The following is a 48137-nucleotide window of genomic DNA, read 5'->3' as shown; positions in this document are numbered from 1 at the left end:
GACCACGTCAGCGCGATCCTGACGAAGCTGCGGGTGACGAGCCGGGTGCAGGCCGCGCTGCTGGCGCAGCGGGCCGGACTACTCGACGAACGCCCACGGTCGGAGGCCGGCCGATGAGCCGTGCACGCGAGCTGTGGGAGCGGGTTCCCGCGCCGGTCGTCGACCTCGTCCTGGTGGCGGTGGCGGCCCTGGACGTGTGGCTGAACCTGTGGGACGACACGCGGTTCGGCGTCGCGCTGGCCGCGGTCGGCTGCGCCGCGTTGGCGTTCCGGCGCCGGTTCCCGCTCGGCGTCTTCCTGCTCACCCTGCCGGTCGCCCTGACGCAGGACGTCGCCGTCGCTGTGCTCGTGGCGCTGTTCACCCTGGCCGAACGCTCCCGCGACCGTCGGCTCCTCGCGGTGTGCGTCGCCCTGACCGCCGTCGCGAGCAGCATTCCGTGGCCCTTGGCCAGCCTCACCGAGGTCGGCCGGACCATGACGCTGGTCTTCTTCGTGTACAACCTGGCGACCGCCATCGCCCCGGTCCTCTTCGGGCAACTCATCCAGGCACGACGGGACTTGGCGCGGCGGCTGGCCGAGGTGGAGGAGGCCAGGGAGCACGAGCGGGCCCTGCACGCCCAGGCCGTGCTCGCCCGCGAACGCGCCCAACTGGCCCGCGAGATGCACGACGTGGTCTCCCACCAGGTCAGCCTGATCGCCGTACGGGCCGGTGCATTGCAGGTCGCCGCCAAGGACGCGGACGCCAAGGAGGCCGCCCGCACGATCCGTTCGCTGAGCGTCACCACCCTCGACGAACTGCGCACCATGGTCACGCTGCTGCGCGCCTCCGGCGGCAAATCCACCGAGCTGACGCCGCAGCCCACCCTGGCCGACCTGCGCAAACTGGTGGAAACAAGCGGCACTCACACGGAGCTGACGGGTGAGCTGCCGCCCACCGTGGGCACACCCGCCCAACGCGCCCTCTACCGCACGGTCCAGGAGGCCCTGACCAACGTCCGCAAGCACGCCCCCGGCGCCAACGCTCGCGTCGAGCTGTGGCAGGACGGCGACGAGGTCGGAGTGACCGTCACCAACACCCCTCCCACGCGCCCCTCCCTGGCCCTCCCCGGCTCGCAGCAGGGCTTGATCGGTCTGCGGGAACGGGCCGACATCCTGCACGGCACCCTGGACGCGGGCCCGACCGCGGAAGGCGGCTACCGGGTGCGGCTGAGGATTCCCCTGGGCACGGACTGAAACCGGTCAGGCGCCGGCCGCGGCAGAGTTTCCTGCCGAAAAGCACCGTCCTCAGGTCGAGGCCCCCGCCCGGAGGTGATCTGCCCTGGGACCGGGACCGGGACGGGACCGGATGCGAATTCCGCCGGCTGCGCTTCAGTTCATCAGACCCGCTCAGTCTGCTTGCGCTCCGACCGGGCCGCCATGGAGCAGCTCACCCAGGACCTGGTCGCCCAGGACCTGGTCGCCCAGGTGGACTGCGACGCCGCCGATACCTACCAGGCAAGCAGCGCCATCACCCGCCGGGTAAGTCGCCCGGCGGGGTGCGTGGATCCTCGGCAGTGGGTCAGGCGGTCAGCAGGGAGTTGGTCTGGGTGAGCAGGCCCATCCGCCAGGGCAGGCGGAAGTATCCGGCGTCGGATCTGGGGGCGATGCCCTGGTAGACGTCCTGGGATACCCCGACCTCGTTGCTGCAGCCACTCAGCACAGCGCTGCGTCGCCCATCACGGGCGTTGCCTCCAGGATCCCGCCACCGCGCACCCCCCTCAACCGGCCGCACCACGCGCACGGGCGGCAGGTCTCGGAGAGCGGACGCGTCCTTCGCTCCACCGGTTTGCCGGGTCGTTTCCCGCCGAGGCGTTCCGGGGCCGTGCGCTCACGGTGTGCCCGTCCTGCCTCGCACCGCGCGCCGTGTGGACCGGCGAGGGAGCAGCACCGGTTGCACGAGCCGACGCCGGTCCACACCGCTGCGGGCGTTGATGACAGCGATCAGCAGGTCGACCGCTTCGGCGCCCACTCGGTCGGGGCGGAGGCTGACGGTGGTGACGGGCGGCGTGGTCGTCGCGTAGTCCGGGTCCTCGCTGACGCAGGCCACCAGCAGGTCCCGCGGCACACGAAGGCCCTGGTGGCGAGCGGCGGTGAGGATGTTGTGACCGGAATCGGAGTAGACGCCGATGACGGCATCGGGTCTCGGATCGTGGCGGAGCAGCCGGCTGACCGCGTCCTGTTCGGCCGTGAAGTAGTCGGGCAGCGAGGCGTACTCCTCGACGAGGGCGGGCATGCGGTGTTCGTCGCACCAGGACCGGTAGGCGTCTGCGATGAGGCGCGGGTACGCGTCGTCATGAAGGGGCAGGGAGAGCCCGACCCGCCGGGCGCCGCACTTTTCGAGGTGGTCGAGCAGGAGGCGCACGCCCGCTTCGTGGTCGGCGTCCACCCACGCGTCGCACCGCAGCGGCTGGGGCGGCCGGCCTTCGCTGATCATCGGTATGCCCCGCTCCCGCAGGATGGAACGCACCGGGTCCTCGGCTCGCGGTCCGACGTGGATGACGCCGTCCATCGGCGTGTTGAGCCACATCCACGGGGACATGGAACTCGGCATCACCAAGAGCAGACAGCCGCGCTCGTGGGCAGCCGCCATGGCGCCCAGTGTCAACTGTGCGTAGTACGGGATCTCGATGTACGGGACGGGCAGGTCGCCGTACGTCGTCATGGTCAGGCCGAGCACTCCGGTGCCGCCGCGGGCAAGGGCGCGGGCCATGCTGGCAGGGGCGTAACCGAGTTCGCGTGCCGCGGCCAGCACGCGCTGCCTGGTCGCCTCGGACAGCCGCCCGGTGCCGTTGAGCGCGTTCGACACCGTGGCGGTGGACACGCCTGCCCGTGCGGCCACGGCGTTGAGCGTGGGACGCCGCCAGGCACGAGAACTCGCCATATGCACCCCAACCGCCATGCGACCGCTCGTGGTTAAGAGCTTAATCACTCAGCGTACCGGGCGAACGGCGGCCGGGACCGGTCGACGGGTGAAGGGTTATCAGTGGATGCCCGGCATGACGGTATCGCCGTCGGCGTCGATGACGACCGTGCGGCGGCCCATGTGCGCGTCCCTCCCCCTGGGTCGATACCAGTGTGGGAGGGGGAAGGGCGGGACGGTGTCGGCCGATGGTTCATGGCTGGGCGACGAAAGTATGAGGCAGGCTAGACGGGCGTCGACTCCGAGGGTACGAACGGTGCCCCGTGGCCCGGCACGATCAGTGCCGGGCCGAGGGCCAGGACCTTCTCCCTGGCCGCCCGCAGTTGCTCGCGGTCGGGCGCGAACGGATCGTCGGCCGGTCCCTCGGCGGTCCACCACAGATGGGTCAGGACCACCAGGCCCTCGTTGGCCGTGACCAGGGTGCTGACGTCCTCCGCGGTGTGGCCGGGGGTCGTCATGAGCGTGATCGACGGGGAGAGGCGGTATCCGTCGGCGCTGCGGTCCTCCCAGATGTCGTCGTGGTAAATGGCCATGTGGTCGTGGAAGCGGGCCTCGGGGAACAAGGCCGCGTTCAGCGTGTGGTCCGGGTGGTGGTGGCTGAAGATGACGTCGGTGACGTCTTCGGGGCTGAGTCCGTGGTGCGTGAGCGGATCCAGGATGAGCCGGCGGTCCGCGACCATGCCGGGATCGACGATCGCGACGGTCTCGCCATCGACGAGCAGGGTGACGGTGCCGGCCACTCGTGTGTCGGCGTAGCCGGTGGTCAGGACGTGGAAAGCAGCGGTCATGAAGGGCTCCTCGGGTGATGGGTGTGGTGGGGGGCCGTACGAGCCGGTCACCGGGGAAGGAGCGCCCGGAAGCCGGTGAGGGCACGCGCACCCGGTGATGGGCGCCTTGGGCCCGCTCGGAGCACCCGTCCGCGAGTGCACCTCCGTGGAGGGCCGACGAGTGGCAGGCCTCGACCGATCAGGCTGGTGGCTCGGCATCTCAAGGCATCTCAAGGCATGTCACCGGCCGAGCCGGACGCCGTTACGCCCCCGCAGCCTCGATGAACTCGCGCACCGCGCTGCGTGGGTCGCCCGAGCGGACCAGTGCCTCGCCGACCAATACCACGTCGGCTCCCCAACCTCGGTACTCCGCTACATCCTTCGGGCCCGTCACTCCCGATTCCGCGACCCTGACCGTGCCTTCCGGGATGCCCGTCACGAGGTCGGCGAACACGTTGCGATCCACGTCCAGTGTCGTCAGATCCCGCGCGTTGATGCCAAGGAGCTCGGCTCCTGCAGCGACAGCGCGCCGCACTTCGTCGGCCGTGTGCGCCTCCACGAGCGGCGTGAGACCCAACTCCTTGCACAGCCCCATCAGTTCGGCGAGAGGGCCGTCGTCCAGTGACACGACCATGAGGAGCGCAAGGTCGGCGCCGTGTGCGCGGGCCTCCCACAGCTGATAGGGGTCGACGATGAAATCCTTGCGCAGGACGGGCACGTCGACCCGGGCGCGTACGGCGTCCAGATCGGCGAGAGAGCCACCGAAACGCCTCCGCTCGGTCAGCACGCTGATCGCAGCGGCACCGCCGGCCGCGTACTGGACCGCGAGGGACGCTGGGTCGGGAATGTCCGCGAGCGCACCCTTGCTGGGGCTCTTTCGCTTCACCTCGGCGATGATGGAGACCCCGGGCGCCCGGAACGCGGGCAGGGGGTCGATCGCGGGTGCCGCGTCCGCTGCCCGGGAGCGCAGCTCCGCCAACGGCGTCGCACGCTTACGCTCCTCCAAGTCCTCGCGAACTCCCGCGAGGATCCCATCAAGAACGCTCATCTTCCTCTCCCTTTCCTCTCCCTGCGGAATCATCTGCTGCTGCGGACGTCCCCCGGCTCGAGTGAGGCCGTGCCTCACCCACGTCCAAGTCCTGCTCAAAAAGCGCTATTCGGATCGATCATGGCGTGCGTACCGGCCGGCCACGGGGCACGGAGGTAGAACTTCTGCGGATGATCCGTGCAGTGTCGTGATCCCGGACCGCGCCCCATCCCCGCTTGCCTCGGTCTTGAGCCGGATACCGCCGCACGCGGGGGCTCAGGCCAGGCCGAAGCGCTCGGCGTGCACTTGCCGGTGGGGAACCTTCAGCGTGCGCAGGGCGCTGAGCACGGCTGAGGTCATCGCGGGCGGGCCGCAGACGTACGCGTCGCGTTCGGTGATGTCGGGAACCAGGGCGCGGAGACTGTCCGGCTCGAACGGCGGGTTCCCCTCCCCCGTGCGACCGGTGAGCATGTGCAGCTGCCCGCCGCGGGCCTCGACCAGGGCTCGTACCTCGTCGACCAGCACGGCGTCGTTCTCGCTGCGCACCCGGTAGAGCACCACGACGTCGCCGGCCGGTCCCTCCTCCAGCAGGGCTCGAACCGGCGTGATCCCCACCCCTCCGGCGATCAGCAGTGCGCCGGGCCGCGTGCGATGCAGCGAGGTGAATGCCCCGTACGGCCCCTCGACGAACGCGCGACTCCCGACCGGGACGTTGCGCAGGCCGGCACTGGTGCTGCCGACCGCCTTGGCGGTCAGGCGCAACGTGCGGCCGTCGGGTGCCGCCGACAGCGAGAACGGATTCGCCAGCCACCAGTGGTTGTGCCCGGGGAACCGCCAGATGCAGAACTGGCCGGCCCGGGCCGGCAGCTTGTCGAGGTGGCGGCCGGTGACGCGCACCGACACCACGTCGTCCGACTCCGCCACCACCTCCTCGACCCGGAAGCGGTGATAGGCGTTGCGCCACAGAGGCATCACGATCCGCCCCGTGACCAGGGCTCCGAACGCGAACAGCCACAGGGCCCACCAATAGATCATCGCGAACGCGGAAGAGCTGAACGTCGTGGTCTCCTGCAGCTGGTGGACGAACGCCAGCCCCAACGCCAGGTACAGCAGCAGGTGCAGGCCGTGCCAGGTCTCGTACCGCAGCCGCTGCCTCACATACCGGGCGGAGACCGCCGCGACCACGACGACGATCGCCGCAGCCAGCATCCCGAGCAGAGAGGCCGGCACTCCGGCCAGCGCGAAGAACGTCTTCGTCATCGACGCGTCATCGAGCCGCGCGTAGCCCAGCACCACCAGCACGGCGTGGGTGAGGAGGGTCCACAGCAGGGTGAAGCCGACCCACCGGTGCCACACCGTCAGCCGGTCCATGCCGATACGACGGTCGAGCCACGGCAGCCGGGCCACCAGCAGCAGTTGGAACAGCATCAGCACGGCGGCGTGCAGGCCGAAGAACTTGGCGACCGTGAGCACCCCGTTCTTGCCGGTCCCGGCGCTGAGGAACAAGGCCTCGACGATCACCAAGTTGACGATGACAAACGTCCACAGCGCCCACCGCGCCGCGACGACCGGAGGTATGGTGCCCTGCCGCACCCGTGAAATCGTCGCCTCCACCGCTTCCCCTCTTGTTCATGTGGCGCATTCGCGCCCGGCACCCGCGAGGTCGCGAGGACCCGGCGTCCTCACCTGATACGGCCCCGGCCGCGAAGAATACGGAACTTGACGTGATAGGGGCGCTACTTGGCCTCGACCGTTCTTGTGCCGTGGCCGCACGCTGGTCGAGCTGACCGCACCGGCCTCACGGGGGTGCCCGCCCCGGCCCGGCCAAAAACGCCCGCACGCCGGTACAGCGAGCCGCCCGCGGCCCTGCAGAGGTGGCGTCGCAGACATCTGGCAACCGATCAGTCCTCACCCCGGCGGCCCGTTTCGGCTGCCGTCGCCAGGTACGTTGAGTGATTAACGTCTTAACCACAAGCCGTCACAGGGCTGTTTGGGTACAGATGGGGTACAGATGACGAGCTCGCGTGCCTGACGACGTTCCACGCTCGGCACGATGACGACGTACGGCGGCGTGCAGGAACCTCAGGCGGCCGTCCGCCGCGGCCTGGACGGCGAGGCGGCCGTTGACGAGGTGAGCGGACCCGTCGTCGCGTACGGCTGGTTCGGCGTGCGGGTCGGCAGAGGGGCTCTCCAGCGCTCCGGGAGCGGCGGGATCGATGGCCCCGGCCGAGGCCCGGACCCGCACCGCGTGCGGTCCCCAGGGCTCGATGCGGAGGATTGCTTCGGCGGTGTGGCGCTCCGGGCCGCCGCCCGCGCGGACGCGGTAAGTCAAGGTGATTCCTGGGTTCTTCTCAAGGGCCCGGACACCCGGACCCGTGCACCCGTGCGGGCGCCACGGCCAAGGCGACCGGTGCCGTGTGCGGCGCTCACGGCACCGGCCACCCGGGATCCGTCCGGGAGCGGGGTCATCCGGCGGTCAGAGTGGTCCACTTCTGGTTGGAGCCGCCGTTGCAGTCCCACAGCACGAGCTGTGTGCCGTCGGTCGTGGAGGCGCCCGGAACATCGAGGCAGCGGCCGGAGGCGGGGTTGCGGTAGCCGCCGTTGTACGGCTGCCAGACCTGGTTGGCGCCGCCGTGGCAGGACCAGAGCTGCACCTTGGTGCCGTTGGCGGTGGCCCCGCCCGCGGCGTCGAGGCACTTGCCCATCGAGCGCAGGGTGCCGTCGGTGTAGGCGGACCAGTACTGGTTGGCACTGTCGCCGCAGCTCCACGTCTGGACGGCGGTCCCGTCGGCGGTGTTGGCGCCGTTGACGTCCATGCACTTGCCGGCGATGCCGGACTGCACGCGTGCCGGGGCGGGGGCGGGGTTCCTCAGCCACCCGGCGCTGTCCGCGGCCTGGACGCCGCGGTGGAAGGCGTCGGCCATCTTCTGGTAGCCCGCGTCGTTGGGATGCAGGGGGTCGGCCAGGTCGGCCGTGGTCAAGCTGCTCATGTCGACGAATGCGACGCGCTTGCCCGCGGCCTGTGCGTCGCTGACGATTTGGCGGGTGGCCTGGTTGTACGTGCCGCGCCACCGCTCCTCCGAGCTGCTGGTGGACACGACCAGGGAGGCGACGAGGACGGTTGCGTCGGGGACGTCGGCGGTGACCTGGTTGACCAGCGACCTCAGCCGGGCTATGGCGCTGTCGACCTCGGAGGCCCCTTGGAGGTCGTTGGTGCCGATGTGCAGCGTCACGACGTTGGGCCGGTAGCGGGTCAGCGAGGCGTCGGCGAGGGCGGCGATCTGGTCGATGCGGTATCCGGAGTGGCCTTCGTTGTCGGGGTCGGACATCGAACCGCCCCGCACTGTGCCGACGAAGTCCAGCGGATGGCCGTCCGCCGCGAGCTTGTTCCACAGCGGACCCCGGTAGCCGTTGCCCGTACTGCTTCCCACACCCCAGGTGATCGAGTCGCCCAACGGCATGACCCGCAAGGGCGTGGTGGGCGCGGCGGAGGCAGGGGCGGCGCCTGCCGCCGTCACCCCGAGCGCGACAGCGACAAGCGTGATCAGGGACAGAACCCAAGGCTTTCTCATGCAGCGTCCTCTTCTGCGAGTGATTGCTGACTGCCCCCGCCCTCCTGTACCGAGCGGGCCGGCCCGAACCGGTGTCATCAGCGCACCCGAATAGATACCACGATCTCGACTGGAACATCCCATGAATAGCCGACATCTGGAATCGTGGCGCGGGGCTGATTCTGTGCTGCATGGGGCCAAGTTCGCTGCCACGGCGGTCCGTTCGCCACTTCCCCTGCTGGGGCGTCGGTCAGCGAACATCCCATGTCTGGCGGCTGTGCGCGGACGTCAGGGGATGCCGACGTTCTCCCTGGAGGCGCCGACATCCATGCCAGTGCCGGGTCAGCTCGTGACGCGGAAGGCGGCGTCGCTGCGGGCCGTCGCGGCGGCGATGGGGTCGAGGCGGAGTTGATAGGCGTAGTGGCGGATGCAGCGGTCGGGGTGGTTGTACGACTGGAAGGACGACCAGGTCGGGTCAGCGAGGCCGACGACCTGACGGAAGGTCGAAGTTGGCATGCCGCACGTACCGGTCCTGGAAGTTGAACGACTGGAGCCGCTTGGCGGGGGTGCTGGCCCAGCGGGCGAGGACGCGGGTCTCCTCGGCGGCCGTGAGGGGCAGGATCGAGCCGTGGCGCATGCGCACCTCCTGTCGTTCTGCAGTGCCGCCAGGGCGAAGGGGGAAAGCGGGGTGGTGGGGGAAGCCACGTCTCGGCGGGGGCGGGACAGGGCCGGCTACCGCACGACGCGGAAGGGGTGGTCGGCCGGGGCACCTCCGCAGCCAACTCACTGTCCGAACAACTGAGTTGTGCGACATGTCGAACGACGTTCGTATAGCCGGGCAGACAATAAGTGGGCGAAACAGGGTGCGTCAATACATGCGACATGCGCATGCCGGACCTCAGGCTCATCACCTTTGGGGACCGCCCCGAGCGCCACCGATGCGAGGTATGCGTTTGTGACAGAAGCGTTGACCTGGGCAGGTGCAGGACCTATCTTCTGGCCGAGTTTACGAACGGTGTTCGAAATACCGAAAGGTGTGAACAGACGGTATCTCCGCACCACCAGCACCAGAGGGAGTACTCCGTGAGACCTGCGCTCACCCGTCGGACGGTCCTCGGCATGATCGCCGGCTCGGCCGCCGCCACCGTCACCGGTATCTCGGCCGGCACCGCCCACGCCGCCGTGCCCGCGTCACCCGGTGTGACGTACACGAACACCATCGCCGAGCAGCGGGCCGACCCGCACATCTTCAAGCACACGGACGGTTTCTACTACTTCACCGCCACGGTTCCGGCGTACGACCGGATCGTGCTGCGCCGGGCCACCACGATCCAGGGGCTCACGTCGGCCGCCGAAGCGACCATCTGGACGAAGCACGCCACCGGTGAGATGGGCGCCCACATCTGGGCTCCGGAGATCCACTTCATCGATGGCAAGTGGTACATCTACTTCGCCGCCGGCGCCGCGAACGACATCTGGAGGATCCGGCCCTACGTCCTGGAGTGCACGGCCGCGAACCCGATCACGGGGACCTGGACGGAGAAGGGGCGTATCGCGCTGCCGCTGGACACCTTCTCCCTGGACGCGACGACCTTCGCCGTCAACGGCACCCGCTACCTGTCCTGGGCGCAGCACGACCCGGCCGCCGGACGCGGCACCAACATCTACCTGGCGCGAATGTCCAGCCCGTGGAGCATCACCGGCACACCGGTCATGATCAGCCGGCCGACCGCCTCGTGGGAGACCGCCGGAGGCGAGACGGTCAACGAGGGCCCGGCCGTGATCCAGCGGGGCGGCAAGGTCTTCATGACCTTCTCGGCCAGCGCCACCGACGCCAACTACTGCATGGGCCTGCTGACCGCGTCCGCCTCGGCCGACCTGCTGAGCGCGTCGTCGTGGGCCAAGAGCGCCGGCCCGGTCTTCGCCAGCAACGCCGCCACCAGCCAGTACGGCCCCGGGCACAACCAGTTCACGGTCTCCGAGGACGGCAAGTCGGACATCCTCGTGTACCACGACCGCAGCTACAGGGACATCAGCGGTGCCCCGCTCAACGACCCCAACCGCCGCACCCGCGTCCAGAAGATCTACTGGAAGGCCGACGGCACACCCGACTTCGGCATCCCGGTCGCCGACGGCCTCACCCCGATCCGGCTCTCCTCGTACAACTTCCCCGACCGGTTCATCCGGCACTGGGAGTACCGCGCCAGGATCGAGCCGAACGTCTCCCCGCTGGCCGACTCGCAGTTCCGTGTGGTCACCGGTCTCGCCGGCAGCGGCACCGTCTCGCTGGAGTCGGCGAACTTCCCCGGCTACTTCCTGCGCCACAAGAACTCAGCTGTGTGGGTGGAGAAGAACGACGGGACGTCGCTGTTCGCCGGTGACGCCTCCTTCACCGCCCGGGCCGGCCTCGCGGACTCCGCCGGCGTCTCGTACGAGTCGTACAACCTCCCGGGCCGCTATATCCGCCACTACAACTACCTGCTGCAGGTCCAGGCTCTCAGCACGGCGACCGACCGGGCCGACGCCACCTTCTACACCCAGTGAGCCACAGCTGCGGCCTGCCACCCCGCGGGCAGCTTTGACGGACTCTCTCGTCACGAAAGGGTGCAAGATGTCTTCCTCCGTCAGCAGACGGCGCCTCCTGCAAGTAGCCGGGGCCACCGCCGCCGCCTCTGCCACCGGATCCTTCATCGGCGCATCTCCCGCCCATGCGGCCATACCCCCCGCAAGGGCCGACATCGGGGTCTCCGCGCACCCCTTCGAACTCGGCCAGGTCCGGCTCACCGCGAGCCGGTGGCTGGACAACCAGGACCGTACGCGCAACTACCTGCGGTTCGTCGATGTCGACCGGCTGCTCTACAACTTCCGCGCCAACCACCGGCTGTCCACCAACGGCGCGGCCGCCACCGGCGGCTGGGACGCGCCGGACTTCCCCTTCCGCACCCACGTCCAAGGGCACTTCCTCACGGCATGGGCGCAGCTGTACGCCGTGACCGGGGACACCACCTGCCGGGACAAGGCAACTTACATGGTTGCGGAGTTGGCCAAATGCCAGGCCAACAACAGCGCCGCCGGCTTCAACGCCGGGTACCTCTCCGGCTACCCCGAGTCCGACTTCACCGCTCTCGAGCAGCGGACCCTGAGCAACGGCAACGTGCCGTACTACACCATCCACAAGACCCTCGTCGGCCTGCTGGACGTATGGCGCCACATCGGCAGCACACAAGCCCGTGACGTGCTGCTTGCCCTGGCGGGATGGGTCGACTGGCGCACCGGCCGGCTGAGCGGCCAGCAGATGCAGGCCATGCTGCAGACCGAGTTCGGCGGCATGAACACCGTGCTGACCGATCTCTACCAGCAGACAGGCGACGCGCGGTGGCTCACCGTCGCCCGGCGGTTCGACCACGCCGCGGTGTTCGACCCCCTGGCGTCCAACCAGGACCAGCTCAACGGACTGCACGCCAACACCCAGGTACCCAAGTGGATCGGGGCCGCCCGCGAGTACAAGGCCACCGGTACGACCCGCTACCGGGACATCGCCACCAACGCGTGGAACATCACCGTCAACTCGCACACCTATGCCATCGGCGGCAACAGCCAGGCGGAGCATTTCCGCGCCCCGAACGCCATCGCCGGCTTCCTGAACAAGGACACGTGCGAAAGCTGCAACACCTTCAACATGCTCACCCTCACCCGGGAACTGTTCGCGCTGGACCCGAACCGGGCCGCGCTGTTCGACTACTACGAGCGGGCGTGGCTGAACCAGATGATCGGCCAGCAGAACCCGGCCGACAGCCACGGCCACGTCACCTACTTCACCCCGCTCAACCCAGGAGGCCGACGCGGGGTGGGCCCGGCGTGGGGCGGCGGCACCTGGAGCACCGACTACGGCACCTTCTGGTGCTGCCAGGGCACGGGCCTGGAGATGCACACCAGGCTGATGGACTCCATCTACTTCCGCAGCGACAACACGCTGATCGTGAACCTGTTCGTGCCCTCGGTGCTCAACTGGTCGGAGCGCGGAATCACGGTCACCCAGACCACGTCGTACCCGAACAGCGACACCACGACCCTGCAAGTCACCGGCAACGTCAGCGGAACCTGGGCGATGCGCATCCGCATCCCGAGCTGGACCACCGGGGCCACTGTCAGCGTCAACGGCGTCGCGCAATCCATCACCACCACCCCCGGCAGCTACGCCACCCTGAGCCGCTCGTGGGCCTCCGGCGACACGGTCACCGTCCGCCTGCCCATGCGGATCATCATGCGAGCGGCCAACGACAACCCGAACGTCACCGCGATCACCTACGGCCCGGTGGTCCTGTCCGGCAACTACGGTGACTCCTCGCTCAGTTCCCTCCCGTCGTTGAACACCTCCTCGATCAGACGGACCAGCAGCAGTTCGCTCGCCTTCACCGCCACCGCCAACGGCTCCACGGTCAACCTGGGCCCGTTCCACAACGCGCACGGCCACAACTACACCGTCTACTGGAACACCAGTGGCACCGTCCGTCTCGCCAACGTGGGCAGCGGTCTCGTGCTGGGCATCCAGGACATGTCCACGGCCGACGGTGGCCGCGCTCTGCAGTGGAACGACTCGGGCACCGCCGACCACAACTGGCAAATGATCACCGACGGAAACGCGGTCCGCTTCCGCAACGCCCACAGCGGCAAGGTACTCGGCGTCTTGAACATGTCCACGGCAGACGACGCGACCGTCCTGCAGTGGTCGGACAACGGCACCGCCGACCACCGATGGACGCTGCTCGACCAGGGAGACGGCACCTACAAGATCCGCAACGAGAACAGCGGCAAGCTGCTCGCCATCGCGAACAACTCCACCGCTGTCGGCGCGTTCGCAGTCCAGGACTCGGACGATGGCACTGCCGACAACCGGTGGCGCATCTTGAGGGACTAGGGCGGGACTAGGGCCTGGGTGACGCTGTCGTCCCGAACGGGAGGGGCTCGCCCGAGCGCAGGTGTTCCCTCAGCCACTGTTCCGTGTTGCTCACGTGCAGCAGTGCGGCGGCCTGGCTGAGGGCCGCATCCCGGGTGGACAGCGCGTTATAGATCGCCTCGTGCTCGGCGAGGGTGCGGCCCCCGGCCTTGTCGTCGACCAGACCGCGCCAGATGCGGGCGCGCAGGGTGCGGCCGGAGATCCCTTCCAGGAGGGTGAGGAGGGTCTCGTTGCCCGTGGCCGAGACGACGGCGCCGTGGAAGGCGGCGTCGTGGATGTTGAGCTGTTCCACGTCGTCGCGGGCCTCGCGCATAGCATCCAAGTGCCGCTTCACTTCGGCCAGTTGGGCGTCGGAGATCCGGGTGGCGGCAAGGGCCGTGGCCATCGGTTCGAGGAGCCGCCGTACCTCCATGAGGTCCTGCAGGGCGACCGAGTCGCCCTGCAGGAGCTCCACGGCGCCGCCGAGCCCCTCCAGGAGCAGGCTCGGCTGCAGGCTGGTCACATAGGTGCCGTCGCCGCGCCGGACCTCCAGGACCCGCGCGACGGCCAGTGCCTTGACTGCTTCCCGGGCGAGGTTGCGGGACAGTCCCAGCTGGGCGGCCAGGTCCGGCTCCGGCGGTAGCTTCGACCCCGGAGGCAGTGCACCGGTCCGGATCAGCTCACGGATCTGATCAATGGCCTTGTCCGTCAGAGACATCCCGCATCCCTCCCCCCACCGTGCCCATGAGCACGTCCGACCTGATCAGCCCCTGAGTGCGGAGATCGTCCCAGAGGCTGTCGGGGACGCGCTGATCATGGAGTTCCACGTTTCGTCCGACCTGTTCCGGAGTTCGCATGCCGAGAGTGACGTTGATGATACTGGGATGCGTGTACGGGAAGGCGATCGCGGCGGCGGGCAGGGTGGTCCTGTGCACCGCACAGACCTCGGCGATCGCCCGGGCGCGGGCGACCAGGGCCGGCGGAACGTCCTGGTAGTCGTACTTCATGCCCTCGGTGGGCCGGTCGCGGGAGAGCAGTCCCGAGTTGAAGACACCCACCCGCCACCACGCTCTTGCCGAGGTCCCGCGCGGCGGGCAGGACGTCGTCCAGCGCCGACTGGTCCGGGATGGTGTTAGCGACCGGCCGGCATCACCACGTCGGTGGCCGTCTCGTGCAGGAAGCGGTCGAGCATCGCCGACTGGTTCATGCCGCCGCCGATCGCGCCGATCACGCCCTGGTCGCGCAACTCCGCGAGCGTGGGCATGGCCTCCTCGGCCGCCTGCCGCCAGTGGTCGTCCGGATCGTCAGCGCGAACTGCGCGTTGAGGTTGACCTGGAGCACCAACTCCCAGTCGAGGTCTGCGTGTTCGGCGGCCGGGGCACGGCGGATCGTGCCGGCGTTGTTGACCAGGATGTCCACCGGTCGCCCGCGCCCGGCGAGGTCCGCGCCCAGGGACGCCCCTCTTATGCACTGTCCAGTCCCCTCACTCAACAATCCTGGCCGCTGGATGGACACAATCGGCCACGAGACCCTGACAGACATGCCATGTTTGGCCAGTCGCAAATCGCATGAAACATGACGCAATGCAAGTCAACTACCTTCCCCTGCGGTGCTTTTCATCCCTGCACACCCGTTGACACCCCAGGGAGACATGACGGACCTTCATGCGTAACAAGCGCCGCCCTGCGTTCCCCTGTCCCCTTCCGTACCAGGGATGTCTCCATGTCGAGTTCGATCAACAGACGCCACTTCCTGGCCGGTGCCACCTGCGTGGCCGCGGCGGCCGTTGCCGGAGGTGTGTTCAGTGCCGGCATCGCCCAGGCGGCGCCCAGCACGTACACACCGGACTGGAATTCCGTCGACCAGCACCCGCCGGCCCCGGAGTGGTTCCAGGACGCGAAGTTCGGGATCTACTTCCACTGGGGCGTCTTCAGCGTCCCCGCCTTCGGCAACGAGTGGTACCCGCGCACCATGTACCAGGCCGGCGACGGCGTTAACCAGCACCACATCGCGACCTACGGCCAGCCGTCGGCATGGCCGTACCACAACTTCATCAACGGGGCTCAGGACCTGGCGGGCAACTTCGTGAAGTTCGCGCCGAAACTGAAGTCGGCCGGCGGGAAGTTCGATCCGGACGAGTGGGTGCAGTTGTTCGTGGACGCCGGCGCCAGGTTCGCCGGGCCGGTCGCCGAGCACCATGACGGCTTCTCCATGTGGGACAGCCAGGTCAACGAGTGGAACTCGGTGAAGAAGGGCCCTGGGCTGGACCTGCTGGGGATCTTCTCCAGGGCCATCCGCGCCAAGGGCCTGAAGCTGCTGGTAGCCATGCACCACGCATACAACTTCACCGGCTTCTACGAGTTCGCCCCCACCCAGACGGACCCCAGCCTCAAGAAGCTCTACGGGCAGCTGGGGCCGGCCGCCGAGAACCAGCTCTGGTTCGACAAACTCAAGGAGGTCATCGACCGCGCCCAACCCGACATCCTCTGGCAGGACTTCAACCTGGACGCCGTCGACGAGCAACAGCGCCTCAACTTCCTGGCGTACTACTACAACCAGGCCAACAGCTGGGGCCGCGAGGTCGTCACCACGTACAAGGACGGCATGCACGGCAAGGGCGAGGTCTTCGACTACGAGCGCGGCGGCCCGGCCGACCTCACGACCCCGTACTGGCTGACCGACGACAGCATCTCCAGCAGCAGCTGGTGCTACACGCAGGGAATCGGCTACTACACGTTCCAGCAGATGCTGCACTCGTTCATCGACCGGGTCAGCAAGAACGGCAACGTGCTGCTGAACATCGCGCCGATGGCCGACGGCACCATCCCCCAGGCGCAGAAGGACATCCTGCTCGGTATCGGGGACCACCTGAAGCGCTTCGGCGAGTCGGTGTACGCGACCCGCGCCTGGACAGCGTACGGCGAGGGCCCGACGAAGATGGGCGGCGGCTCGTTCACCACTCCGCACGCCGGCACGCCGCAGGACATCCGCTTCACCCGTAACAAGGCCAACACCGTCCTGTACGCCACCGTCCTGGGCTGGCCGGGCAGCTCGCTGACGATCAAGACCCTCAGCTCGGACCGGATCAACCTCTCGTCGCTGTCCTCGGTGAAGCTCCTCGGCACCACCGCCGGCACCTACATCGACCTGCCCACGCCGACCCAGAACTCCTCCGGCCTCATGGTCACTCTGCCGTCCTCGGCGCCGTACAGTGCCGGCGCCTACGTGCTGAAGCTCACCTTCTCCGGCACGATCCCGGGCCTGCGGCCGACGGCCGGCGCCATCGCCTTCACGGACGTCAACTACACCGGCCAGGCAGGTGTGTTCACCGTCGGCGACTACACCGCGGCCGACCTGACCGCGGCCGGACCGGGCCCGGGCACGCTCTCCTCCCTGCGGCCGGCCCCCGGCTACCGGGTGATCGGCTACTCCGGGGACAACTTCACCGGCACCTCCTGGACCTTCACCGCCGAGAACCCCGACCTCAGAGTCACCGGCAACAACGACCGGATCACCTCGCTGAGGGTCCAGTTCAACCCGACCACGTACTTCCGGATCACCAACGCCACCAACGGACTCGCCCTGGACAGCGGCGGCAACGTGGCCTCCGGGTCCAACCTCAAGCAGTGGACCTGGGACGGCAGCAACAACCTGCAGTGGCAGGCGGAGGAGGTCGGAGGCGGGTACTACAGGCTGGTCAACCGCACGAACGGCATGGTCGCCGACGGCTGGGGCGCCACCGACAACGGCTCTCCGGCGAGACAGGCCCCCTGGAACGGCGGCACCAACCAGCAGTGGAAGATCACCCACCGGGGCGGCGACCGCTACTCGATCGCCAACCGCACCACCGGCCTGGTCCTCGACGGCGGCGGCAACGTCGGCTCGGGCTCCGTCACCAAGCAGTGGACGCACGGCGGCAGCACCAACCTGCTGTGGACCTTCACGGCCCTCTGATCCCCGGGTTGTGACGGCGCTGAGATCCGTCGGACCCCGGCGGGGTCCGACGGTCAGTCCTTGCGGCCGGCCGGGCTACTGCTGACCGTCGGCGACTACGTCCCAGTGCTCGATGATCTTTCCGTCGACCACTCGGAAGAGGTCCACGACCACGTAGTCGGAGCTGTAAACCCACACCAGGTCCCCGTCGGCGAGGGTGTTGCCGAACCGGGTCCCGCCGCCCCCGGTGGACGGAGCGCTTCCGTCAGGCGCGCTACTGGGCGAGGCGTCGCCCTGCGTACCCTGCTGCATGAACTGCTTCAGCGGACCCGTTCCGTTCGCGACCGCCGGGTTGTGCTGGTAGTACCGCGGATCCCAGCTCTTGTCGATCACGGTCGCGTCACCGTCGGAGAGCCTGCGGTACGCGTCGACCGCGAACTTCCGGTTCTTCTCCTCCTGTTCCTCGGACAGGGCCGGCGCCCCCTTCGGATACCGGTACACGTCGCTGAACAAGGAGTTCCCGCTGGCCGTCTTCGCCGGCACGGTCTGCGTGATGCCCCAGTGCTCGACCAGCTTGCCGTTGCTGACCCGGTACAGGTCCGCCTTGGCCTCGCCGGTCGCCTCGTTCGCCGGGGTGGCCGACGCGTGCCAGTGCACGGCCACCAGGTCACCGTCAGCGGCCACGTGCTTGACGGTCGCCACCGCACCGGGAATCTTCGCCTTGAGGTCCTTGAACTGCTTGACCTGCCCGTCGGCTCCGTCGGGCACCGACTTGTCGTGCTGCACGTAGTCGGTGCCGACGAGCTCCTTCACGACGTCGGTCTTGTCCTTGTTGAACACCTCCGAGTACAGGCGCAGAACGAGCGCCTTGTTCCGCTCCTCGGAGGCCGACGACGCGCGGGCCGCGGAGGACGTCGTCGACGCGGCGGCCGGGTCGGTACTGGACGTGCTGCTGCAGGCGGTAGCGAAGCAGGCCACGGCGGCAAGCAGGGGCAGAGTCTTCTGGTATCTCACCAGGGTCTCCCATGTACGGTCGGATCGGGTCAGGTCAGATCAGGTCAGGTCAGGTCAGGTCAGATCAGGTCGGGCCTACTTGGCGGAGTTCCACCAGGCCGTACCGGCGGCGCGGATCGTGTTGGTGCCGCAGTGCACCTCGCCGGCGGAGACGTGGTGGGTACGCCAGTCGTCCAGGTAGCGCACATGCATGCCGACCTTGGCGTACGCCTTGGTCACCGCCTCGGCGAGGATGTCCTTGCCGCCCACGACCGGGCCCCACTGCCTGGGAGCGAGGTACGTGGTGGGGCTCAGCACGACGCCGTTGACGGCACCGGGGTGGTAGGCGACGACCGGACGGTCCTGCGCCGACGCGGGAGGCTGACCGGGGAAGCCGCCGAAGAAGCCACCGTCGTACATCGCCGGGATCTTCACGATCTCGGCGTCCGTGGCGCCGGTCTCGCGCTTCAGCAGCGCCAGGTTGTCCTTGATCTTCCGGGCCGCGAAGGCGTTGTCCCTGAGGAACTGCCGGTCGGACAGGGCCTGGTCGATCGTGGGGATGCGGCCCTCGGCGTAGGAGCGCGGAATGGAGAACACCTTCGTGTGGCCGTGCCCGTCGCGTTGCGCCTTGCGCAGCAGGGCGAGCGCGCCCTCCGGGTCGGCGATGCCGATCTTCCAGCCGCGCGGGGTGTCGGCGGGCAGGAACTGCACGAACTCGTCCACGTGTCCGACGCGGAGCCATCCGGTGTCCAGCACCAGCGGGTCCTGCGCCTGCTGGGCCTTCAGGAAGGCCGTGTGCGCGGGCAGCCGGGAGCCGTGCCGGCCGGTGATGATCCGGCCTGCCGGGTAGGACTTGCCCTTGTGGGTGTACGGCGGGATGGTCTCCAGGTTGCCCGTGGAGTTGATCTGGCCGTCGTACAGCCCCTTGTTGATCTGTACGGCGCCGACACCGGGGCCGCGCATCTCGAAGACCTGCTTGCCGGCGTCGCGGTCCATCTGCGCGGAGCGGATCATCATGCGCAGGACGCGTGGCTTGCCGCCTGGGCCGGGCATGCTGACATAGCCGGGCTCGATGAAGTCCTGCGCCCAGACGTCCGAGCCGTCCTTGAACATGTACGTCGGCTTGGTGATACCGGCCTTGCGCACTTCCTTGGCGAACTCTCGCACGAACTTCCGCTGGTTGGGGTCATCGCGGTTTCCGTCCACGACCAGCGCCTGCTCGGCGCGCTGCAGGTTGTGGTGCGTCAGGACCGGGGCGGCGCGCAGCATCACCTCGTCCGTGGCGGTGCGGTCGCCGTCGGTGACGGTGAACCGGACGGTGATCCGGCCGTCCCAGCCCTCCCGTATGACGTCCCGCCCATCCAGGCCTAGGCGGAACCCGGCGCGCAGTTCGGCGGCGGTGACGTGGGTGCCGGCGGTGACGTAGGTCCAGGCGTCGCCGCGCTTGAGGAACAGCCGGACCTTGTACTTGCCGGCGCCGACCAGTTGGAAACTGCCGGTGGCGGCGTCCGAGACGTCGTCGACCGGGACCGTGCGCAGCGGTGCCAGGTACTCGGGCGCCCGCACGACGTTGCCCTGGGCGTCGTTGCACGCCTGGAGCCGGGCGTTGGACAGCCAGCGGCCATCCGGTGTCCGTGTCTTGCAACGCCGCTGCTTGTCACCGATGTTGGGCAGGAAGATGGCACCGCGCGCGCTGCTCCACGCCGTCTTGCCCATGACATCGGAGCCCCCGGTGACATCGACGGCACCGTCACGGTTCACATCGGCACGAAGGTCCGCCCTGATGCCTCCGGTCTCGGCAGCGGTTGCGGCCGTCACCGTGCCGGACACGGCCGCCAGGGCGATCGCCAACGCTATGGCCGCCTTGGGGCTCGCTCTGTTCATTCACGTCCTCCTCGTGGTCTTGACCCTGCACCTGCACCCCATCGCGGCTCACTTGGGCGTTCACTCCGCCGACCGGCGGGAGCGCCCCCGCCGACAGGCCGGACTCCGACCCCTCCGAAAGTGGGACCCGCGCCACCAGCCGGATCCGCCTCCCGCGGAACTCGGCCACGCCCCAGTGAGAAATCGGCGGCAACCTTTTCGCTTCGTGCGGTCACTGAGCAGTGCACATCAGCTCGATCTTCCGAACGGACAGGTATGAAGACAGCGAGGCAGGCCGCGCGGCAGCGCAGGCACAGACGCAGGCTCATGCTGGGCACCACGCTGGCGGTGACCGCCGCGGGCGTTCTCGCCTACCTGGTCATGGGTTCGCTCCCCGACCGCAAGCCGGACGCAGGGCCTGCCGCGGCAGCACCCGTCGCCACCAACCAGGTGAGAGCCACTACTGCGACCGAAACGGCCACCCCGACCGCGTCGGCGACGCCGACCGCGACCGGCAGCCCGACGCGGACGGCCGCTGCGACCACCGCGGCAGCACGACCGTCGGCCACCGGCACCCCCCGCTCCCCGCGAACGGCGTCCACCACGCCACCGTCAGCAGGGCGGATTCGGCCCAACACCACCTACACCGGGGTCGCCACCGCCTACGAGGCCGAGGACGGAGACGGCGCCTGCCTGTTCGGCCCGAGTCCCGACCTCATGATCGCGGCCATGAACACCACGGACTACGAGACGTCCAGGGCGTGCGGCGCGTACGTACTCGTCCGCGCGGCCAACGGCAAGTCGATCACGGTACGGATCACCAACGAATGCCCCCTGCCCTGCGCACCCGGGCAACTGGACCTCAGCCAGGAGGCCTTCGCCAAGCTCGCCGACCTCAAGGTCGGCCGGATCCCGGTCACCTGGCAGCTGCTGAGCCCCAGCACGTCCGAAACGATCTCCATCAGATACAAGACCGGGTCCAGCCCCTATTGGTGCGCCATCCAGGCGATCGGCCACCGGAACCCGGTCGCGCACCTGGAGGTCAAGACCGGCGACGGCTGGCGGCAGTTGCCCCGCACCGAATACAACTACTTCCTTTCCGCCAACGGCAGCGGGTGCGGCAACTCGATCAGGATCACGGACATCTACGGAGAACGACTGACCATCTCCGGGATCGCGCTGCGACCGAACGTCGTGCAACCGACCCGGGTTCAGTTCGCCCGGCGCTGATCCCGCCGTCGTGCCGGAGAGGGCGAGAGCGGAGAGCCCTCCGACAGTGGCGACCCACCCCTTCGGGCGCCTCACTCCCGATTTCGCGACCGCCGCCGCTGGCGGACGCGGATGACGGGTGGGCGCCAGTTGTCGAAGCGCATCGACACCGGCACCATCCCTGATTGACGGTCAATGGGCCCTACTCAAGAGCCTTTCCTTGTGCTCATGCTCTTGTTTCCCACGAAACGAGTCCGTTAACTTCCCCGATAGGTGAAGCGCTTCGACACGCTCCCAGGGGAAGGGCCGCCATGGCGCACGAGGTGAACCGCAGACGTTTCGTCAGCGCGGCGGTCGCGGTCGCGACCCGCCCTGCCCGCCGATGTCGAAGCCGTCACCCGGCGCGCCGCCGACGGCCGCCGCTGGAACGTCCTCATCAACCACATCACGGACACCGTGCCCCTGCCGGAGCCCGCCCACGAACTGCCGCCCGGCGGCTGCGCGGTCCTGCGCGGCCACTGACCCTGGGAGAGGACACATGGAAAACGAACAGCTGAGCTTGCGCTGGGGTCACGAGGCCCTGCAACTCGACTTCGTCCTCGGCGACGACGGCAGCGTCCGCCTGACGCATCTCGGACTGCCCGGGGAGGCGGGCAGCGACCCCGGTGCGTCCCTGCCTCTGGTGGAGGTGACGGCCGCGGGTCACGGCCGCGGCTGGTCGGGCAGCCGCCTGATCGGAACCGCTCTCGGCGAGCGGCTGCGCCACCGGGCCCACAGCGCGGCCCGCGACGGCGACTGGCACACCCTCACCATCCAACTCCACGACCCGGACACCGGACTGGTCGCGGAAGTGACCTACCGGTCGCCGGACGGCATCCCCGTGCTCCGCAGCGAAGTGACCCTGCGCAACGAAGGGCAGACCACGCTGCACCTGGAGTCGGTCAGTTCGCTCGCAGTGGGCTGCCTCACCCCGCAGGACCCGGCGGCCCTCGACGCCGCCGACCTGCTGTGGGCGGACAACGACTGGCTCTCCGAATGCCGCTGGCAGCGACAGCCGATGCGCCGAACCACACCCGACCCCAGCGGACGCGTGAAGTACGGGCACGGCAAGGCCGGCTTCGCACTGACCGGGCAGGGCACCTGGTCCAGCAACGGGCACTTGCCCATGGGCGGCCTGACGGACCGGCACACCGGCCGCACCTGGATGTGGCAGATCGAGCACAACGGCGGCGGCTGGCGCTGGGAGTGCCAAGAGCAGGACAACGCTGCCTACGCGGCACTCTTCGGTCCCACCGACACGCACCATGGCTGGCGGCACCCCCTGGAACCCGGCGCCGCCTTCCGCACCGTACCCGTGGCCCTGTCCTTCAGCGCCGACGGCGGCCCCGACGCCGCGTTCGCCGCGCTGACCCGCTACCGCCGCGCCCACCGCCGCCCGCACCGCGACCACCAGGCTCTGCCCGTCATCTTCAACGACTACATGAACTGCCTGATGGGAGACCCCACCACCGACAAGCTGCTGCCGCTGATCGACGCGGCGGCCGAGGCCGGCGCCGAGTACTTCGTCATCGACGCGGGCTGGTACGACGACAGTGACGGCTGGTGGACCAGCGTCGGCGCCTGGGAACCATCCGCCTCCCGCTTCCCCGGCGAGAAGGGGATCCACGAGGTGCTGGACCGCATCCGCGAACGCGGCATGGTGCCCGGCCTGTGGCTGGAGCCGGAAGTCATCGGCGTCCACAGCCCCATGGCCAAGTCCCTGCCCGACGAGGCGTTCTTCCGCCGCGACGGCGTCCGCGTCACGGAGGTCGGCCGGCATCATCTGGACCTGCGCCACCCCGCCGCCCGGGCCCACCTGGACCAGGTGGTGGACCGCCTGGTCGGCGAGTGGGGCGTCGGCTACCTCAAGCTCGACCACAACATCGACCCCGGTTCCGGCACCAGCGCCCACCCCGGCGAGACCCCGGGCGCCGGTCTTCTCGGCCACAACCGGGCGCAGTTGGACTGGCTCGACGGCGTCCTCGACCGGTACCCGCACCTGGTGGTGGAGAACTGCGCCTCCGGCGGCATGCGCTGGGACCACGCCCTGCTGTCCCGGCTGCAGTTGCAGTCCACCAGCGACCAGCAGAACCTCCACCTGTACGCGCCCATCGCGGCCTCCGCACCCACCGCCGTCACCCCCGAGCAGGGCGCCGTGTGGGCCTACCCACAGCCGGAGGACTCCCTCGACGAGGTCGCCTTCACCATGGCGAGCGCCCTCCTCGGCCGCATCCACCTCTCCGGCCTCCTGCCGGAACTGGGGCCCGAGGCCCGCGCCCTGGTCCATGAAGCGGTCGCCGTGTACAAGGCCGTCCGCGCCGACCTGCCCCGGGCCGTGCCCTCTTGGCCACTTGGCCTTCCCGCCTGGGACGACCCCTGGATCGCTCTCGCCCTGCACACCCCCGCCACCACCTACCTCACCGTCTGGCGCCGCCCGGGCGGCGAGGCCACCACCACCCTCCGGCTGCCCGAACGGGCGGGCGGCGCGGCCCGTGCCGAGGCGCTGTACCCCGCCGCACGTCAGGCCGTTGCCGTCTGGAATCCGGACACCGCCGACCTCACCGTGACCCTGCCCACCGCGCCCTCCGCGGCGCTGCTCCGCATCAGCCGCACGGAGCCGGACGCTCCCTGAGCGCCGTCCCTGCCGCCCACCCGACGAAAGGACGACCAAGGGTGCCCGCTCAGAACCAGCCCGCCCGCGCCGCCCACCCCGTGCTCCCCGGGTTCCATCCCGACCCGAGCATCTGCCGGGTCGGCGACGACTACTACCTCGCCTGCTCCAGCTTCGAGTACTTCCCCGGCATACCCCTCTTCCACAGCCGTGACCTGGTGCACTGGCGGCAGATCGGCAACGTACTGGACCGGCCGGATCAGTTGCGTCTGCCGGCCTCCATGCCGTCCTCGGGCGGCATCTACGCCCCCACCCTGCGCCATCACGACGGCCGCTTCTGGTTGATCGTCACCAACTGCAGCGAGGGCGGCGGCAACCTGATCGTCACGGCGACCGACCCGGCCGGACCCTGGTCGGATCCCATCTGGGCACCGGGTGTGCCCGGCATCGATCCCGACCTGGCCTGGGACGAGGAAGGCACATGCTGGTGCACGGTCGCGGGGGTGGGGCAGGTACGGCTCGACCCGTCCACCGGCGAGACGTACGGTCCCCCGCGCAAGCTCTGGTCCGGCGGCCCCGGCGCGAAGGCTCCGGAGGCGCCGCACCTGTACCGGATCGGCGACTACTGGTACCTGCTCATCGCCGAGGGCGGCACCGAACGCGGCCACGGCGTGTCGATCGCGCGCGGCCGTACGCCGACCGGCCCGTTCGAGCCGTGCCCGGCCAACCCGATCCTCACCCATCGCGGCACCGACCACCCGGTGCAGAACACCGGCCACGCGGACCTGGTCCAGGGCCCCGACGGGTCGTGGTGGATGGTCTTCCTCGGCGTACGGCCGCGCGGCGGCACGCCCGGCTGGCACGTGCTCGGACGGGAGACCTTCCTGGCTCCCGTGACCTGGGAGGACGGCTGGCCGGTCGTCGGCGAGGTCGCCCTGGACCTGTCCACGCTCCCCTGGCCGCTCTCCCCCGCCCCCGCTCCCGCTCCCTCCGAGGAGCGGCGTGACGACTTCGAGTTCAGCGAACTCGCGCCGGCCTGGATCTCCGTGCGGGACCGCCCCGCCGAGCTCTGCACCACCAAGGAGCGCCCCGGATGGCTGACGCTCCGCGCGCGGGGCGGCTCCCTGGACGAGCCCGACGTGGTGTTCACCGGCCGCCGCCAGCAGCACCTCACCTGCCGGGCACGCACCTTGGTCGACGCCGGGCAGGGTCGCGGCGGCCTCGCCGTCCGGCTGGACGAGCGGCACCACTACGCGATCGAGGCGTCCGGGACGGACGTACAGGTGATCGCGCGCGTCGGCTCCCTGCGCACGGTCGTAGCCGAACGCTCCGTACCCGCCGGGCCACTGGTCCTCGCCGTCACCGTCACGGACCCACCGCCTCCGCACGGGCCGTGCACCGGACCCGACGTCGTCTCCCTAGGGGTCGAGGCCGCGGACGGCACGTTCACCGAACTCGCGGCCCTCGACGGCCGCTACCTGTCGACCGAGGTCGCCGGCGGCTTCACCGGCCGCGTCATCGGCGTGTACGCAGCCGGAGGCACCGTCCACTTCGACTGGTTCGACTACGAGCCCCTGGACCGCTGAGCCGGCCCACTCCAAGAAGTCCGGAGACTCCGTCACCGGCACTCGCGTCACACCCGCCTCCTGACCGACCGACCGGCCGCGTGCCCTGGTTGCCCCCCGGCGACCAGGGCACGCGTGTCCCCTCGCGATCTCCAGCGGATCGTTAACCGTGCTGGTGGATCAGTTCCTCGACGCGGGCCCGGCTCTCGTCCGATACCTCCGACCGGCCGTTGAGCACCTTCGACACCGTGGGCACGGAGACGCCTGCGGACTCGGTTCGAAACTTCGTGACTCATTCGGAAACTCAAGCTTCACGGATACTAGAGAAGCCATCGAGCATGTCAACACCTACCACCGAACAACCCTTCACAATGGGCCGATGCTGACTGCGAAAGGTGACATATCTCTGTTTTCCGGGCAACTAACCTGCGGCGACATGGGATCACCTAGCTTCGAATGTTTCGAAGTATTCATCGATTCCTGCGAGAGGTATTGACGGGGTTCACTGGCCTCCTATCATCCAGGGTGCTCGACAAGTCGATCCATGTTCGACATCGCGTATACAGAGCCGCTCCGCACGAGCCGAGCAAGGCACCTCCGGGCAACTCCAACCATCACGGCTGGGCCACAGAAGGAGACGCCGCACGTGCAAATGTCATGGACTCATCACATCCTGTCCCGCCGCCGCGCGGTGACGGCCGCCGGCGGTCTGGCCGCCGGTGCCCTGCTTCCGACAGCGGCGCCCAGCATCGCCTCCTCCACCGCCGCCCAAGTGCCGGCCGCGACCGCGGCGACCTACACGAACCCGGTGATCTGGCAGGACTTCGCGGACATCGACGTCATCCGCGTCGGTGACGTCTTCTACGCCTCGGCCTCGACGATGCACTATTCGCCGGGCGCGCCCGTCCTGCGGTCGTACGACCTTGTCAACTGGGAGATCGCCGGTCACTCGGTGCCCGTCCTCGACTTCGGCGCCAAGTACGACCTGAACGGTGCCCGCGGCTACGTCAGAGGGGTCTGGGCGTCGTCACTGGCCTACCGGCCGAGCAACAGAACCTTCTACTGGCTCGGCCAGATCGACTTCGCCAGGACGTACGTCTACACGGCCACCGCCGTCGAGGGGCCGTGGAGCAGGCTTACGACGATCAGCACGCCGTACTACGACGCGGGGCTGCTCGTCGACAGCGACGACACCCTCTACGTGGCGTACGGGAACACCACCATCAGCGTGGCCCAGCTCTCCCCCGACGGACGCCACCAGGTCCGCACCCAGCAGGTGTTCACCACACCGTCGAGTGTCGGCACCCTTGAAGGCGCCCGCTTCTACAAGATCAACGGGCAGTACTACATCTTTCTGACCCGCCCCGCGAACGGCCAGTACATCCTCAAGTCGTCGAGCGGCCCCTTCGGTCCGTACACGATGCGGCAGGTCCTCCTCGACCTGCGCGGACCGATTCCCGGCGGTGGTGTCCCACACCAGGGCGGGCTGGTCCAGACGCAGAACGGCGCCTGGTACTACATGGCCTTCGTGGACGCCTACCCCGGCGGCCGAGTGCCGGCCCTGGCGCCGATCACCTGGAGCTCGGACGGCTGGCCCGTCGTGCAACTCGTGAACGGCGCATGGGGCACCTCGTATCCCAGCCCGGCCGTGCCCCCTCCGCCCCGCCCGGTGACCCCCATGACCGGCGTCGACACCTTCGACGGCCCGGCCCTGCAGCCGCGATGGGAGTGGAACCACAACCCGGACAACACCAAGTGGTCGGTCGGCGACGGGCTGACCCTGCGGACAGCGACCGTCACCCACGACCTGTATGGGGCCCGCAACACCCTGACGCACCGCATCCAGGGCCCCACCTCCACCGCCACGGTCCAGCTCGACCACTCCGCGATGCGGGACGGCGACCGATCCGGACTCGCGCTGCTGCGGGACTCCTCCGCCTGGATCGGCGTCAAGCGTGACGGCGGCGTGCCACGGGTGGTGATGGTCAACGGGCTGACCATGGACGGCAGTTGGAACACCACCGGGACCGGCACGGAGGTCGCGAGCGCGGCCCTGTCGGGCAGCCGCGTCTGGTTGCGCGCGAGCGCGGACATCCGCCCCGGCACGGCACGCTCCGGCACCTTCTCCTACAGCACCGACGGCACCACCTTCACCCGCCTCGGCCCCGCCTTCTCCCTGGGCAACGACTGGCGGTTCTTCATGGGCTACCGATTCGCCCTCTTCAACCACGCCACGCAGGCACTCGGCGGCGCGGTCCGCGTCACGCGCTTCGAGCTGTCCACGCCCTGAGGAGGTCCACCGACCGCACCACGCAACCCCCCACCACTCCACGAGGAGAACCATGAACCCGCTGAAACGGCTCGGCCGTCGCCGAGCCTCGGTCCTCGCCCTGCTGGCCGCGACCGTCCTGGTGACACCCGGGACCGCGACCGGCGCGTCCGACGCCGTGAAGGCCTCCACCCTGGGCGCCCAGGCGGCCCAGTCCGGCCGGTACTTCGGAACCGCCGTGGCCGCGGGCCGGCTCGGCGACGGCACGTACACCGGCATCCTGGACCGTGAGTTCAACTCGGTCACGGCCGAGAACGAGATGAAGTGGGACACGACCGAGCCGTCCCGCGGCTCGTTCAACTTCGGCCCCGCCGACCAGATCGCGAACCGCGCGCAGGCCCGCGGTCAGCGCTTACGCGGTCACACCCTGGTCTGGCACTCCCAACTGCCCGGCTGGGTCAGCTCCATCAGGGACGCGAACACCCTGCGCGGCGTGATGAACAACCACATCACCACCGTGATGAACCGCTACAAGGGCCGGATCCACTCCTGGGACGTGGTCAACGAGGCCTTCGCCGACGGCCCCAGCGGACAGCTCCGCGGTTCGGTCTTCCGGGACGTGCTGGGCAACGGCTTCATCGAGCAGGCCTTCCGCACCGCGCGCTCCGCCGACCCGGCGGCCAAGCTCTGCTACAACGACTACAACATCGAGAACTGGAGCGACGCCAAGACCCAGGGTGTCTACCGCCTGGTCCGCGACTTCAAGGCACGCGGCGTGCCCATCGACTGCGTCGGCCTCCAGGCCCACTTCGGCACCGGCGGCCCGCCCGCCAGTTTCCAGACCACACTGGCGAACTTCGCCGCCCTCGGCGTGGATGTCCAGATCACCGAACTGGACATCGCGCAGGCGTCGCCGACCGCCTACGCGAACACGGTCAGGGCCTGCATGAGCGTCGCGCGCTGCACCGGCATCACGGTCTGGGGCATCCGCGACAGCGACTCCTGGCGGGCCACGGAGAACCCGCTGCTGTTCGACCGGGGCGGCAACAAGAAGCCTGCGTACAACGCGGTGCTGACAACGCTGGGCGGCACGCCCGCCGCCACCCGCAGCACGCCCGCCGCCACCAGCGGAACGTCCGCCGCCCCGCGCAGCGCCACCAACGCCGCTGCTCTGCCCAGCCGTTACTCGTGGAGCTCCAGCGGCCAGCTGATTTCCCCGAAGTCGGACGCCACCCACAACATCGCCGGGATCAAGGACCCGACGGTCGTCCGGTACAACGGCAAGTACCACGTGTTCGCGAGCGTCGCCAGCCGCTCCGGATACAACCTGGTGTACCTGAACTTCAGTGACTGGTCCCAGGCGGGCTCGGCCACGCACCACTACCTGGACCGCAGCGCCATCGGGCAGGGCTACCGAGCCGCGCCGCAGGTCTTCTACTACGCGCCGCAACGCCTGTGGTACCTCGTCTACCAAACGGGCAACGCCTCGTACTCCACCAACCCCGACATCAGCAACCCCAACGGGTGGAGCGCGCCCCGCAACTTCTACTCGTCGATGCCCGACATCATCAAGCAGAACATCGGCAACGGCCACTGGGTCGACATGTGGGTGATCTGCGACAGCGCCAACTGCTACCTGTTCTCCTCCGACGACAACGGACACCTGTACCGCTCGCAGACGACCGTCGGCCAGTTCCCGAACGGCTTCACCAACACGGTCATCGCGGCGCAGGACTCCAAGTACGCCCTGTTCGAGGCGAGCAACGTGTACAAGGTGCAGGGCAGTAACCAGTATCTGCTGCTCGTCGAGGCGATCGGATCGGACGGCCGACGCTACTTCCGCTCCTGGACCTCGGGCAGCCTGGCCGGCTCCTGGACGCCCCTGGCCGCGAACGAGAGCAACCCGTTCGCGCGGGCCAACAACGTCACCTTCCCCTCGGGAGCCTGGACGAGGGACATCAGCCACGGCGAGATGATCCGGGCCGGCTACGACCAGACACTCACCATCCCCGCCTGCCGGCTCCAGTACCTCTACCAGGGCATGAACCCCAACGCGGGCGGCGACTACAACCTCCTCCCGTGGCGGCTCGGCCTCCTGACCCAGACCAACTCGACCTGCTGACCGACTGCGCCGTGGGGAGCGCTTCCGGTGGGAGCGCTCCCCTCGCCCAGTGCCGACCTTCGAACGCACCCTTGTCAGAAAGCCGAGGTACCCGTCATGCGCCGCAGACTCCTCGCCCTGGTGGCAGCGCTCTCCTCACTGCCGCTGGCGCTCGCCACCGCCCCGTCGGCCCACGCGGCCGACCCCACGACCATGACCAACGGGTTCTACGTGGACCCCGATTCCAGCGCGAAGCGATGGGTCGCCGCCAACCCCGGTGACGGCCGGGCGCCCGCGATCAACGCCTCCGTCGCCAACACACCGACGGCCCGCTGGTTCGGCTCCTGGAGCGGCACCATCGGCACCGCCACCGGCGCGTACGTGGGCGCCGCGGACGCCCGGGACAAGCTGCCCATCCTCGTCGCCTACAACATCTACAACCGCGACTACTGCGGCGGGCACTCCGCGGGCGGAGCCTCCTCGCCGTCCGCCTACGCGAACTGGATCGCCCAGTTCGCGGGCGGGATCGCAGGCCGCCCGGCGGTCGTCGTCCTCGAACCGGACTCCCTCGGGGACTACGGCTGCATGACCCAGGCCCAGATCGACGAACGCGAGGGCATGCTCACCGGCGCGCTCGCCGAGTTCAACCGTCAGGCTCCCAACACCTGGGTCTACCTCGACGCCGGCAACCCGGCCTGGGCGAGCGCGGCGACCATGGCCCGGCGCCTTCACGAAGCCGGCCTCCGGCAGGCCCACGGTTTCTCGCTCAACGTCTCCAACTACCTGACCACGGCCGAGAACACCGCGTACGGCAACGCCGTCAACAGGGAACTCGGCGCCCGGTACGGCTACACCAAGCCGTTCGTCGTGGACACCAGCCGCAACGGCAACGGCTCCAACGGCCAGTGGTGCAACCCTTCGGGCCGCCGTATCGGCACCCCCACCCAGTTGGGCGGAGGCGCCGAGATGCTCTTGTGGATCAAGGTCCCGGGCGAGTCCGACGGCAACTGCGGCGTGGGAACCGGCTCCTCGGCCGGACAGTTCCTCCCGGAGGTCGCCTACAAGATGATCTACGGCTACTGATCCGGGGCCGCTCGGGCACGGTTCGGGCACCGGGTCAGGGCGAGAGCCTTCCTCCGGGTTCCGGGCGCCGCCGAGGGCATCAGGCGGGCTCCCCGTACTGCACGCCGCGCCCGTTGGTTGCGATGTAGACCCTGCCGTACACGCGCGGGTCACCGGTGACGGTCGCGCCGATCCAGCCCCACTGGTGCTGGTCGTCGTTGATCCGCACCCAGGTCTTCGCCTCGTCGTCGGAGCGGTACACGGCGGTGATGGCCTCCGTGGAGCCGACCATGTAAAGGGCCGGGTAGGAGCCGCCCTCGGCGGCCTTGCCGAAGCCCAGGGTGTGTGAGGCGTGGCAGCTGCTGACCTTGGCGAAGGTCGCGCCTCCGTCGGTCGAGCGGTACAGCCCGTTCCCCTTGAGGCTGAGCCACAGGTCGCCGGTGCGGCCCGGGGCAGCCCCCAGCTGGAACTCGCTGTCGCCCGAGGCCAGGCCGGTGGCCCGCGCGGTGAAGGTCAGTCCGCTGTCGGTGCTGGCGAACAGCGTGCCGGTCGTGGTGTCGAAGCCGTAGAAGCGCGTCGGGTCGACGGGGTCCGCGATCGGGGCGGCGCCCTTCGGGAAGGAGGCGACCTCGGACCAGGTGGCGCCGTTGTCGGCCGAGCGGTATCCGGGGTTCGCCGTGCCGAAGGACCACAGCAGCACGCTGCCGTCGGCGCTGGTGGCGATCGGCCCCGGCGCGTCCTTGGCGATGGCGGGCTGCGTCTCGAAGGGCGCCCAGGTCTTGCCGCCGTCGTTCGAGTAGGCGCCGTTGCCGTTGTTGCCCCAGCCCGCCCGGACCACGTACGACGGCTTGGCCGCGGCCAGCGACAGGCCGGTGGAGGTGCCGAACACCGGGTTCGACGCCATGCCGCGCGACGGCGACGCCGTGAGCCGCTCGTGGTACATCACACCGATGTCCCCGGACCCGCTGAGCAGGTGTGCCTCACCGGTCGGCGGCGAGACCAGCTGGCGGATGGCCGCCTCCTCCAGGCCGCGGATCTGCGGGGCCCAGTGCCTGAGGTCGCGGGTGCCGTAGAGGGTCGCGCCGGTGCCGTAGACGACGTGCTGCGAGTCGTACGGGTCGAGGGCGAGGGCCTGGATCCACCAGCCGAACTTGGGCTTGTCGCCGCCCCACTTGAGGTAGGGGGTCTCGGAGACGTCGAGGACGGCCCTGTCCTTCAGGGACGCCCAGGTGCGGCCGCCGTTCGTGGAGCGGAAGACGGTGTCGACCTCGGCCCACCGGTTGTTCGTGGAGACGACGAGCGTGCCGGGGCGGCGGGCGTCGACGGCCACACCGCCGTAGCCGAAGGCGTCGGTCGACCCGTCGTCCGTGGTGCCGCCCGGCTTGACGGGCGTGACCTCGGTCCACTTCCCGTTGGTGGTGCGCAGCTTGTGGACACTGCCGTCCGACTGGCCGTTGGGGCCGGGCGCGTTGGCATACGTGACGTACAGCTCACGCGTGTGGCGGTCGTACGCGGCGCGGATCGGTACCTTGGCGGCGGTGCCGGTGGGCCGGCCGGGGACGGGCTGCCAGGTCTTCCCGTCAAGGGTGCGGTACAGGTTCGGCTTGTCGGCCGTGCCGTCGGAGTCGCCCCAGCCCGCGTAGACCGTACGGCCCGCGGCGACGAGGAGGGTGACGCCCTGGCCGGTGGCGCTCGGGGCGGCCGGGAAGTCCGCGGGCTGCCACGTGGCGCCGCGGTCGGTCGACTTGAGCAGCCCGTCGTGCCGGGTGCCGAGCCACAGGATGTCGCTGTCGCGCGGGTCGACCAGGAGCCGTTCGCCGCAGCCGCGCCCGTCCTCGTTGCCGCCGAGCTTCACGGTGAGGTCGGTGCGCTTCCAGGTGGTCCCGCGGTCGTCGGACCGCAGCACGGCCCCGTTGCCGGCCCAGGACTGCGTGTACGCGCCGAGGGCCAGGTACACCCGGTTCGGGTGGGCCGGGTCGATGGCCATGGCCTCGACGCCGAGCAGGTTCCAGTCGTCCCAGCCGAGGTGATCGATCAGCGGGATCCAGCCGTCGGTCCGGTCGTCCCAGCGGTAGGCGCCGCCGATGTCGGTGCGGGCGTAGGCGAGGCCGCGGCAGGAAGGGTGGAAGAGGATGCCGGAGACGAATCCGGTGCCGCCCTGGACGGCGTTGCGCCAGCGGTAGGCGGCGGTTTCGGTGCCGCTGTCGGCGGCCCGCGCACGTCCCTGGAGGACCGGCAGGGTGGCGACCGCGGCGGTGGCAGCGGTCCCGGCGAGCACAGCTCTTCTGCTGAGGTGGAACATGTGCATGACATACCTCTTCTTGTGGAGGAGAAAGGAGAAAGTGACGCCCTCAGGGGCGCGGGGCGGTATCGCTGTGCGGCTCCGCCGCGTGGGCGCGAACAACCACAACGAAGTCGCGGACCTGGGACCGACGGCTCTACGGCGCGGGCCGGGTCAAGGGCGTCAGCCCTTGATCGCCCCCGTGAGCATGCCCTTCTTGAAGTGGCGCTGGACGAAGGGTGAGGCGACCGCGACGGGGATCAGTGCGAGGACCATGACGGCCATCTGCAGTCCCAGCGCGGAGAGTTCGCCGGTGCGGACCGCCTGCTGGAGGCCCGTCGGAGCCTCGGTGTTCTTCTGGACCAGCTGGATGAGCACGTTCTGCAGCGGCATCATCTGCTGGTCGGTGAGGTAGATGGAGGCATTGAACCAGGCGCTCCAGTAGCCGACCGCGTAGAACAGCGAGATGACGGCCAGCACGGCACGCGACAGCGGCAGGATGATGGTCAGCAGGATCCGCAGGTCACCGGCCCCGTCGATGCGGGCGGACTCGGTGAGTTCGGGGGAGATGCCCATGAAGAAGGCCCGCAGCACCAGGATGTTGAAGACGCTGACCGCGCTCGGCAGGATCAAGGACAGGTAGGTGTCGGTGAGGCCCAGCGACTGCACCAGCAGGTACGTCGGAATGAGCCCGGCTCCGAAGAACATGGTCGCCATCATGACCAGCAGGAAGAACCGGTGCCCCAGACTGCCTGGCCGGGACAGCCCGTAGGCCCCGAGCACCGACACCGTCATCGAGAACAGCGTGCCGAAGAGCGTGACGCCGACCGAGACCATGATCGCCCGGCTGACCTGACCGCCGCTCAGCAGTTCCGTGTAGTTGACGAAGGTGATGCCCTGAGGGATCACGACAAGGCCGCCGACCCGGTCTATCACCGGCTTGGGAGAGAGGCTGGTGACGATCACGATCCACAGCGGACCGAGCACCCCCAGGCAGCACAGCACGAGGAAGCCGCTCTTGGCGGTGAGTCCGGCCTTGCTGGGTGGCTCCTCCCACACGGGGCGGGCGGGAGCCTTCAGGCTGCGGATGAGCTGCGTGTTGAGGCTCATTTCTTGTACACCCCCTGCTCGCCGAGCAGGTGCGCGAACTTGTTCGCGCCCAGGACGAGACACACTCCGATGACTCCCTTGACCAGGCCGACCGCGGCCGCATAGCTGAAGTCGCCGTTCTGGATCCCCATGTTCCACACGTAGGTGTCGAGGACCTCGCTGGCCCCCGCGCCGACGGCGTCCCGCTGGAGCAGGAACTGCTCGAATCCCACGCTCAGCGCGTCGCCCACCCGCAGCACCAGCAGCAGCGCGATCACCGGGCGCAGCGCGGGCAGCGTCACATGCCACATCCGGCGCCAGCGCCCCGCGCCGTCCATGGCGGCGGCCTCGTACAGGTCGGTGCTGACGGCGGACAGGGCGGCGAGGAAGACGATGATCCCCCAGCCGGCGTCCTTCCACACGGCCTGCGCGGTGACCAGAAACTTGAACAGATCCGCGTCGGTCATCAGGTCGAAGCCGCTCCACCCGTGCTTCTCCAGGGTCTGCGCGATGATGCCCGCGCCGCCGAGGATCTGCTGGAACACCGTGACCACGAGGACCCATGAGAAGAAGTGCGGCAGATACATGATCGCCTGCGCCACGGCCCGCACCCGGGGCCGGACCACGCTGTTGATGACCAGCGCGAGGGCGATGGGAACCGGGAAGAAGAACACCAGTTGGAGCAGGAACAGGACGATGGTGTTCTTCGTGGCGCTCCAGAACAGCGGGTCGTCGAGCATCCGCGAGAACTGCTCCACGCCCACCCAGGGGCTGTGGAGGATCGCGGTGATGCCGTTGCTGGAGACGTACGGGTCGTAGTCCTGGAAGGCGACGACGTTGCCGAGCAGGGGGACGTAGTTGAAGAGCAGGAGCAGGAAGATGACGGGCAGCGTCATCAGGATGAGTGTGCGGTCGCGGCGCAGCCGGATCCGCCAGGGGACCTTGCCCGCCTTGCCGGCTTTGCTCGTCCTTCGTGGCACCCGGTCCTTCACGGTCGCTGCGGCGACCGCGGCCGTCGGTTCCTCGACGACCGCGGGCGGACGGGTACCGTCCGGCCTGCTCCCGGCCGTGAGGGACATCAGTTACCACTGCCCTTCTTGTCGAGGAGCTCCTTGTACCAGTCGCGCATCTTGTCGCCGCCGGAGGACTTCCAGGTGGAGATGGCGGCCTGTACGTCGGACAGCTTCTTGTGGCCGCGCACGTAGTCGAGCTCCAGCTGCTCGAACTGGCTGACGAGGTTGGCGTAGCGGCTGGGCTCGACGATGTTCATGCCGTAGGTGGACGTCTTCTTCATGAAGGCACCCATCCGCTGCTGCCACTCGACCTGCTTGCGGGCGATGTCGGGGAAGTCTGGGTGGGCGAAGTAGGAAGCCGGTCCGGCCAGCATCCCCCAGGCGTTGATCACCTCGGAGTTGCCCCGGTCGTTCTTGACCGGGACGCCGTCCCTGACCGTGTAGTGGGTGCCCTCGACGCCGTAGTCGACGAGCATCCGCTCCTTGGTGCCGTAGGGCGCGGCCGAGAAGTTGGCGGCGGCCAGCGCGTTCTCCACGGTCTCCTTCGAGGCGCCCTTGCGGATCAGCGACCAGATGCCGGCGGGCTGGGTCGCCCACAGCGTCGGCTTGCCGCCGTCGGCGCCGAAGTAGTCCATGGCTCCGATCTCGAAGTCCGGGTTGGACTGGGCCTGTTCGGCGGTCTTGCCGTACCAGGCGGACAGGTCGCTCCTGAAGACCAGGATCTGTCCGGCGGTGAAGCGCTGGCCCGGGTCGCCGGAGCCCGCCCTGTCGTCGGGATGGACCACGCCGGCGTCGAACAGCTTGCGGACCCACTCCAGAGCCTCGAGGAACGCGGGCTCCTCGATGCGGTAGGTCAGCTTGCCGTCGTCCCCGATGTTCCAGCCGAGCGTCCCGGCGGGGCGGACGCCGAAGATGCCCCAGGCCGTCCAGATCATGTCACCGCAGGCGTACACCTTCGCCTTGGCGCTGGTGACGTCCTTGGCCCAACTGAGGAACTCATCGGGCGACTTGGGGACGGAGTAGCCCTTCTCGTCGAAGATGTCCTTGCGGTAATAGGGCACGATGAAGCTCGTGGGGGCGGAGGGCATCGGGATGCCGCGCAGCGCGCCGCCGAAGATGCCCATGCGCCAGGCGTCGGAGGGGATCGCGGCCAGGTTCGGGTACTTCTTGACCTTGTCGCCCGCCAGGTAGGGGCCGAGGTCCATGAACTTCGCGGTGACCGCGTTCGAGATCTTGCCGCCCAGTTCCCAGCTGGGCACGACCACCATGTCGGGTATGGAGCTGGAGGCGAGAACCGCGCCGAGCTTCTCGCCGTAGGTGTTGCCGTCCTGGTTCTGCCAGGTGACCTTGGTGCCCGCCGCCGCGTCCAGCGCCTTGTAGTAGACGTTCCCGGGCTTCGGCGGGGCACCCCAGAACGGGGACATGATCTTGAAGGGGGCACCGGTGGCGAGCTTGTCCGGGACCGAGGTGGCGAGAGCCGCGAGATCGACCTTGCCGGTGTAACCGGCCGCCGAGCCGTTCTTCGGCGGGAGGTCCGGCTGGGCGACCGTGCTGGCGACGTATGTCGGGAGCAGCTTGTCCGCGGCCTTGCCCGAGGTGGTCCCCTCGCGCGATCCGCCCTCCGAACCGCCGCAGGCGGCGAGCAGCGGCATCCCCCCGGCCACCGCTGCGGTGGCGACGGCCGTGGAGGCGAGGAAGCTTCTCCGACTGGGTCCGGAGGAGGTGGAGGCGGCGTTCGGCGTCATTGCGTCAACCCTTCATGGCGCACCTGGACACCCGGCGGTGGGCCGTCGGCTGCGGTGTCGTGACTGGAATTGGCTGAGCTGAAGCGGACATCCCATTACTGCGTCGCGATTCGCAGTCGAAGCGCTTCGATGTTGCTGTGAGGTTAAGTGAACGCCTAGGGGCGCACAAGGGTCGCTTCCAAGATTCCTCCGAGGCACTGAGGGGGACTCCACGTATGTCGCGCTTGATGCGAGGATGCTTTCTCGTGACCGTCTCCCTGGTGTCTGACGTGCGTCGAAGCGCTTCGAAGGACTTGGCTCTTCGATCTCAAGGGATCCCACGTGTCCGCACACACGCTGCGCCCACCACCACCTTTCCGCGATCCGCAGCTGCCGTTCGCGAAGCGCATCGACGACCTGCTGTCGTGGCTCACGCTCGACGCAAAGATGGGATTACTGGCACCAGTTCACGCCCGCGGGCGACCGCCTGGGCATCGCGGCCTTCCGCACCGGCCAGGAAGCGCTGCACGGCGTGGCCCGGATGGGTCCGGCCACCGTCTTCCCGCAGGCGGTCGACCTCGGCGCGACGTGGAACACCGAGTTCGTACGGCGGGTCGGCGAGGCCGTCTCCAGGGAGACCCGGGCGATGCGCGCCCGCGACGAGCGCGTGGGCCTGTGGCGGCCGACGGCGGCGGTCTCGCCACTGGCCGCGGCGCCGCCGTGGAGGCCGGGGCGGCTTTTGTCGCGTTGGATGGGCGACGGCGACGGCAGTGCGGTCGGCCGCACTGCCGTCCTGGCCGGCCGCCGGGCGGGCTGGGCCTTGTCGAGCGGCGCGCCCCCCGCTCGCGGACGAGCCGGCCCGTCCTTCGAGACGCGCCGACCCCGACCAGTGCGCCGTGAGGCACGGCACGGAGCCGGGCCCACTTCGGCGGACGCGCTGCGGCTGTCGAGGGGGCGCGGAGGCCCGAGTCCCCGTCGCCGCGGCACCTCTGGCACCCCGAACGCACCGGCCGGAGCGCCGTGCAGCAGGGGTCGATCTAGGCTGGAAGCAGCCGCTGGAAACCAGCCCTGACGGGCACGGCTGTCCGGACGGAGGCATGGCGCGTGGAGATGGCCGGCAAGCAGGACGCGCCCACTGCCGTTGCCGTGGTGGACCCGGAGGGCATGGTGAGCGGCTGGAGCGAGGGGGGCCGGCTGCTGCTGGGCTGGACGGCGGAGGACACCGTCGGGCGCCCCGTGACGGATCTGCTGGTCGATCCCGCGCCACCCGGCTTCCCCGAGGGCTACGGCGCCGGCCCCGACCCCACGGGGTTCATCCTCCTGCGCCACCGGGACGGCTCCACGGTGGACGCCGTGGTGACGGCTCAACCGCTGTTCGGCCCCGACGCGCGGGCAGTGGGCCACGTGGTGACGTTCCAGCGCTGGGGACGCCGCCCGGTGATCGCCGACCGGGCCTTCGAACAGTCTCCCTTCGCTCTGGGCGTCTACGACCCCGAGCTGCGGTTCCTGTGGATCAACGCCTCCTCGGGCCGGGTGATCGCGCACTCCGAGGAGCAGGTGCTCGGTAAGAAGTATCGCGAGGTGCTTCCCGAATTCGACCGCACGCTGTTTCCCGAAAGAGACGACAAGCCGTACACCGACGCGCTCGCCCAAGTGGCGAGGACGGGCGAGGCCACGCGTCTCATCACCGTCTTCCGCCCTCGCGGCAGCAACTACGCCAATGCCTGGGCCACCAGCATCTGGCCCGTCCGGGATGCCGAGGGCAGGGTCCGCGCGATCGCCAACTGGGGATTCGACATGAGCGCCGAGTACTGGGCCCGGCAGCGCCTGCTCCTCCTCAACGAGGCCAGCCGCGGCATCGGCCGGACTCTCGACGTGATCGGCACCGCCCAGGAACTGGCCGGGACCCCGGTGCCGGGATTCGTCGACCTCGTCACCGTGGATCTCTTCGACGAGGTGCTGCGCGGCGAGGAACCGCCCTCCGCGTCCGCGTTCACGCCCGGCGAGACCATCGTGCTCAGTCGTGCCGCCCAGCACAGCGCGACAGAGGACTCCAACCGGGCTCCCGGGCCCACGACGCCGGTCAGCCACACTCCCGGTTCCGTCGCCGCCCGCTGCATGGCCACCGGCAGGTCCACGGTCGAGCTCGCCGCTGACCCCGGCCAGGGCGGCGAGTGGGCCTTCGGGCCCGGGCTCGCCGCCGACCCGGCCCACTGGCCACCGGGCAACCCGGTGATCGACGAGTCCATCGCCGCGGACGGGCTGACGGGCAGGATCACCGTGCCGCTCCGGGCGCGCGGCGCGCTGCTCGGCGTCGTCGCCTTCTCCCGCCTCGACCGGCCCGAGGCCTTCACCGCCGACGATCTGATCCTCGCCGAAGAGCTGACCGCCAAAGCAGCCGTCGCCATCGACAACGCCCGCCGGTACTCGCGCGAGCGCACGACCGCGCTGACCCTGCAACGGAGCCTGCTGCCACAGGGGCTGCCGGACCAGGAGGCGGTCGAGGTGGCATCCCGCTACCTTCCCGGCGGGACCGGGGCAGAAGTGGGCGGCGACTGGTTCGACGTCATTCCGCTGTCCGGCGCCCGGGTCGCCCTGGTCGTCGGCGATGTCGTCGGCCACGGCCTGCACGCCTCGGCCAGCATGGGCCGGCTGCGCACAGCGGTCCGCACCCTCGCCGACGTCGACCTACCGCCGGACGAACTGCTGACCCACCTGGACGACCTGGTCCTCCACCTCGCCAGCGACCTCCAGTCCACCGGCCACTTCCAGCCGACCGGCGAAACCGGCGCCACCTGCCTGTACACCGTCTACGACCCCGTCTCCCGACGCTTCACGCTGGCCAGCGCCGGCCACCATCTGCCGCTGGTCATCTCCCCGGACGGCACCAGGACCCCCGTACCCGCCCATCCGGGACCGCCGCTCGGCATCGGTGGGCTGCCTTTCGAGGCCACCGAGCTCGAGCTGCCCGAGGGCAGCCTGCTCGCCCTGTACACCGACGGCCTGGTACAAAGCCGCGAGCGCGACGTCGACCAGCGGATCGCCGAACTGCAGGCGGTCCTGAACCACTCGGCCACCTCATTGGAGGCCCTGTGCGACACGGTGGTGGACGCCATGCTCCCCGTTCGCCGCACCGACGACGCCGCCCTGCTGCTGGCTCGCACTCACGCGCTGGCTCGCCGACACGTCGCCGACTGGGACGTCGAGCCCGACCCCGCACAGGTGCCGCGCGCCAGAAAGTTCGCCGTCGACCAGGTGGACGCCTGGGGCCTGGAGGAGGCGGCCTTCGTCACCGAGCTGGTCGTCAGCGAGCTGGTCACCAACGCCATCAGATACGGCGAGCCGCCGATCAGGCTGCGGCTGATTCGCGACACCTCCCTGATCTGCGAGGTCTCCGACGCCAGCAACACCGCTCCGCACCTGCGCCGGGCCCGCGCCTTCGACGAGGGCGGCCGGGGCCTGTTGCTCGTCGCCCAGCTCACCCAGGGGTGGGGCACCCGGCACACCACCAACGGCAAGACGATCTGGTGCGCGCAGACCCTCCACCAGCCTGAGCCGCACTGAGCTCCAAGCCCGCGGACCGTCGCCGGCCGCGCGGCAGGGCACGGCGACGGCACCGCATGTCGCCGCGCGAGCCCGCCGCCTCGCGAGGGCCGGCACCACATCCGGCCGACGAGGCCTGGTCGCTGCCCGGGTACGGCGCCCCGGACCGTTGCCCCTGGCAGCCGTTTTCGCCATCATCCCGCTGCTCTACGGGCACGAGCAGGGGCCCGCCGCCGCGCGGACAGGCCCCATCCGTCCGTCAACCGACGCGATCGAGGCCGCCGCCCCGAGCGCGAAGGCACTCAGGGGTCGGCGACCGGGGTGCGCCGACCCTGATCCGCCGCACGGCCCGATTCGACAGGTGATGCTTTTGGTCGGCCGGTGCCGTCACCAGCCTGTCGGCAGACCGGCGATGAACGAGGTGAGCCGGTCGGCGATGAGTCGGTCGTCGCGGGCCGAGTAGTGCCAGTCGCAGCCGAGGAAGTCCAGGCCCGAGTCGTCGAGGAACCAGTAGCGGACCCGGCTGTCGCCGGCGTCGTTGCGCGCCTTGACCACCTGCTGGACATGGCCGGCGTACTGGCCGGCGCCTACCGCCACGATGGTCGTGTCGGCCCCGTAGCGCGACCGCAGCTTCTGGATGAAGTCGCCGTAGGCGGTGCGGTAGCCGGCCGCGAGGCTGTCGGGCGTCCACGGCTCACCGGGGTTGATGGCGGTCGAGAAGTCGTTGGTGCCGAGGTTGACCACCACGACCTGGGGGCGCCAGGTGCCCGGGTTCTGCCAGACGTCGCCGGACACGTTCAGCAGGGCACGGTCGTAGAAGGTCCGGTACGTGACGTCCGGCCGGCCTCCGTTGTAGTTGCGCACCATGCCAAGGCCCGAGTAGCCGTTGATCTGGTAGTCGGCGTTCAGTTGCCGGGCGGTGAGGGCGCCATAGCTCACGTCGGCGTTGGTGGTCCGCTTGACCTGGTCCCAGGTGCAGGTGCGGGAGGTCGAGAGGTTGCCGTAGCCCACCGTGAGGGAGTCGCCGATGAACTCGATCTGGCGGTTGCGGGCGGCCGGTTTGCTCAATACGGCACCTCCGGGCGCGGCGACGAAACCTCCGAACGTGCTGGTGTCCCCCGGGGTGTCGTTGCGCTTGACGAGCCGGACGGTGTGCGTGCTGTTGGACAGGCCGTTGATCCAGTGCGTGGTGTTGCCGGGCGTGACGAGCGTGGCAACGGTGGATCCGTCGATCTGGACGTCGTAGTCGGCGGCCGAGTCGTTGAGCACGATGCCCACGCCGGTGCCGCTGACGCGGCCCTCGAAGTACACGCCGGGCCAGCTGTACTGCACCGAATTCCCGGCGTCCTTGACCCGTCCCGCGATGTGCACCTGCGCCGACAATCCCGTGGCGCGCACCAGTTGCCACTGCTGGTTGGCCCCGCCCCAGTCGGTGAACTGCACGACCTTGGCACCGTCCGCGGTCGAGGCGTTCTGCACCTCGACGGCCTTGCCGCTGTTGCGGTTGATCAGACGGACGTGACCGTCCGACGAATCGGCCAGCCGGAACTGCTGGTTGGTGCCATTGGCGTCGCCCCACTGCACGATGCCCGCATGGTCAGCAGTGGAGTAGCCGGAGACGTCCAGCACCTTGCCGGAGTGCTGCGCCTTCAACCGGTAGTAGCCGCCACCCGAATCGACGAACTGGAACCGCTGGTTCGCCCCGTCGTGGCGGCTCCACTGCGACAGGCCCGCCCCGTCGGCGGTACTCGCGCCGGACACGTCGAGCGCCTTGCCGCTGCCACGGTTGACCAGCACGTACGACGCACTCGTGTCCACAGTGGCCGCCTGTGCCGTCCCGGCGCCGCCCAACCCGGTCAGCAGCGTCACCATCAGGGCGGTCACCGCGGCGAGCACCCCCGTACGCCTCCCGCATCTCCGCCACGAAAACCTCAATGCCATATACCTGCCCTCCATCGGTGCCTCCTTCACTGAGTACGTCAGCCCGCTCCCCGGGGGCGCCCGGAGAGCGGCAGTTCCAGCGCCGGGTCAAGGACGAGAGCTGTCCTCCACCTTCTCGAAGAAGAACTCGTGTTTGAGAAAGGAGACGTCGTACTCGTGACCGGGCTGAGGCGGCAGCAGTTGGGAAGCCTGGAACAGGCGCCACCCGTCGTGCAGCGCGGCGAGCCCTGTGGGATAGGGCGGCTCGTCGCTGTCACCGGTCGTCGGACGGGTCCGGCCGGTCCCGTCGTATCGGGACCAGCCGACGACATCGGAGTCCAGCGCCGACGTCGCGAGATAAAGCACCAGAACCTGCTGCCTCATGCGTGACTCCTCAAGGTCGGCCGGTTGCTGACGCGCGTGACCCAGTACTCGACATCGAACGAGTCGTCACCGGTCAGGGCCCGCCACAGCAGGACCCGGTTGTAGATCTCCAGTCGGCCCGTAGCCCACTCGTACCAGGGGAAGGACGTGTTGAGTTCCGCGGTCACCGCAGGGTCGTGCAGGTCGGAGAGGTCCCACAGACGCACCTGCGGCACGGTCGGGTTGAGGCGGAGTTTGTACATGTAGCGACGGTGCGCGGTGTCGTTGCGGCGGCCACCGTGCCAGATGCCGTGGTGCACGAGAACGACCGTGCCTGCCGGGCAGGTCAGACGGGTCTGCCCCCTGAGGTTCTGGACGCGGCCGACGTCCGTTTCGTTGATCCGGCGCAGATGGCTTCCGGGCACACTGAGGGTGCCGCCCATCTCGGCGGTCACCTCGTGCGGGTAGTACATGAGCTGGATGTCGAACGCATCCGGCCGTACGTCGATGATCGCGTCTGCGTGGAGCGGCTGCGCCTGTCCCTCGTGCGGCTCGCGCACATGAACCGCGTGGTGGTCGACGGTCGGCTCGGGGCCGACCAGGCTCTCGACGGCGCCTGCGACGACCGGCAGGGCGAGCAGTTCATGGACGAAGGTGTCCTTCGCGAACGCCCCGCCCAGCGGAGTGCCGTAGGACACTTCCGGCAGGCCCTCGGTCAAGGCCGCGATGGCCCGTTCATTGATCTCCTGCGGCACCACCCCGTCCAGGCGCAGAAATCCCTGCGCGACGAAGCGCGCCACCTGAACCGACGTCAGGAGTTGCTTGGTGGTGGACATGCGACGAACGTACGTGCCCGGTCCGGCTCGGTCGTGGGCTGAAATCGTCCACTGCTGGTAATTTTCCGTCCTCGTGAAACACGCAACACTGCGGCTCGACGAGGCGCCCACCGTGGTCGCTGCCGGCATCGGGGTGCACGGCGTCTCCACCGCCCACGACGTCTTCCGGCTGCCCGACCTGTGGCAGCTGCACCTCTACAACTACGAGGGTGCGCTGTCCCTCGGACAGTCGGTCCACCCCATCCGCCCCGGCCACGTCAGCCTGGTGCCACCGAACACGGAGGTGCACTTTCACTACCGGGGCAGGTCGGAGCACTACTACGTCCATCTGCGGCTGCACGAAGGCGGAACCGCGCGGGTGGTGCCGGTGATGCAGGACGCCGCGGCCGAGAGCACACACCTGGCCGACCTGCTCCGGCACGCCGTGACGGCCATGCCGACGTCTCCCCCGCGCGCCACGGCCGAAGTCTGGACCGCTCTGTGGCGCATCGCCGAGTTACCGAGGGGCGAGGGAGCCGGACGCCGCCACCCCTTCGTGGCCGCCGCCCAGGCCTACGTCGAGGAACACCTGGCCGGCCCGCTGTCCGTACCGGACATCGCTCGCGCCGTCGGAATCTCCCACACACACCTCACGCGCGTGTTCCGTGCCGAAACCGGCCTCACGGTGGTGTCGTACATCCGGCACCGACGCCTTCAACGCGCCCGCCACCTCCTGCTGTCCTCCACCCTGTCCATCACCGCCGTCGCCGCGGCCGTGGGCATCGCGGATCTCCAGGCCTTCAACAAGGCCTGCCGCCGCGAACTCGGCGCGAGCCCGCGTGACGTACGCGCGTCCGGCCCCGCGGGGCCGGACGGCCCAGGACCGTGAGCGGTGGCGACGGAACGGACATCCGCCGCCGGCCCCCGGCAGCGCTCGGGAGGAGCCGTTCTCCCCAGTGCTGCTGGGCAACTCGCGCGAGTCCGGCCAGGTCCCACGGACTACTGCTGCCGGATGTATTGACGCATCCCGCTTCCCACACTTAACTTCTGCCCGACCACACGAACACCGTTCGACCAATCGGACAACTCACCTCGGCGGACGAGGAATTGGCCATGGAGGCCTCCCCACTCGGGCGGCAACCGTGCCATCACCTCACATGCTGTCGCCACGGACGCACAGGCATCGTGCGCCCAGCCCCGCCGTCACCACGGCGAAGTGCGCCGCATTACGGGAGACACACCGTTACCCGGATTCCAATCACCCCCTCCCGGGTTGCGCGGTAGCCGGTCCCGTCCCTCCAACACCGAGACCGAACTTCTCCCCGCCATCCCGATTTGGGCGCTTTTCGCCACGACGGTGACCTTTGCCGAATGACAGGAGATGTACATGTCCGCGCTACGCGCCCGGCTGTCGGCGATATTGCTCGCCGTATGCCTCCTCTTCACAGGCCAGGCCCTGATCACACCGCAGCGGGCAGCCGCCGCCGACCCGGGCTACCTGATGCTGCACTTCACCGGGGAGGGGTCGACCGGTCAGCAGATGTACCTCTCGCACAGCGCGGACGGTCTCCACTGGAACGACCTCAACGGAGGGGCGCCGATCCTGCGCTCCACGGTCGGCACGAACGGGGTGCGTGACCCCGCCCTCGTGAGATCCCCCGACGGCAGCAAGTACTGGATCATCGCGACCGACCTGTGCATCAGCTGCGGCCAGTCGTGGTCGGACTCCATCAACAACGGCAGCCGCAACCTCGTGGTGTGGGAGTCGACGGACCTGATCAACTGGTCGGAGCCGTGGCTGCTCAACGTCGCCGGCGCGATCCCCGACGGACGCAACGCCTGGGCGCCGGAGGCCATCTGGAACTCCGAGACCAACGATTACGTCCTGTACTGGTCGACGAACGTGCCCCTCAACGGCAAGACGAAGCACCGCGTCTTCTACGCCCGCACCAGCGACTTCCGCACCATCACCACCCCGCAGATCTACATCGACCGCCCCGGCACCCAGGAACTCATCGACACCCAGATCGTCGAGATGCCGGCCGGCGTCGGCACCCACCGCTATGTGAGGGCCTCCGGTGACGGCCAGATCACCCTCGAAGGCAGCAACTCGATCCTGGGGACGTGGACGACCCTCGGCAACCTCTCCGGCATCGGCCTGACCGGTGCCCAGGTCGAGGGCCCGATGTGGATGAAGTTCCGCGACCGCAACGAGTGGGCGCTCTATCTCGACCAGTACTCCTCCGGACGCGGTTACATGCCGGTCACGACGACCAACCCCTCGGCCCCCGGCACCTACCAGCTTCCGGCGTCCGGCAGCTACAACATGGGCGTCACCAAGAAGCGCCACGGCTCGATCCTGCCCCTCACGGCCGCCGAGGAGAGCCGCGTGCTCGCCCGCTGGACCGACATCCCGGCCAACCGGCTCCAGTCGTTCAACTTCCAGGACCGGTACGTGCGGCACGCCGGCTTCGACGTGCGCATCGACCAGAACATCACCGGCCCCGACGCGCAGTTCCGGCTGCGCCCCGGCCTGGCCGGCTCCGGCACCGTCTCCTTCGAGTCGGTGAACTACCGCGGCTACTTCCTGCGGCACGCCAACAACGACTTCCAACTGGTCCGCAACGACGGCACCGCCCAGTTCGCCGCCGACGCCACCTTCCGCCAGGTCGCCGGCCTCGCCGACTCCACCTGGTCGTCCTTCCAGTCGTACAACCACCCCGACCGCTACATCCGCCACTACGCCTACCAGCTCCGCCTCGACCCGATCACCACCGCGACGGCCCGCGGCGACGCCACCTTCCGCGTGACGAGCTGACCCGACACCGACAGGGATGCCGGCGCCTTCATGGCGACCCCTCACCCGCCAACCGCCCACCGGTGGACAGGCGCCGGCTTCCCTCCACGAGCCATCCCGGCGACCCCGGCGTCCAAGCACACTTCTCCTCGCCGCCGACCGCCACCGAGTTCAGCGGGGCCGCCTCCGGTCGACCAACCCGTGGTGATGACCGCCGAGGCCTCGCGCACCCTGCCACAGCCATGTCTTCTTCAGGGATGTGAACCCATGCACAGCGTGAGACCTCCCGGCCGCCGGAGATCCCGGCCGGGCGCTCTGGCCGCCGTGGCCACCGCCTCGCTCCTGTGGGGCTTCGTCGGCCCCGCCGTACCCGCCCAAGCGGCGGAGATCACCGACGGCCTGGCCCTCTGGTACAAACTCGACGCCACCTCCGGCACCGTGGCGGTGGACTCCTCGGGCAACGGCCGAAACGGAACCGTCAACGGCACCGCGGGCTGGTCGGGTACCGGGGAAGGACTCACGTTCGACGGGTCCGGCACCTACATCAAGGTGCCGGACAACATCATGAGCGGCATGAACTCGATCACCGTCTCGATGGACGTGCAGATCGACGCCGCCCAGACCACGCCGTACTTCCTCTACGGCTTCGGCAACACCAGCAACGGCAGTGGCAGCGGGTACCTCTTCACCACCGGTAACTCGTTCCGGACCGCCATCGCCTCAGGGAACGCGTCCACCGAGCAGAACACCCAGGCCTCCGGCGCGCTGCAGCGCTCGGTCTGGAAGCACGTCACCTACACCCAGACGGGCAACACGGGAGTCCTCTACAGGGACGGCGTGGAGGTGGCCCGCAACACGTCGGTCACCATCACCCCTGGTTCCATCGGGTCCGGCATCACGACGGCCAACCACATCGGCAAGTCGCTCTTCGCCAATGACAAGCTCTTCAAGGGCAAGATGCGCGACTTCCGCGTCTACAACCGCGCGCTGACGCCCGGCGAGGTCCTCGACGTCAGCGGCAACACCACGGGCATTGCGAAGGTCACCCACCCCGCGCTGAAGATCGACGCCATGATCGACGACGCCAACAGCAGGATCACGCTGCCGATGAAGGAGGGCACGGATCTCACCGCGCTCGCCCCGCAGTTCACACTCGCCCAAGGCGCGACCGTCAGCCCGGCCTCCGGCACCCCGCGCGACTTCACCAACCCCGTGACGTACCAGGTGACCGGCTCCGACGGTGCGAAGCGCAGCTGGACGGTCGCCGCACAGATCATGAAGAGCCCGGTCCTGCCCGGGCTCACCGCCGACCCGAATATCGTCCGCTTCGGCGACACCTACTACATCTACCCGACGACCGACGGCTTCCCGGGCTGGAGCGGCACGCGGTTCAAGGCGTACTCCTCCAAGGACCTGTTCCACTGGAACGACCATGGCGTCGTCCTCGACCTGGGACCGGACGTCAGCTGGGCCGACACCAGGGCCTGGGCCCCGGCGATCGAGGCGAAGAACGGCAAGTACTACTTCTACTACTCCGCCGACACGAACATCGGCGTCGCGGTCTCCGACTCGCCCACCGGCCCGTTCAAGGACCCCCTGGGCAAGCCGCTGATCGCCCGCGGCGCGTACACCGGCCAGATGATCGACCCGGCGGTCTTCACGGACGACGACGGGCAGTCGTACCTCTACTGGGGCAACGGACGCGCCT

At 69.2% G+C, this 48137-nt stretch carries 31 protein-coding genes and 6 pseudogenes; 16 read left to right on the top strand and 21 right to left on the bottom strand.

Going from position 1 to position 48137, the window contains the following annotated elements; all coding sequences use genetic code 11:
- Together ACTMVF_RS41620 and ACTMVF_RS41615 are read left to right on the top strand one after the other, a co-directional pair.
- A pseudogene (locus ACTMVF_RS41620) lies at nt 1–117 on the top strand (DNA-binding response regulator); the annotation flags it as partial.
- The gene (locus ACTMVF_RS41615) at nt 114–1232 is read left to right on the top strand and encodes a sensor histidine kinase (protein ID WP_441276298.1); all 1119 of its coding nucleotides are present in this window, start codon (nt 114–116) and stop codon (nt 1230–1232) included. The pseudogene ACTMVF_RS41620 and the gene ACTMVF_RS41615, both read left to right, overlap by 4 nt.
- A gap of 325 nt (nt 1233–1557) precedes the next feature.
- On the opposite strand, the gene ACTMVF_RS41610 is transcribed toward ACTMVF_RS41615, so the two are convergent.
- From ACTMVF_RS41610 to ACTMVF_RS41575, 8 genes and pseudogenes are all read right to left on the bottom strand, one after another.
- A complete protein-coding gene (locus tag ACTMVF_RS41610; protein WP_441276297.1) occupies nt 1558–1698 on the bottom strand; it encodes a hypothetical protein in 141 nt (46 codons plus the stop codon).
- Between the two features lie 168 nt (nt 1699–1866).
- Nucleotides 1867–2877 carry a LacI family DNA-binding transcriptional regulator gene (locus ACTMVF_RS41605; RefSeq protein WP_441276296.1) on the bottom strand — a complete coding sequence of 337 codons (1011 nt, stop codon included), beginning with the start codon at nt 2875–2877 and terminating at the stop codon, nt 1867–1869.
- Nucleotides 2878–3182: 305 nt separating this feature from the next.
- Complete coding sequence (locus ACTMVF_RS41600) at nt 3183–3746, bottom strand: MBL fold metallo-hydrolase (protein WP_441276295.1); 564 nt, start codon at nt 3744–3746, stop codon at nt 3183–3185.
- Between the two features lie 241 nt (nt 3747–3987).
- A complete protein-coding gene (gene trpC / locus ACTMVF_RS41595) occupies nt 3988–4773 on the bottom strand; it encodes an indole-3-glycerol phosphate synthase TrpC (protein WP_441276294.1) in 786 nt (261 codons plus the stop codon).
- Nucleotides 4774–5028: 255 nt separating this feature from the next.
- Nucleotides 5029–6345, bottom strand: a complete 1317-nt coding sequence (locus tag ACTMVF_RS41590; RefSeq protein ID WP_441276293.1) for a ferredoxin reductase family protein — start codon at nt 6343–6345, stop codon at nt 5029–5031.
- Nucleotides 6346–6730: 385 nt separating this feature from the next.
- Complete coding sequence (locus ACTMVF_RS41585) at nt 6731–7084, bottom strand: hypothetical protein (protein ID WP_441276292.1); 354 nt, start codon at nt 7082–7084, stop codon at nt 6731–6733.
- 133 nt (nt 7085–7217) lie between these two features.
- Nucleotides 7218–8324, bottom strand: coding sequence for a ricin-type beta-trefoil lectin domain protein (locus tag ACTMVF_RS41580; RefSeq protein ID WP_441276291.1), 1107 nt, complete (start codon nt 8322–8324; stop codon nt 7218–7220).
- Between the two features lie 321 nt (nt 8325–8645).
- A pseudogene (locus ACTMVF_RS41575) lies at nt 8646–8985 on the bottom strand (AbfB domain-containing protein); the annotation flags it as partial.
- A 437-nt stretch (nt 8986–9422) separates the two neighbouring features.
- Between ACTMVF_RS41575 and ACTMVF_RS41570 the strand changes: the two are divergent.
- Both ACTMVF_RS41570 and ACTMVF_RS41565 read left to right on the top strand, forming a co-directional pair.
- Nucleotides 9423–10847, top strand: coding sequence for a family 43 glycosylhydrolase (locus tag ACTMVF_RS41570; protein WP_441276301.1), 1425 nt, complete (start codon nt 9423–9425; stop codon nt 10845–10847).
- Nucleotides 10848–10914: 67 nt separating this feature from the next.
- The gene (locus ACTMVF_RS41565; protein ID WP_441276290.1) at nt 10915–13221 is read left to right on the top strand and encodes a beta-L-arabinofuranosidase domain-containing protein; all 2307 of its coding nucleotides are present in this window, start codon (nt 10915–10917) and stop codon (nt 13219–13221) included.
- 7 nt (nt 13222–13228) lie between these two features.
- On the opposite strand, the gene ACTMVF_RS41560 is transcribed toward ACTMVF_RS41565, so the two are convergent.
- The 3 genes and pseudogenes from ACTMVF_RS41560 to ACTMVF_RS41550 all read right to left on the bottom strand — a co-directional run.
- Nucleotides 13229–13957 carry a FadR/GntR family transcriptional regulator gene (locus tag ACTMVF_RS41560; protein ID WP_441276289.1) on the bottom strand — a complete coding sequence of 243 codons (729 nt, stop codon included), beginning with the start codon at nt 13955–13957 and terminating at the stop codon, nt 13229–13231.
- Nucleotides 13948–14542: pseudogene (locus ACTMVF_RS41555) on the bottom strand (aldo/keto reductase); the annotation flags it as partial. The gene ACTMVF_RS41560 and the pseudogene ACTMVF_RS41555, both read right to left, overlap by 10 nt.
- Nucleotides 14542–14694, bottom strand: a pseudogene (locus ACTMVF_RS41550) (SDR family NAD(P)-dependent oxidoreductase); the annotation flags it as partial. The pseudogenes ACTMVF_RS41555 and ACTMVF_RS41550, both read right to left, overlap by 1 nt.
- A 267-nt stretch (nt 14695–14961) precedes the next feature.
- Between ACTMVF_RS41550 and ACTMVF_RS41545 the strand changes: the two are divergent.
- A complete protein-coding gene (locus ACTMVF_RS41545; protein ID WP_441276288.1) occupies nt 14962–17193 on the top strand; it encodes an alpha-L-fucosidase in 2232 nt (743 codons plus the stop codon).
- Between the two features lie 75 nt (nt 17194–17268).
- Here the strand turns inward: ACTMVF_RS41545 and ACTMVF_RS41540 are convergent, their stop codons facing one another.
- Nucleotides 17269–18186 carry a nuclear transport factor 2 family protein gene (locus ACTMVF_RS41540; protein ID WP_441276287.1) on the bottom strand — a complete coding sequence of 306 codons (918 nt, stop codon included), beginning with the start codon at nt 18184–18186 and terminating at the stop codon, nt 17269–17271.
- A gap of 75 nt (nt 18187–18261) precedes the next feature.
- Nucleotides 18262–20049 carry a protein-arginine deiminase domain-containing protein gene (locus ACTMVF_RS41535; protein ID WP_441276286.1) on the bottom strand — a complete coding sequence of 596 codons (1788 nt, stop codon included), beginning with the start codon at nt 20047–20049 and terminating at the stop codon, nt 18262–18264.
- Nucleotides 20050–20304: 255 nt separating this feature from the next.
- On the opposite strand from ACTMVF_RS41535, the gene ACTMVF_RS41530 reads away from it, so the two are divergent.
- From ACTMVF_RS41530 to ACTMVF_RS41520, 3 genes are all read left to right on the top strand, one after another.
- The gene (locus ACTMVF_RS41530; protein ID WP_441276285.1) at nt 20305–21258 is read left to right on the top strand and encodes an expansin EXLX1 family cellulose-binding protein; all 954 of its coding nucleotides are present in this window, start codon (nt 20305–20307) and stop codon (nt 21256–21258) included.
- A 517-nt stretch (nt 21259–21775) separates the two neighbouring features.
- Entirely contained in the window at nt 21776–23908 is a 2133-nt protein-coding gene (locus ACTMVF_RS41525; RefSeq protein ID WP_441276284.1) for an alpha-galactosidase, read from the top strand.
- Nucleotides 23909–23949: 41 nt separating this feature from the next.
- Nucleotides 23950–25473 (top strand): glycoside hydrolase family 43 protein, encoded by a 1524-nt coding sequence (locus tag ACTMVF_RS41520; RefSeq protein WP_441276283.1) that lies wholly within the window; start codon nt 23950–23952, stop codon nt 25471–25473.
- A 145-nt stretch (nt 25474–25618) separates the two neighbouring features.
- Here the strand turns inward: ACTMVF_RS41520 and ACTMVF_RS41515 are convergent.
- Nucleotides 25619–25726 (bottom strand): annotated as a pseudogene (locus ACTMVF_RS41515) (LacI family DNA-binding transcriptional regulator); the annotation flags it as partial.
- 378 nt (nt 25727–26104) lie between these two features.
- Between ACTMVF_RS41515 and ACTMVF_RS41510 the strand changes: the two are divergent.
- The 3 genes from ACTMVF_RS41510 to ACTMVF_RS41500 all read left to right on the top strand — a co-directional run bounded on the left by ACTMVF_RS41510 (nt 26105) and on the right by ACTMVF_RS41500 (nt 30905).
- Nucleotides 26105–27742 carry a glycoside hydrolase family 43 protein gene (locus ACTMVF_RS41510; protein WP_441276300.1) on the top strand — a complete coding sequence of 546 codons (1638 nt, stop codon included), beginning with the start codon at nt 26105–26107 and terminating at the stop codon, nt 27740–27742.
- 52 nt (nt 27743–27794) lie between these two features.
- Complete coding sequence (locus ACTMVF_RS41505) at nt 27795–29843, top strand: non-reducing end alpha-L-arabinofuranosidase family hydrolase (RefSeq protein ID WP_441276282.1); 2049 nt, start codon at nt 27795–27797, stop codon at nt 29841–29843.
- A gap of 96 nt (nt 29844–29939) precedes the next feature.
- Nucleotides 29940–30905: a glycoside hydrolase family 6 protein gene (locus ACTMVF_RS41500; RefSeq protein ID WP_441276281.1), complete on the top strand. Its 966-nt coding sequence runs from the start codon at nt 29940–29942 to the stop codon at nt 30903–30905.
- A gap of 79 nt (nt 30906–30984) precedes the next feature.
- On the opposite strand, the gene ACTMVF_RS41495 is transcribed toward ACTMVF_RS41500, so the two are convergent.
- The 4 genes from ACTMVF_RS41495 to ACTMVF_RS41480 form a co-directional block, all read right to left on the bottom strand.
- On the bottom strand, nt 30985–33192 hold the full coding sequence (locus ACTMVF_RS41495; RefSeq protein WP_441276280.1) for a 1,4-beta-glucanase: 2208 nt from the start codon (nt 33190–33192) through the stop codon (nt 30985–30987).
- Between the two features lie 156 nt (nt 33193–33348).
- Nucleotides 33349–34275: a carbohydrate ABC transporter permease gene (locus tag ACTMVF_RS41490; protein WP_441276279.1), complete on the bottom strand. Its 927-nt coding sequence runs from the start codon at nt 34273–34275 to the stop codon at nt 33349–33351.
- Nucleotides 34272–35333, bottom strand: coding sequence for an ABC transporter permease (locus ACTMVF_RS41485; RefSeq protein ID WP_441276278.1), 1062 nt, complete (start codon nt 35331–35333; stop codon nt 34272–34274). The genes ACTMVF_RS41490 and ACTMVF_RS41485 overlap by 4 nt, the downstream gene beginning before the upstream one ends.
- A complete protein-coding gene (locus ACTMVF_RS41480; RefSeq protein WP_441276277.1) occupies nt 35333–37012 on the bottom strand; it encodes an extracellular solute-binding protein in 1680 nt (559 codons plus the stop codon). Before ACTMVF_RS41480 ends, ACTMVF_RS41485 begins: the two co-directional genes overlap by 1 nt.
- A gap of 321 nt (nt 37013–37333) precedes the next feature.
- Between ACTMVF_RS41480 and ACTMVF_RS41475 the strand changes: the two are divergent.
- Nucleotides 37334–37679 (top strand): annotated as a pseudogene (locus tag ACTMVF_RS41475) (sugar hydrolase); the annotation flags it as partial.
- A gap of 422 nt (nt 37680–38101) precedes the next feature.
- Nucleotides 38102–40555, top strand: coding sequence for a SpoIIE family protein phosphatase (locus tag ACTMVF_RS41470; RefSeq protein ID WP_441276276.1), 2454 nt, complete (start codon nt 38102–38104; stop codon nt 40553–40555).
- A 366-nt stretch (nt 40556–40921) separates the two neighbouring features.
- Here ACTMVF_RS41470 and ACTMVF_RS41465 read toward each other — a convergent pair whose 3' ends face one another.
- The 3 genes from ACTMVF_RS41465 to ACTMVF_RS41455 all read right to left on the bottom strand — a co-directional run bounded on the left by ACTMVF_RS41465 (nt 40922) and on the right by ACTMVF_RS41455 (nt 43653).
- The gene (locus ACTMVF_RS41465; RefSeq protein WP_441276299.1) at nt 40922–42406 is read right to left on the bottom strand and encodes an RICIN domain-containing protein; all 1485 of its coding nucleotides are present in this window, start codon (nt 42404–42406) and stop codon (nt 40922–40924) included.
- Between the two features lie 156 nt (nt 42407–42562).
- A complete protein-coding gene (locus ACTMVF_RS41460) occupies nt 42563–42838 on the bottom strand; it encodes a hypothetical protein (RefSeq protein WP_441276275.1) in 276 nt (91 codons plus the stop codon).
- Nucleotides 42835–43653 carry a phytanoyl-CoA dioxygenase family protein gene (locus ACTMVF_RS41455; RefSeq protein WP_441276274.1) on the bottom strand — a complete coding sequence of 273 codons (819 nt, stop codon included), beginning with the start codon at nt 43651–43653 and terminating at the stop codon, nt 42835–42837. The genes ACTMVF_RS41460 and ACTMVF_RS41455 overlap by 4 nt, the downstream gene beginning before the upstream one ends.
- A 73-nt stretch (nt 43654–43726) precedes the next feature.
- Between ACTMVF_RS41455 and ACTMVF_RS41450 the strand changes: the two genes are divergently transcribed.
- The 3 genes from ACTMVF_RS41450 to ACTMVF_RS41440 form a co-directional block, all read left to right on the top strand.
- Nucleotides 43727–44521 (top strand): helix-turn-helix domain-containing protein, encoded by a 795-nt coding sequence (locus ACTMVF_RS41450; protein ID WP_441276273.1) that lies wholly within the window; start codon nt 43727–43729, stop codon nt 44519–44521.
- 498 nt (nt 44522–45019) lie between these two features.
- Nucleotides 45020–46450: a glycoside hydrolase family 43 protein gene (locus tag ACTMVF_RS41445; RefSeq protein WP_441276272.1), complete on the top strand. Its 1431-nt coding sequence runs from the start codon at nt 45020–45022 to the stop codon at nt 46448–46450.
- A gap of 246 nt (nt 46451–46696) precedes the next feature.
- The coding region (locus ACTMVF_RS41440) for a family 43 glycosylhydrolase (RefSeq protein WP_441276271.1) at nt 46697–48137 on the top strand (1441 nt) is incomplete at its 3' end.

The sequence above is a fragment of the Streptomyces sp. SD31 genome (assembly GCF_052068475.1).
Lineage (GTDB): Bacteria > Actinomycetota > Actinomycetes > Streptomycetales > Streptomycetaceae > Streptomyces.
This window is presented reverse-complemented; position numbering and strand designations above follow the sequence as displayed.

What these genes read in the sequence shown, in the direction of transcription:
- ACTMVF_RS41615 (WP_441276298.1), top strand. Translation starts at nt 114, where the DNA reads ATGAGCCGTGCACGCGAGCTGTGGGAGCGGGTTCCCGCGCCGGTCGTC.
- ACTMVF_RS41600 (WP_441276295.1), bottom strand. Translation starts at nt 3,746, where the DNA reads ATGACCGCTGCTTTCCACGTCCTGACCACCGGCTACGCCGACACACGA.
- trpC (WP_441276294.1), bottom strand. Translation starts at nt 4,773, where the DNA reads ATGAGCGTTCTTGATGGGATCCTCGCGGGAGTTCGCGAGGACTTGGAG.
- ACTMVF_RS41580 (WP_441276291.1), bottom strand. Translation starts at nt 8,324, where the DNA reads ATGAGAAAGCCTTGGGTTCTGTCCCTGATCACGCTTGTCGCTGTCGCG.
- ACTMVF_RS41570 (WP_441276301.1), top strand. Translation starts at nt 9,423, where the DNA reads ATGATCGCCGGCTCGGCCGCCGCCACCGTCACCGGTATCTCGGCCGGC.
- ACTMVF_RS41565 (WP_441276290.1), top strand. Translation starts at nt 10,915, where the DNA reads ATGTCTTCCTCCGTCAGCAGACGGCGCCTCCTGCAAGTAGCCGGGGCC.
- ACTMVF_RS41560 (WP_441276289.1), bottom strand. Translation starts at nt 13,957, where the DNA reads ATGTCTCTGACGGACAAGGCCATTGATCAGATCCGTGAGCTGATCCGG.
- ACTMVF_RS41545 (WP_441276288.1), top strand. Translation starts at nt 14,962, where the DNA reads ATGTCGAGTTCGATCAACAGACGCCACTTCCTGGCCGGTGCCACCTGC.
- ACTMVF_RS41535 (WP_441276286.1), bottom strand. Translation starts at nt 20,049, where the DNA reads ATGAACAGAGCGAGCCCCAAGGCGGCCATAGCGTTGGCGATCGCCCTG.
- ACTMVF_RS41530 (WP_441276285.1), top strand. Translation starts at nt 20,305, where the DNA reads ATGAAGACAGCGAGGCAGGCCGCGCGGCAGCGCAGGCACAGACGCAGG.
- ACTMVF_RS41525 (WP_441276284.1), top strand. Translation starts at nt 21,776, where the DNA reads ATGGAAAACGAACAGCTGAGCTTGCGCTGGGGTCACGAGGCCCTGCAA.
- ACTMVF_RS41510 (WP_441276300.1), top strand. Translation starts at nt 26,105, where the DNA reads ATGTCATGGACTCATCACATCCTGTCCCGCCGCCGCGCGGTGACGGCC.
- ACTMVF_RS41505 (WP_441276282.1), top strand. Translation starts at nt 27,795, where the DNA reads ATGAACCCGCTGAAACGGCTCGGCCGTCGCCGAGCCTCGGTCCTCGCC.
- ACTMVF_RS41500 (WP_441276281.1), top strand. Translation starts at nt 29,940, where the DNA reads ATGCGCCGCAGACTCCTCGCCCTGGTGGCAGCGCTCTCCTCACTGCCG.
- ACTMVF_RS41495 (WP_441276280.1), bottom strand. Translation starts at nt 33,192, where the DNA reads ATGCACATGTTCCACCTCAGCAGAAGAGCTGTGCTCGCCGGGACCGCT.
- ACTMVF_RS41490 (WP_441276279.1), bottom strand. Translation starts at nt 34,275, where the DNA reads ATGAGCCTCAACACGCAGCTCATCCGCAGCCTGAAGGCTCCCGCCCGC.
- ACTMVF_RS41485 (WP_441276278.1), bottom strand. Translation starts at nt 35,333, where the DNA reads ATGTCCCTCACGGCCGGGAGCAGGCCGGACGGTACCCGTCCGCCCGCG.
- ACTMVF_RS41480 (WP_441276277.1), bottom strand. Translation starts at nt 37,012, where the DNA reads ATGACGCCGAACGCCGCCTCCACCTCCTCCGGACCCAGTCGGAGAAGC.
- ACTMVF_RS41470 (WP_441276276.1), top strand. Translation starts at nt 38,102, where the DNA reads ATGGCCGGCAAGCAGGACGCGCCCACTGCCGTTGCCGTGGTGGACCCG.
- ACTMVF_RS41465 (WP_441276299.1), bottom strand. Translation starts at nt 42,406, where the DNA reads ATGGTGACGCTGCTGACCGGGTTGGGCGGCGCCGGGACGGCACAGGCG.
- ACTMVF_RS41460 (WP_441276275.1), bottom strand. Translation starts at nt 42,838, where the DNA reads ATGAGGCAGCAGGTTCTGGTGCTTTATCTCGCGACGTCGGCGCTGGAC.
- ACTMVF_RS41455 (WP_441276274.1), bottom strand. Translation starts at nt 43,653, where the DNA reads ATGTCCACCACCAAGCAACTCCTGACGTCGGTTCAGGTGGCGCGCTTC.
- ACTMVF_RS41445 (WP_441276272.1), top strand. Translation starts at nt 45,020, where the DNA reads ATGTCCGCGCTACGCGCCCGGCTGTCGGCGATATTGCTCGCCGTATGC.